Here is a 44,532-nt window from a genome sequence, read left to right as displayed (position 1 = left end):
CCGGCGCGTTTCTGGGGTCCTGGGCCGCCCCCCCGCCCCCGGGGGCCGCGCGCCCGGCTCCCGCCCCCCCCCCGGCCCGCGGCCCCCCCCCCCCCCCCGGGGCCGGGGGCGCCCCCCCCCCCGCGGGGGGCCCCCCACGGATCTGGATCAGTTGTAACCGACCGCTGACAGTCGGGAGGATACGGCGTTGGCATACGTGACCGCACCGGTGTCCTTCGGGTGGAAGGAAGCCCGGCTGAGGCAGACGTTCAGACCAGCGGTGATCCAACCGACGCAGGTCGCATAGGTGTCGCCCTCCACCATGCGGAAGTCGCCCTCGCCCTCCGGGCCGACGACGACGCTGTTGATGTCGTCCGGCACCAGCACGTCGTGGCCGACGTCGTACTTGCGGCACGTCCCGTGGTCGAGCAGCCCCTCGACCATGTCGGTGTACTGAACCTTCAGTCCAGCCGCGCGGGCCTGGACGACCATGTCACGTTGCCCGTCCCGCATGTACAGCGCCAGCCGGTTGACCATGTCCATCTCGCCACTTGTGAACCTGCTGAAGACGCATGAGTCCATGTGGTAGTCCGCGAAGAGCCGGGGATACCCGACCAGCATGATGGTCGCGTTCGGCGCCTCCACGGCGGTCGAGTTGATCAATTGGCGCACCTGCGTCACGGAGCTGTCGATGCGTTGCCGAACCAGCGCCTCGTAGGCCGCCTCGCCGCAGGAGGACTCGGCGCAGTAGGTCATCGTTCCGGCGAAGTTGGCGTCGTTGCCGCCGGCCGACAACAGCACCAGAGTCGTGTTGCCGTCCAGCGTCCCCGACTCGACCTGGGACATCTCGCGGAACTGCCCCTCCGCAGCGCTGTGGTAGCCGCCGATGCTCGACGGCGGGCTCTGCCAGTGACTGGGGATCCCGGTGTTCCTCATCTTCGCCGCGGTCGCCCCCGAGCAGCTCACGAACTGGAAGTCCACGTTCGGGTCGTGCGCTGCCAACCGGCTGGCGATGGAGCTCGACGACCCAGGGAGCCGGGTCAGCAGTTGCCAGGACTTGGTGCTCCGCCGGCAGGCGTTCCACGCGTGGTTGCCGTAGTTGTTGTCGGATTCGTAGAAGTAGCTGCCGGCCCCCTCACCCGAGCCGTACGAGTCACCCATGGCGACCACGAAGTGCTGGGGTTTGGCGCTGAGCGGCACGAACGCCAAGGCATCCCAGGCGATGTCCTCGATCCCCGTGCCGTCCTCGGTGATGTTGTCCAGCTCCACCGACTGGGCACCTTGGTTGGAGAACTGGTACGTCCCCAGGGTCACCCAGCGATGGGCCTCGGTGCGGGTAGGGATGTACCGCGTCTTCTGCCCGGACCCGGTGTTGATCCGATACCGCGCCTGCTGGGTGTGCGCGCCGTGGTCCGGCATGTGCACCACGACCTTCGCCCAACCGTTCAACCTGGTGGTCGGCGTCCACCGGCCGGTCACCTTGGCGGGCGATGCGGTGGCACCCTGGGTGTGCGCGAACCAGAAGTGGCCGCCGAAGCCGCCGCCGAGCTGGTGGGTGTCGACCTTGCCGGGATAGATCGTTCCTCCGGACGGCCCGGCACGCCCGTCGAAGCTGAACGAGAACTTCCCGGCGGGGGTGTAGTCCCGGGCGCAGCCCTGCGGACCCAGCGCGCCGGCGCTGTCGATGTCGTCGATGATCAGCGCGTTGCTCGGCAGGCCGGTCCGGCTGCACTGCGAGTCGTAGATGCTGCTGCCGAACGGACGCGGCTCGACGGTCGTGTACCGGCGGTTCTCCAGACCACAGTTGATCGAGCAGTCCGTCCATGTCACGGGCGAGTGCCACCAGCACTTCAGGTCGTTCCGGGTGCACGGACCCGGCTTCTCCGTCGGGAAGTCGCCGGGCACCTGGGAGACGGTCGGATCGCAGGCATTCTGAGCGGGGACGCAGAACGAATGACGCGACGGCTGCGCCACGAACTTGTTGCGCGCCTGCGCCGTGGCGTACGTCGGGGCGTAGCTCTGCGTTTCGTAGTCGTACCGCCGCAGCGAGGTGTACGCGAAGCCCATGACCCGCTCTGGGTACGACCAGTGGTTGGGGTGTTTGGCGTTGTCGTATCCGATGTCGTCGTCAACCGGCGGGTTGGCTCCCGGCACGTCGAGCGGTGCGGTCAGGAACATCTGCCGGTCCGGGGGGAAGTTCGGATTGCTCGGGTTGTTGGCCCAGCCGACCCCCCACGGCTGCGACCCTGACTGCGGATAGAAACCGGTGTTGTACGCCCAGATGGCGAACCACCAGTTCTCGATGTACTGGGGATCCCCGTTGTTGGCGATCAGTCCCGCGTTGCGCGTGGTGTTCCACTTGTCTTGAAGGATGCGCAGGCCGGCTGCGGCGTTGGTGGCGTAGTCCAAGGCCACCGCCCTCTGCTTGGTGTAGTCCCACTGCACGCCGGTGATCACCTGGCCGGTGTCGGCCTTCCGCATCCCGGTAGTGACCTGGCCGACGCCGTACCCGCAGTCGGTCTTCGACCAGTCGATCTTCGTGACGTCGGGATTCATCAGGTCGAGCCCGTAGTAGCCCAGGCTGGTCAACGGGTTGCCGGCGAGACCGTCCACCACGTGGAAGCTGGCCTGCAGCAGGTTCGACTCCTGCGCCAGGATCCCGAGGAACACCTGCGCCGGCACGAACCCGCCTCCGGACAGGGCAAGCGACGGGAACATCCCCTGCGGGGAGTACGCCGGTAACCCGTTGTTCGACCAGTTGGCCGGCCGTTGGAAGGTGAGCTGTCCCCGTACCGCCAGGTCGGCCGCCCACTCCATCTGCTCCCGAGTGGGCTGGTACGCCTGGATCGTCGGGTCGTTGCGGGGCACCGCGCAGGAACGGTCCGCGTCCCAGGCGACCGTGGCAGGGTCGGGGTCGACAAGCGTGGTTCGCGGCTCCTCCACGCCGACCGTCCCGCCGACGGCGGGCGACAGCCGCCGGCCGGCCGCAGCGACCGACGGCGCCACGTCGAACTCGACCTGCGCGCCGCTGCGTACCCGGGCAGTGATCCGGACCCGGTCCGCCTGGCCGTCGCCGCTTCCGCCGCCGGCCGTCGGCCCTGCGGCCTCCCGACCCGTGCCGGCCCGGTTCACGACCAGGTCCCCGGTCCGCGAAACGTCGCTGTCGGGTGGCGCGTCGATGGAACGCCAGCCAGGTGGCAGGCTCCGTCCGGCGAGCCTCGCGCCGGCCCGCGCCCCCACGGCGAAGACCCGGCCCTGCCCACCGGCCCGCAGCTTCACCGTCCCACTCGGAACGGTGGCCACGGTGGCGAGCCGGCCGCCAGTCCAACGAAGCAGGTCGACCTTGTCGGTCCGGGTCACCTGAAAGGCGACGCCCCGGGTCCCGTCCGGCATCAGCCGGAAGGGCACCCCACCGGTCCGGACCGCCGTCCGCACCTTCCCCTTCCCGTCGACCCTGACCAGCGCGTCCCCCTTGGCGGCGAGGATCGAGGCTCCGACCGGAACAGCCGAGGTGAGCTGGCCGGACGCGTACACCCGGTGGCCGGCGAGGGGCCGGCGGGTGTCCACCGTGGTGAGCACCGTCCGGGCCACCGCGTTCGCCTTCGCCGTGGCCGGCAGTTCCAGCCGGGTCAGCGCCACGCTCTCACCGGCCGCGCAGCCCGGGTTGTGGTACGCCAGGGAGTACCGCTCGGGCAGCTTGGTGACCGCGCCGGTGTTCAGGTCCACCACGGCCGCGAAAGCGCCCGCGTTGAGCAGGTTCTCCTTGTTGGCGAACTGTCGCGGGGCGTAGACCACGACGGCTCGCCGGCCGGAGCCGGTGACGCAGAGTTGACCCGTCCACTGGTCCGTCGTCACGCCCGGCTCGGCGAGAGTCGCGGCGGTCCGCCACTGGTACGCCGCTTTGGTGTCCGCCACGAGCACGTGCAGGCCGGTCTCGTCCGCAGAGGTGGTGACGGCCCGGTCGGTGGACCGTCGCCAGCCAGGCCCGAGACTCCGGTCAGGATCGAGGACGCGGTCGGGCGCCAACGGGGCGCTACGGTCGTCCTGGCGAGGGGTGGCGCTCGGTCCGGCCGGAGGGGGGAGCGCCGCCGACGCGGGCCGTTCGTCGGGGACCAACGGCGTCAGCACCGCCAGTGCGAGCACAGGTATCAAGATTCTTCGCACGGTGACCTCCGTCGCGGGGTGCGAGAAGCACCAGCCTCGCGACGGAGGTCACCGGCACGCCATCAGCGGTCCACCGTCTCGCCATCGGCGGGAACCGGACCCTCAGACCGCCCGGCGGCCCTCGAAGGCGCGGCCGAGGGTGATCTCGTCGGCGTACTCCAGGTCGCCGCCGACCGGCAGGCCGCTGGCGAGCCGGGTCACCGCGATGCCCATCGGCTTGATCATCAGCGCCAGGTACGTCGCGGTCGCCTCACCCTCGGTGTTCGGGTCGGTGGCGAGGATCAGCTCGCGCACCGTGCCGCCGCCCAGCCGGATCAGAAGCTCCCGGATGCGCAGGTTGTCCGGGCCGATCCCCTCCAACGGATTGATCGCCCCGCCCAGCACGTGGTACCGGCCCCGGAACTCGCCGGTCCGCTCGACCGCCACCACGTCCTTCGGCTCCTCGACCACGCAGATCACCTCGTCGCTGCGGCGCGGGTCGCGGCAGACCCGGCACTGCTCGGACTCGGCGACGTTGTAGCAGGTGGTGCAGAACCGCACCAGATCCTTGACCTTGCGCAGCGCGCCGGCCAGGCGGTTGACGTCGGCGGGGTCCGCCGACAGGACGTGGAAGGCGATCCGCTGGGCACTCTTCGGGCCGACGCCCGGCAGCCGCCCCAACTCGTCGATCAGGTCCTGGATGGCACCTTCGTACATCGTCGCCCCGGCTCAGAAACCGGGCAGGCCGAGGCCGCCCATGCCGCCCGCGACCGGGCCCATCTTCTGCTCGGTCAGCACCCGGGCCGCCTCGGCGGCGTTGTGCAGCGCGGCGACCACCAGGTCCTCCAGCGTCTCCACGTCCTCCGGGTCGACCGCCTTGGGGTCGATCTTGATGCTCTTGATGTCACCCGAGCCGGAGACGGTCGCGGTGACGAGGCCGCCACCGGCGGTGCCGGTCAGCTCGGCCTCGGCCAGCTCCGCCTGGGCCTTGGCGACCTGCTGCTGCATCTTCTGCGCCTGCTTCAGCATCTGCTGCATGTTCGGCTGTCCACCTGGGCGCACGGATGGGCTCCTTCTCGCACTCGTCTGCTCGGCCGCGCCCAGCCTAGTCGGGGCGGGGCTCGTCCTCCGGTTACGGGCGACACCCGCGTCAGCGGGCGTCCACCTCGTCGATCTTCTCGGCGCCGAGCGCCTCCCGGAGCAGCTGCACCGCCTGCTCCTCGCTGGACTGCCGGGCGGTCCGCTCGTCGATGACCTCGTCCAGCGGCTCGTCGCCCGGGTCGAATCCCTCGTAGGCCGGGGTGCCCGGCGCCGTCGCGCCCGGCCGCCCGCCGCCGCCGCGCGCGGGCCCGTCGAAGTCGGGGTCGTAGGGCGGCTCACCGGCCCAGTCGGCGTCCGCGGTCTTGCGGGCCCCGTTCTGGGTACGCGGACCCCGGCCGGCCGCCGCCGCCCGCGCGGCGGCGATGGCGCTGCTGACCGGCGCACCGCCCGCACCGCCACCGTTGCCGGTGGCGCCGTTGACCGGCGGGGCAGCCGGTGCCGCAGCGGCACCCCGTGTCGGGGCGCCGGAGGTGGGGTTCCCTGCCGGGGCGGTCGGGGCGGTCGGGGCGGTCGCGCCTGCGGCGGGGTGCCGGGTCGGGGCGGTCGCGCCCGCGCCTGCGGCGGGTTGCCCGGCAGGATCGGTACCGCCGGGGCGGGCCGCCTCCGGCCAGCCGTCGTCCTGCGTTGCGCCGGCGGCCGACGCGGCACCGCCGGGGCGAGCCGGCTCAGGCCACTCGTCGTCCCCGCCGGCCGACGCGGTCGCCCCGGCCGGCATTGCCGGGGCGGGGCCACGGCCGTCCGGCGCACCGGACGACGGACGGGCGGGCGTGGGCGGGCTCGCGGCCGGCGCAGGAGCCGCCGCCCGGGAACCGCCCCCCATCGACACGCCGCCCCGCTCGCCGGAGACCTCGCAGCGGATCTGCCAGCGCCCGCCGAGCTCCTCGTAGAGCGCGTCGGTGACCACCTGGGCGTGGTCGGCCATCATCTTGGCCAGCACCGTCGACTTCACGGTCACCAGCAGCGTGTCGCCGGCCAGATCCCGGACGACTGCGTCGCGCATCAGCGCGGCGATCCGCTTGTTGGTCCGGTTGACCTTTCCGACCACCTCGGGCCAAGCCCGGCGCACCGCCACCGCGTCGAGCGCGCCCGGCGCCGCCGTACCGGGGCGGGGCGGGGCGGGGGTGCCCGGGTCGGGCATCACGGCCGCCGACGGAACCTCCCGCCGGGGCGGGGCCTGCGCGGCCGGAGCCGCCGAGACCGGGGAAGCGGACGGGACCGGGTCACCCGCCGGGGCGGCGGACGCCGCCGCCGGCGCGGTCGACGCGGCAGCCGCCGCAGGCGGGGTGGCCGGCTCCGGGCGTACCGCGGGGGCGGGAACGACCGGCGCGGGGCCGGCGGCGGCCGACGGCGGCTCGGTGACGCCGAGGGTGAGCCGGCGTTCCATCCGCTCCAGGCGCTGGAGCAGACCGCCGGTCGAGTCGTCCGCGCCGGGCAGCAGCATCCGGGCGCAGATCAGCTCCAGCAGCAGCCGGGGCGCGGTGGCGCCGCGCATGTCCACCAGGCCGTTGTGCACGATGTCGGCGCAGCGGGACAGGGTGGCCGGGCCGAGCCGCTGGGCCTGGGCGGCCATCCGCTCGATCTGGTCGGCCGGCCCGTCGATCAGGCCCTTGGCGGCGGCGTCGGGCACCTGCTGGAGAACGATCAGGTCGCGCAGCCGCTCCAGCAGGTCGGAGGCGAACCGGCGCGGGTCGTGCCCGGCCTCGGCGACCCGGTCGACGGTCGCGTACGCGGCCGCGCCGTCCCCGGCGGCCAACGCGTCGCACATCTCGTCGATCAGCGCCGAGTCGGTGACGCCGAGCAGCGCGGCGGCCCGGGGGTAGCTGACCCCCTCCGGGCCGGCACCCGCGATGAGCTGGTCGAGCACGGAGAGGCTGTCCCGGGCGCTGCCGCCGCCGGCGCGCACGACGAGGGGGAAGACCGCCGGATCGACGGTGACCCCCTCGGCCTCGCAGAGCTGTTCCAGGTATGGCCGGAGCGTCTTCGGCGGGATCAGCCGGAACGGGTAGTGGTGGGTCCGCGACTTGATCGTGCCGAGAACCTTCTCCGGCTCGGTGGTGGCGAAGATGAACTTGACGTACTCCGGGGGCTCCTCGACCAGCTTGAGCAGGGCGTTGAAGCCGGCCGGCGAGACCATGTGCGCCTCGTCGATGACGTAGATCTTGAACCGGCTCTGGGCCGGCGCGAAGAACGCCTTCTCCCGCAGCTCCCGGGCGTCGTCGACGCCGCCGTGGCTGGCCGCGTCGATCTCCAGCACGTCGATGGACCCGCCGTCGGTGGCCAGCGAGCGGCAGGACTCGCACGTGCCGCAGGGCTCCGGGGTGGGGCCCTGCTCACAGTTCAGCGACCGGGCCAGGATGCGGGCGCTGGAGGTCTTGCCGCAGCCGCGCGGGCCGGAGAAGAGGTACGCGTGGTTGAGCCGCCCGCTGCGCAGCGCCTGCGACAGCGGCTCGGTGACGTGCTCCTGCCCGATGATCTCGGCGAAGGTGCGCGGCCGGTATTTGCGGTAGAGCGCCAGTGTCACCCGTCCCGCCTCCTCTCGACCGAGCCATTCTGCGCCGGTCGGGCACGCGTGACCACCCACCACCCCGTGACCCTGACCTCGGGGTACGGTACCGGCGCCCGGAGACAAAAAAGGCCTCCCGTGCACCCGGCAGAGCTCGCTTATCCTTGCTGCCTTCCGGCCCTGGGGAGGTTCACGAGATACCGCCGCACGGGAGGTGACACCCACCTTACCCGACCGCCGGTCGATCTTCAGGGGGTGGTGGGGTGACCCGCTCGCGACGGACCTGTACGCTGTCCCACGGAGGATTCGCCTAGTGGCCTAGGGCGCACGCTTGGAAAGCGTGTTGGGTTTACACCCTCACGAGTTCGAATCTCGTATCCTCCGCTCTCTTGAGCTGGAAAAACGACAGGGCCGGCCCCCACGGGGACCGGCCCTGAACCGTCTCTACGGTCGCTCTCGTCTCAGTTGTCGTCTCACTTGCCCTGTTCCGGCTGGTCGGGCGGCGGTCCGGCGGCCTTCTCCCCCGGCCCGGTCGGCGGGTCGCCCCAGAGCAGTCCGCCGAGCTGCTGCGCGATGTCCCGGCGTACCTGGTCGGTCATGTGCTGATACCGGACCGCCATCGCCGAGTTCGACCACCCCATGATGCCCATCACGGCACGGCCGGAGACGCCGAGGACCAGGAGCGCGGTAGCGGCGGTGTGCCGCGCGTCGTGTAGCCGGCCGTCCCGCACTCCGGCGAGCTTGAGCAGCCGTTTCCACTCGTCGTAGTCCGTCGCCTGGTGGATCGCCCGGCCGGTCGGCGAGGCGAACACCCAGCCCTCATCGCGCCAGAGCTGGGCGGCGGTTTCGCGCTCGGCGTCCTGCTCTTTCCGATGCTGCCGCAGCAGGTCGACCAGGGCATCCGGCAGGCCGATGGAGCGGCGACCGGCACGGGATTTCGTGTCCGCAGCAACCGGGCGTTCGTTCACTCGGTCGGGGCATTGGCCGGGCAACTTCTGCTCGCACTTCCCCTCGCAACCGTGCCGCCATTTCGGTCGAAGCAGTGCCCGGCGAACGGTCAGCGATCCGTTATCCAAATCCACGTCCGGCCATTTCAGGCCGAGCGCTTCCCCCTGACGCAGACCGAGCGCCAGAGCCACCGCCCATCGGGCGCTGTTCCGCCGGGGCACTGCCGTACGCATAATCGCCTGTACCTCTGGAACGGAGTACGGCTGCACCTCGGAATCCGGCAGGCGGGGCGGCTTGGCCAGCGCGGCGGGGTTCCGGGCGAGGTGCCCACGGCGCACCGCCTCGCCGAGTGCCGTGCGGATGGTCCGGTGCGCCTGGTGGGCGGTGCCGGCCGCGCTGCCGTTGGCCACCATCCGCACGTACAGCCGTTCCAGGTGTTCCGGCTCCAAGCGGTCAAGGCGGTGGGCACCGACCCCGGGAATCAGATGCCGACGAACAGCGACCCGGTAGCCGTCGAGCGTGTTCGTACGGACCACCGGGCCGGCGATGTTCTCGACCCAGTGTGTAAGCCACTTCTCGACCGTCCAGCGGCTACCCGGCTTCCGAACCGTGCCGTTGTCGCGCTCCCGTTCCAGGGCACGAACCTTGCGGATCACCTCGGCTTCGGTCTTGGCCTGAACGTGCCGGCGATCCGGCTTGCCGTCGTCCTTCACGCCGACCGTGACCCGGCCGTGCCAGTAGCCGTCACCGCCCTTGTAGATGCTGGATGCGCCGTTCGGCTTTCGTCCCACTCGTCGGTCTCCTTTCGTCAGGCGGCGTTGTCGAGGTGGGTCGGTTCGGCGAGCAGGTTCCGCACGTACTCGTCGAGGCAGAAGGTGGGGACTCGGCGGAGGCGGCCGATGGTGACGGTGCGGATCTGGCCGGTCTTGATGAGGGCGTACATGGTGGTGCGGCCGATGCCGAGTCGTTGGGCGGCTTCTTCGATGGTCAGGACGACGCGGTTGTCGGTGCTGGGCATGTTTCTCCCCGTGTTTCCGTGGCATGCATCGACAGGAGCGAATAGAGCAGGTTGCTGAGAGCGCCGTAGCGCCAAGATCTCTGGCGGCATGGGTTCGGCCATTCGTCGACCGTCTGCGCGGCTCTCAGTGGTCGGTGTGGTTACGGGTGTGGGCGTTGGTGCGTGGTTCTCTGCGTGGGAGGGCTGAACCATCTCCGCATCTCCGCATCTCCGCATCTCCGCAAACATGGCTGTGAGCTGGGCGAATGCTTGCGGAGATGCGGAGACCTTCCGAGGGGTGATCTCCGCAAAGGAGGTCTGATCTCCGCAAGTTCTGCGGAGTTGCGGAGATCGATGATCCTCGCCTTCTGGATCTCCGCAGAGTGTTTCCCCTGGTAGTGGGGGGTCGGTGCGGCGTTGCGGAGATGCGGAGATGGTTCAGCGATTTTCATCCCTCGTGACGTTCGACCCGGAAGACGGAGCGGTCGCCCCGGTCGTTCTTGCCGGCCCGGATGACGTGCTCTCCGCGCCACCGTCCGGCCTGGCCGGTGAGGAGCCGGCCGAGTTGCAGGGGGTTGGGTAGGCGGCCGTTGTGGGTGGTGATGAATTGCCCGTCCCACGGGTCGTGGGCGTCGGTGCCGAGGTGCATCGGTTCGGCGTCCTGGCGCAGCTCGGCGGCGGTCATCGCACGGCCGCCGTGGCGGTCGTGCCAGCAGGTGAGGAACGCGCGCCAGCGCGTTTCGTCTTCGTCGATTTCGCGGATGTCGGCGGCGTTGGTGAGGAACCCGTCGATGCCGTGGTGGGCGAGGAACCCGCCGAGGGCTTGCGCCCAGGGGGTGAACTGCCGCATCGCCAACCCGGTGACCCGGGGTGCTCCCCGGCGGGTCCAGTCGAGGACGAGGACCAGGAGGTGCCACAGGACGGTGAGTTGGTTGGCCGGGTCGGTGATCCAATGGTCGAGTTGGGGGATGCCGAAGCCGCGTTGGTCGCGTAGTTCGGGGCGGGGCATGTTCGGGTCGAGGTGCACCCGGACGGTGCGGGATGCCATGTCTCCGCCGACTTGGAGGTTGTTGCCGGTGGCCATCCATAGCCGGTCGTTGACGGTGGCGACGTTGCGCGACGCTCCCAACTGCCGGTCGGACCACACGCCGGAGGTGACGAGCTGGGCCAGGACCGGGGAGTCGATGACGGTGCCCTCGGCGAGGTTGTCCCAGATGACCACGCCGATCTGCTCCGCCAGAACGGCGGTGATGGACTTGCGGAGTTCTTCATCGGAGTAGGCCCAGGTCATGACGCGTTGGCCGTAGAGCATGCCGGGGCCGGCGGTGAGGATCGTCTTACCCGATGAGGGCATGGTGGCGTCGATGAGCGCGAATGGGGTCAGGGATCGGGTGAAGTGCCGCAGGATCGGCGTGGCCAGCAAGGCGACGTAGTTGGCGCGGTCGGCGGCGGACGCCCAGGGGAAGTCCCGCAGGAACCGGCCGAGCAGGAACGTGCGCGCCTCGTCGACCTGCTCCGGGGTCGGCTGGTCGGGCACGGGGGGTAGGGCGACTTTGGAGGCGAGGTAGAGGCCGGTGGCCGGGTCGTAGCCGGGCCGCTGCAACAGGGTGCCGTCGCGGCGTAGGACGGGGGCGCCGATGATTCCGCGTAGTGGTGGCACGCCGGGCCAGGTCTTGCCGGCGAGCACGGAGGAGAGGATGTCGCGGGGTGGGGTCACTTCGTCTTCGAACATCTCGGGGTTGCCGGTGTCGCTCTTGCGGGTCTTGACCCGGTAGACGTAGGCGTGTTCGGCCAGCAACCCGGCCAGGCCGGCGGGGTTGAGCATGCTCGCCGACACCGGCAGCGGGGAGTCTTCGTCAGCGGCGGTGGCCAGCCCTCCGGAGACGGCTTCCATGTGCACCAGCGACCCGGCCGAGACGTACGTGTCGGGCAACAGTCCCTCGGTGAGCGCGGCTTTGAGCACGCGGATGGTGTCGGGGCCGGAGCCGATCTGTAGGCGGGTGCTCATGCGGCGGCCCTTCCCGTGTTGGCCAGGTGGCGGGGGTTACGTGCTCCGGTGCGCAGCCCGGAAGCGATCGTGCGGGTGACCTCACCGGCCGGCAGGCCCAGCGACAGCGCCGCCGGCTCTAGGACGGCGTTCACGTCGTCGGCGGTGAGCGCACCACCGGCGGCGAGCTGGCCGAGGGCGACCGCGCTGGTGAACAGGACGTGATTGCGCTGTCCGTCCGGGGCGGCGGTGAGGTGTGCGACCTGGCGGCGGATCGCGGCAGCCAGGTAGGGGCCGCGCCGGTCGGCCGGCAGCGCCACCGGCATCGGCCGGTGAGCGGGTCGCTCGGCGGGGGCGAGCAGCCCGGCGAGCCAGCCCGGCAGCGGGGCGGGGTCGGTGTCCAGGTCGACGGTGTAGGGGCGGCCGGCGGCGGTGGAGCCGGCGGCGACGACGTAGCCGCCGTGGGCGCGGGTGTCGACCTTCCATCCGAGTCCGCCCCGGTCGCCGGTCGTGTTGCGCAGCTGCGGGCCGCTGGCCGGGTGGCGGTAGTAGAGGTGGCTTCCGCCCCGGCCGGTGGTCACGGTGTACGTGGCGTCGATGGTGCCGCCGTGGCGGTCGGCCAGGGTGGTGAGCACGTCCAGGCCGTCACGCGCACCGGCCCACGCGGCGGGCGGGGTGTCGTCGGAGGTCTTCGGCACGTCCAGGTCGACCACCGCCAGCCCGGACGGGCCACAGGCGATACCGACGCCGTAGGGGCGCGTCGACCACGCCCGCCGGATGCGCTCCGGGTCGCAGGTGGCGCGAGGCTCCCACCCGAGGTGCCGGCCGGCAGCGCGGCAGCGCGGGTCGGCCTGGGTGCAGTTCTCGGCGGTGTGGTCGGGGAACGCGGGTCGCTTGTCGTCGGGGCGCAGCGGGAAGACGTGCCACCCGCGTGCGGCGTGGCCGAGCGCGGCGGCCAACAGGTCAGGGTCGGGCATGAGGTCCCTTCCTTCGGTCGATGGCGGATAGATGGGTGCGGAAGGCGGCTCGGGCCGCCCCGCCAGTGCGGCGGGAGTGTGGGCGGGGCAGCGCGGGCCTTGCAGGTAGAGGCGGACGCCGTTCGGGCGGTCACAGTGGCGGCCGGCGGTGCCGATCCAGTGGCCGCACCGCCGGCCGGTCACTACGCCGCCCGCCGGGGTCGGGGTCGGGGGTGAGCGGCGACGGCGGCGCGGCTCACGACCTGGCGCAGGTCGGCGAGCAACCCGGCCAACTGGCGGCGGGCGGCCGGCTCGCCGAGGGCGAGCGCGACCCTGACGCGCACCTCGGCGTGCTCCCGGCCGGCGGCGGTCCGCACCCGCACCAGCACGGCGCGGCCGTGGCCGGGCAGGTCGACCACGATTTCCGGCGAGCGGTGTTCGTTGAGGTTGCAGCGGTGGTCGCGGGCGCACCATCCGGTGTGCTGGTCGGCGCGGCCACGGCGGGTCACTGGGGCACCTCGTTGGCGATGCGGAGCAGTTCGTCGGCGTGGCATGGGTGGTCGAGTGGGCACCAACAGGCCAGGGTCTTGCCGGCCAGCTCGGCGCGGACGGCGGCGGCGTACTCGGGGTGTTGGGCGACCCAGAGTCGGAACAGAGCGACCGCGCCGGCCCTACTTGCCCGGGTGTTGTCGGTGCCGAAGCGGTTGCCCCAGCGGGAGGGGCGGCCGACGTAGACCGCCCCGGCGGGCATCCGCCACCCGGCGACGCGGCGGCGCTGAACACGCCGGGCGGTCACTGCTGGCCTGCCCGGTACTCGGCGCGGACGTAGTCCAGGAGCCGGCGGCCGGTGCGGACGCGGATGCCGGTGCCGTCGCAGCGGGGGCAGTCCCGGCGGGTGCCGATGGCCGTGCGGTGGAAGCGGCGGCCGTGGCAGCGGTGGCAGCGTCCCCACGGGGACACCGCGCACACGGCCAGGTATGACGCTGCGTATATGAGGGCGGTGAGGCTAGCGAGCAGCAGGATGGGGACCACGGATTGCCTCCACAGGCCGGTTTCAGGGTGTGCGGGGCTCACGCCGCTAGGAACTAGGGCGCTGATCAGGATTGGGATGTGGCGCTAGCGGGGGTGCTAGGTCTAGCGGGGGGTGCCGCTAGACCTAGCGACCACACGGCGTCCGGGTTAGGCGGCTTTGTCTCCCCGCCGCTTGTTACGCTCCGCAACCGCATTCGTGATGTCGGCCCGGTCGATGCCGCGCCGGTTCGCGCCCTTGCCGGTGGTCGGGTCGGTGCCCCACACCTGCCCCGTGGTGATCCCGTACGGCTTGAGCGCCGCCGTCAACTGGTCGCGGGTCAGGTCCCCGTAGGCGTCGGGGTTCAGGTCGGCCAGGCGCTCGGTCAGCGTCTCCGCCCACACCTTGCCCTCGGTCGCCGGAACGACGGTGAGGATGTCGTCGAGGAGGGTGTCCCGCCGTGCGGCCGGGGTCGCCGCGGCCTGGCCGATGGCGTGCCCGGTGAGCGTCCCGGCGGCTTCCCGCAGGGCACGCGCCCGGTCGGTGACCTTCTCGGCCGTGGGGCCGTCGACGTAGAACGTGCGGACGATCTGCGCGTCGTCGGCCGCGCCGACGAGGTAGCCGACGCCCTTGTCCTTCTTGGCGAACATGGTCGCCCGGATGCCGTTCTTGTACGCCGACGTGCCCAGGATCATGTCGTTTTCGATCTGGCCCATGACGCGTAGGCAGAACCGGGTACCGGCGTTCGCGGACACCCCGGTCGGCAGGCTCTTCGCGTCCGGGCGCTGGGTGGCCACGACGAGGATGACGCCCAAGGCGCGACCGAGCTTGATGATCTTCTCCGCCAGTTCCCCGGCTTCCTTGCCGAACTCCGGGTGCGAGAACAGTTCCTGCACTTCGTCCAGGGCGACGACGAGCCAGTGCAGGCCCAACTTGCGGCGGCGGGCCAGTTCGGGGGTGACCTTGTTGTCCGGGCACACCGCCTTGGGCAGGCCCTTGATGACGGCGGCGCGGCGCTGGCATTCCTTGCGCAGCTCCCGCAACGCCAACAGGCCCTCTTCGGCGGTGTCGTCGTCCTGCCCCGACGCGTACCGCGCCGACACCTTCTCCAGGGGGTCCAGGCCGCCGGTGCCCTTGAAGTCGAAGCACCACAGTTCCGCGTACGGGTCGAGGGCGGCGGCGAGCATCGGGACTTGGGTGGCGGCGGTCTTGCCGTAGCCGGGAATCGACCCGATGAGCAGGTTCGTGTACGGCAGTTCGAAGGAGATGATCCGCCCGCGCGGGTCGGTGCCGAACGGCACCGGCCTGCCCAGGTCGAACCCTCCGGCCGCCTTGAGTAGCGGCCACGGCTTCGGCGGGGTCGCGGCCATGTCCTGATCGCCGACCCAGAGCAGCAGCCGCCCGGGGTGCACCTCGGGCTGCCCCTCCGGCCACACGCAGCCCAGGGGGCGGGTGAGGCCGGCGGCAAGCCGGTCGCGGCGCTCGATCACGTCTCCGGCGGTGACGCCGGGCGGAAGGTCGATGTCGGCCCGCCAGCCGGGGCCGTCCCGGGTGATCGGCGCGGTGAAGCCGATGGCGCGGTGGCCTTGCTTGGCGATGGCCTGGGTGATGCCGGAGATGCCGAGCACCGCCAGGGCGCGCACCACCACATCCGAGGTCAACCGGGCCACGCGAGGGATGACCACGGCGGTGTCGAGCAACGGCTTATCGGCCGGCTGACCCAGCATCCCGCACAACGTGACCAGCAGGGCGAGCACCGCCCACCGCGCCCACGACGGGGCCAGGGCCACCGTGACGCCACCGGCCAGGGTCACGGCGAGAGTGAACACGGCGACGATGCCGCGCCACCGCACCCGCCGGTCACGCTGGCGCGACAGCTTCAAGTACAGCTCACCGTCACGGGTCTGCGAAGTCGACTGGCGCAGCGGCTCGCCTTCCCAGTCGAACACCCACCGGGTGGCACCGGAGATCGCGCGGGCCGCGCCGGCCGGGGCGCGCAGGGCGAGTTTCCCGCCGTACTTCGGCAGGCGGGTGGCGTGGTAGGCGGCGGTGTGGAGGAGGTGCCCCACCGCCCACCGCATCACGTCGACCAGCTCGGCACGCGAGCGCAACCACGCCGGCAGGATCGGGCGGCGCTGCCCGGCCCGTGCCCCGTCGAGGGTGAACCGGGGCGAGCGCTGCGCGGCCGGCGAGTCGACCAGCGCCGGCCCACCGTCGGCGTCGTCGGGGTTGGTGCGGGCGGCGCGGGCGGCGTCGAGGTCGACCACGTTGGTGTCGGGGGCATCGGCGGTCACATCGGTTTCGGCGGCCTGCCAGTCGAATCGGTTGTTGTCGTCGGGGGACGTCATGATGGGGGTTCCTCCAACTGATCCGTCAGGGTCGGGTGAGGGCCGGCGGCGCGGCGAAGGTTGGTCGCCAGGTGCCGCGCCGCCGGGCCAGGGTCGGTTAGAACTGGATGCGGATCGGGCCGGTCACGGTGTCGGCCTGGATACCGACGCGGGCGTTGCCGGTGACGGTGTTCGTGCTGCGGCCCGGCTTGTCGTCGTCCTTCGTCGTGTCCTTGGCGGGCTTGCTGCTCTCCGAGCGGCCGTGGATCTGCCCGGCCTGGACGTCGATGCGGTCATTGCCGGATGCGCGGTTGGTGCGGCCCATCGTGGGGTTCCCTTCGGGGTTGCGGTGCGGGGTGGGTGACGGGGGATCATGGGTGCCCCCGGCGGTTCCTTGCGGGCTGTTCGGTGGGCCGGCGGCGCGGCACGGTTGTCGAGGCCATGGGCCGCGCCGCCGGGCGTAGCTAGTCGTGGGCGTGCATCAGGTGCGCCAGGGCCGCGCCCATGCCGAGCACGGCGACCGGGAGGCAGGCCACGAGGGTGGTGATCCACCACGGGGCCGAGATGATCCCGGCGGCGATCAGCAGGTGGTAGGCGACCTGGCCGAGCGCGCCGATGGCGAGGGAGCCGAGGGCGGACCACTTGGCGAACCGGGCCGCCGGTGCGGGAACGCGGCCGGACAGCCACACGTAGAGGGCGAACGCCCCGTACGTCTCCACGCCGATGGGCAGAGTGATGGCGGTGTCGATGACCCACCCGGACCCGATGCCGGGCAACAGGTTGACCTTCCCGAACCCGGTGAGCTTGCCCAGCCCGACCCACCCGCCCCAGATCGCGACGAACGCGGGCAGGGCCAGCAGCACCACCGGCCACACCACGGCGGCGCGCGGCCGGGCGGGCGGGTCGGTCGGTGCGGGCGTGTCCGGGTACCTGACCGTCGTGGCCTGCCCGTCCGCCTCGGCGGGCGTGATCTCCGGCGCGGGGGTCGGGTCCGGTTCGGCCGGCGGCGCAGACTCGGGCACGACCGAGGTCGGCACCGGGTCCGGGGCGGCGTCGGCGAGCACGTCGCGGGCGGTGGACCGCATGTAGTCGGATGCGGTCGGGTCGGCCGCTACCCGGCGGGCCGCGTCGGCGAGGTCGGCGGCGGTCATGCCGCCGGTACCGCCTCGAATCAGGTTGTAGGTCCGCGTCTCGTCAATGCTGGGCCGCTCCCGCGCAGCCTCGGCCTCGGCGACCAAACGGGAGCGCAGGTCATCAGCCTTGGCCGCGCCGATGTGGAACTCACGCATCAGCCGGTTCCGCGACGGGAACTGCTGCCCGGCGGGCAAGGACAGGTCACGGGCGGCGGGAAGCAGTGCGTCGACGGGTTGCGGGTAGCGGGTGCCGTTGATGGTCGGGGCGGTCATGGCGGGTGTCCCTTCGGTCAGCGGGCGAGGGTGTCGGCGAGCAGGTCGTGGTGAGCGGGGAAGAGGCGGCCGTGGAAGGTGTCGGCCAGGTCGTGCACGAGGTCGGTGATGGTGTCGGCGATGACCCACTCGGCGCGGCGGGCGTCGTCGCTGCCGGCCACCTGGGGCAGGGCGGAGTAGCCGCCGCCGAGGTCGATGCGGGTCGGGACGGTCACCATCCACGCCTCGTCCGACGCGCGCGGGTCGGGCACGTACCGGGGCGGCAGCGTCGTGACCCACGGGTCGGCGGGGTCGGGGGTCAGGCCGGTTTCCTCGGCCAGCTCGCGGAACGCGGCGGCGGTGGGGTCCTCGCCGGGGTCGACGTAGCCGCCGGGGACCGCGAATCCGCCGCCGTCGCCACGCTCGACCATGAGTAGCCAGCGCGTGCCCTCGTCGTCGGTGGCGGTGACGATCGCGTCGGCGCAGACCTGCTCACCCCAGTGCCCCAACAGGTTGCGGCCGTAGCGCACCCCGGTGGGGGCGTGCGGGTTGACCGGACGGCCGTCGACCACGGCGAACGGCACCAGGGCGGCGGCCTGCCGGGCGGGCCAGTCGATGACGGTGGGGTCCATCGTGGGGTCGGCCCACGGTGCCCCGGCGGCGATGCCGTCCAGCACGCTCGGGTCGGTCCAGGTGCGGGGGGTCATGCCGCAACCTCCGCGTGAGCCACGCTGGCCCGGCAACCGTCTTCGGCCCGGTGAAGCACCTGCTCACCACCGCAATCGGGGCATCGCACGATCTCGCAGCCGTAGCCGCAGCCGGTCCAACCGACAACGGCCAGACTGTGCGGCACGCACCCGTCGGCACTCCAGGGCGGGCGAACGGTCGCCGTGGCCGTACGCGTGAAGCGGGCCTCAGCGCGGCGGACCCGCCGCCAGTCCAGCGGCGACGGACCTCCGTGGTCTTCGGCGTAGAGCAGGGTGATCTCAGCGTCAAGTAGGTCCAGCTCGGCCGCGATCAGCGGCCACTCGACCTCGATCGCCGCCAGGTCGGCGGCGGTCGGTTCGATGGGGACAGGGTGCTTCCTCACGGAAACCTCCAGGTGCGGGGGTGATGGAGCACGCACGAGGCGCAGACCATCGCGGGCGTCAAACCGGAACTGGCTTGAGCCAGTTAACTGGCTTGAGCCAGTTTGAGTGCCGGGCGGCGCTCCTGTCAAGGGGTGGCTTGAGCCAGTTGCGCTAGGCTCTGTGTGGAGGTGGGACACCATGGCGGAAGGGCCTGAACAGGACAAACGGCTACCAAGCAGGCGGATGGCCGATGATCTGAGAGAGCGGATCACGCAGCGAGAGTTGAAGCCAGGGGACAAGCTCCCGTCGGAGCGGGTGCTTGCTGCGGCCTACGGCGCTGCCCGCAACACTGCGCGGGAGGCGGTTGCCCTGCTGCAAGCGGAAGGGCTGGTAGATGCCCAGCACGGGCGGGGAGTGTTCGTACGGAGTCGGCCGGCACTGATGAGGCTCGGGGCCAACCGCTACTCCCGTCGGCTACGTGGGGAGACGGGGCTTTCCCCGTTCCGAATCGAGGTCACCAAGCAGGGTCGCTCGCCACGGGTCGAGTGCCGATCAGTGACGCAGGATGCGCCACCGGAGGACGTAGCGGAGCGGCTCGGCCTTGACCGTTCCAAAGACGTGGTGATCCGGCGTGAGAATTGGTACTTCGCGGATGAAGAGCCGGTGCAGGTTGGCGTCACGTATATTCCGGCCGCAGTTGCGGGAGCTTCACCCCTCGCAAGCGAGAAAACGCTAGGGCGAGGAAGTATTTACGCCAGATTCGAGGAACTGGGTTACCCCATTGCGCGAATTCGGGAAGAGATCTCGGCGCGCATGCCAACGCCAGAAGAGGCGAAAGGCTTGTCGGTTCCCCTGGGCGTGCCCGTAATCGAGGTTCTGCATACGGGTCTTGATGACCAGAAGCGGCCGTTCGAGGTCACGCGGCTCGTTATGCGCGCTGACCTGAACGGCCTTGACTACGAGATGCCCGTAGAGGACTAGGAGAACGTTAGGATGAGCCGCAGTAGCCTAGCCAGGCTGGCTCTGCTTGCCCTGCTATGGGGGTCAAGCTTCTTATGGATCAAGCTGGCGCTGCGCGGCTTCACTCCGGTGCAAATCGTGTTCGTACGCCTCGTGCTCGGTGTCGTCGTGCTGGCACCGGTCGCGAGGATGCGAGGACTGAAGTGGCCGGCTGGATTCAAGACGTGGGGGCACTTGTTCGTCGCTGCTCTCGTGGCTAATGCCGTCCCGTACACGCTGTTCGGCATAGGTGAGCAGACGGTCGGTTCCAACGTGGCAGGCGTACTTAACGCCACTACGCCACTTTGGACCGCCCTTATCGCATTTCTGGTCGGTACGGACCGCGTTCTTGGTCTAAAGCGCGCTACCGGAATATTCTTCGGGTTCGTGGGAACCATACTCACATTCTCGCCGTGGCAGTCCGCTAGCGAGATAGCAAGCTGGGGAGGGGCAGCTTGCCTCGCCGCCGCAGCCAGCTACGGGGTCAGCTACGTCTACATGGGCAGATTCCTTGCGGGCCGAGGTATTTCCGCGATCACGCTGGCAGCAAGTCAGCTTGCAGCCGGCGCGGTTCTCGTAGGGCTTGCTCTACCCGTCGAGGGGTTCGTAACGCCATCATGGCGGTTCGACGCGGTTGCCAGCCTACTTGTACTTGGCTTGCTTGGCACTGGCGCTGCCTACGTTCTCAACTATCGGCTTATCGAGGACGAGGGGCCGACTGCGGCGAGCACCACCACCTACCTCCTTCCTGTTGTCGCGGTGGTGCTTGGTGCCCTGATTGTGAGTGAGCCGGTCACCTGGTCAACGCTCGCAGGAACGGTGGCTGTGCTAGCCGGCGTCGGATTAGCTCAGCGGCGCAACCCCATCCTGCCAGCGGGATCAACGGCGGGTGAACGATAACGGCCGGGTGTCGGAGGGCTCTCCCAGCCAGAGCTTCTGTACGTCTTCAAGGCGGCCCTTGACGGGCCGAACGCGCCGCCGCCAGGGCGCGCGTCCGTCGCTCCGCTGGCGCAGAGAGCTCCCAGGATGGGTAGATCTAGAAAGGTATATCAAAGAAAGGGTCGGGCGGCGAGAGCCAATCTTCCAAGGACTTACCCTGAAGAAGAAAGGTTCCTACAAACGCGACACAGTCGCCTATCAAGGCCAGTGGGATCGGAACGCCCCCCGTGAAATCTTGCACGTGCGCCATCAACGTCAGGTGTACTATCTGATCAAAAGCATCGTCTAGGGTGGCTGCATCTTCGAATAGCGGCTCAGCGGGCGAGGTTCCCGAGGTGGGGTCGTATTGTTTGAACCGCAGACAGTAGTCTCTAATTGCGATTTGGGCACTTTGTATCGGGCCGTCGTCCTCGATGAATCTGACTAGCCGCAAGAAGTTGAAGGCGATAAAGAATGACTCTTTAACCGTGTTCTTTGAACTGGCCTTGACTTCATCCGGTGCGAGGCGATCGAACCAGGTCTCACCCTCCCGTGCGACCAAGTATTGCCCGGCAATGCTGTCCATTCTAGATTCCCAAGCGATTAGCTGGGCGGTGCGGGCATCGAAAGTATCCGATTCTCGGAACTCTATTGCAACCTGGTCGCGATCCGAGGTCAGAAGCTCGTAAAGGACCACCTGCTGCCGAGGTCGTGCGTACCAGCCACGCTTTTCATCTACGTCCCAGAGCACGATAATCACTTGGTCTAGGCTGCTTGCCCAGCGGAAGGCGTGCTCTCGTGAGACTCTGATTTTTCTAACACTGTTCTTCCTTGGCACCTTAAGGCGAGTCCGGCCCTTAACCTGAATCCAGATCTTGAAAGGGTCGACCCTGCCCTCAAGAGCGGTCTGTACCAAGAGATCTTCGCCGTAGTCGTTATGCACTTCCTCAACTGCGGCCCCGACATCTGTCCAGATGGCCGATACGGCAGCTACCGCTTGGCTACCAATAACGTGCTGGATGGTCCTTCGGGGCATGGGGGCTCCTAAAGCTTGACGGATTCTTGTGGTTGGTGTTGGGCGACATGTCTAGCTCGACCGATTTTCATCTCTCTTCTCGTTGCCTCCAGATTCGAATTCGCTAGGAATTCGCAGTGCAACGAACTCGATGACACCAGAAATCAAGTTCCGGCCGTAGCTCTGCAGGCGCACGAAAGCCTCATCTGCACCAACTCCATACTCGACGCGAAGCCTATCGTCCAGTCTGTGTGCAACGTCTTTCATTGCTCCGACAGCTGCACGAATGTCTGCATCCTGTCGAGCCTGGCGAACGCTCTGGATGAAATGGAGAACCAGTACGGCAAGAATAAATGGCCCTGCAAAGCCGGCGAAGATGGTGATGCCTATGGCCAGATCGGATCTGGGCGAGAGCCCATCAATGCCGTTCACGAACAGCGAGCTCAACGAATACCAGAAAATCTTGACATATGTTGGCTTTTCTTCGAAGTTGAAGGATGAGGGAATGATTCTAAGTAGAGCGTAATTCGTTAGCGAGAACACGAACACGGTTTGAAGGAAGAGCCACAAGTAGGAGGCTAGCCCGAAGACGTGCAAAGTCGCGCTCTGCCTGTATCGCTCAAGTTGATAGGCCCAGAAATAGATTCCCTTATGCCATAGAACTGCCACGGAAAGGGTTGTGTGGAAAGTTGTAAACTGCCCTCGATCAAACTTTTCTACGCCTTCGTCTTGAAGCTCTGGCTTGATGGATGTGATCTGATTAATGATCGCGCCTTCGCTCGTGCGGTCAATGAACTTCCGCTGAAGCAACAGGAAGCGGGAAGGGGTTAGGGAGAACTTGACTGTTCTAAAGGTAATCCACGCCAGAATCCCATGTAGCACGATGAGTGCAGCAGTTGTTGTGGGGCCGCTTGTGCTGAGTAATGCAACAAGGGCGGCGATGGTAGCTAGGGTCTTCGATACTATGTTGAACTTGAAGTCACGGAAGAAGCTTGCGGCAAGATTGAATGCCCCGAGGAAAACAATCCAACTTCGGGTCCTGTAGATCAGGTGAGGGATTTTCCAGAATAGTAGAACTGCAGGGTATAGGGACACGTAAATAATTGATGTCCAGTGGCGGCGGAAGGCAACAGCTGCCACGGATAGAATAATCATGAATCCGACTAGTCGAAACTTTAGATATCCAGCTAGCCCGGGGGCGATGCTCGCGACTACAAAGCGGTCGACGTCGAATATCAGCAGCTTAGTTGCGATGTATGACCATGCAGCGAGGCCGACTAAGTCGAGAAAGCGGAACTTCCTTCTTCGGCGTTTGCGCTTGGCAAGTAGCTCCGGCGTAACCTCGCGAACCCAGGGCGGGGCTTCACTGGAGACTACGGATAAGTCGACTTTGTCGAAAATGCTCTTTTGGTCCAAATCTGGCACTCCAGCGTCGGTGTCTTTGACACAAGCGGCGGGAGTCTACTGGAGCGGTACGACATTAGTTTCGTAGCAGATAGGTGGATGGCGAGGCGGTCTCCAAACCGGTCTGCATGCGGAGCGGCGGCACCTGGTAGGCGTGGTCTCAGTTCTGGTCTCGTTCGCTGCGGTACACCGATGCGTGGTGTCGTTCATCAGAGGGCGCGCCATGACTGGTCGCGGGCATCGTGGGAACAGCCCGAACGCATGATCACAGAGCTCGAAAGCGTGGGAGGGCCGGCCGTCGTCTCAGTTGTCGTCTCGTTCGCCCGCGTTCGGGGCTCTCCGTCCTTGACCCGTCCCATGCCAGCGCTGCTGGCCTGCACGGCGTTGATGCTTGGCGAACGCCGGGCGACAGACTTGGAAAGCGTGTTGGGTTTACACCCTCACGAGTTCGAATCTCGTATCCTCCGCCGCCGCCCGCCCACCAGGGCAGACGCCAGACCCCGACCGATCACGGTCGGGGTCTTTTGTCGTGTCCCCTCCCAGCGCCTCCGGCGGCGCGACCCCTGAACGCTCTCGGTCTTGAACTACGTGCATGTCACGCCCTGTGCTGCGGGGCCCTCCCATGAGAACCTGAATCCGAGCGTGATCACACGATTACGCAAAGACACGTCAGTTGGAGGTGCGCGTGGCCCAGATGTCGCTCTTCGGTCCCAGCGAGGCCGGGCCTGACCCGAAGCCGACGAACGACCGCACCGTTCGACTGCAACTCCTGATCACTGTCAAAGCTGCGCCGAATCCCTCCGAAAAGTACGGCGAGACCGTCTGCGTAGCAGGGTTGCGGACGGACGTGCTGAGACCAACGTGGGTACGCCTCTACCCGATCAACTTCAGGCATCTCGACAGCGACGAGGCGTTCCGGAAGTACGACATCATCTCCATTGACGCCAAGCCGGCACGCCAGGACCAGCGGCGCGAGAGCTGGAAGCCGATCATGGAACGGGTTCAGAAGGAGCGCCATCTCGACGGCTGGCGGTCGCGGCAGCCGTTGCTCGACCCGGCCGTCGAGGATTCGATGTGCCGGCTCAATCGCGAGGCCCAGGAGCACGCCGACGCCCAGTCACTGGCCCTCGTGCGTCCCAAGGAGGTTCATGCTCTGAAGGTCACCCCGCACCCTGGTTGGACTGTGGACGAGCAACGCAAGATCGAGGCCTACGCCAGTCAGCCGGACCTCTTCAGCGACCGGAGCAGATCCCCGCTCCGAGCGCCGCGCTTCAAGGCGGCATACCACTATCGCTGCCACGACCGCGGATGCAACGGGCACAAGCAGCACGTCATCGACTGGGAACTCGTCGCGCTACAGCGTCGGCTCGATGGCTACTCGGACGCCGCACTTCGGGAAGCGCTGGAAGCGAAGTTCCTCGGGGAGATGTGCGCGCCGACCCGCGATGTCGCCTTCTACGTGGGCAACCAGGCGAAGCGCGTCCACGTCTTCAGTGTGCTCGGGGTGTACTGGCCGAAACGTTAGGCATCCGGTCTTCGAGCGCGTGCAGCACCACCTGGCGGTGGCACCGGCTCTCGTCCGCCTCGAAACAGAGCAGCGCTATCAGCTCACGCTGCGCCGTCTCAGCGAGCGCGTCGAGCGCTGCCAGAGACTCGGCCCCGTGCAAGCGCAAGGCGTACACCGCGCGCGCTGACTCCAACTCCTCCGGGGTGCCACCGAAGCCGGGGCGGTTCTCCTTCGGGTTGCCGAGTTCGCGGCGGTGCTCGTAGGCGATGCCCTGTGCCGCGAGCGCCTGGCTGAGGGCCGACTTACTGAAGCCGCGCTTCCGAGAGATCGGCATCATCCGCACGTCAACGAGGCGCGTGACGCCGACACCCACGAGGCCGGTCACGAACTCGTCGATGGAGCGGCCCTCGTAGCCAACGCCCAGGAAGCCGACCCGGTGATTCGTAGCCAAGGTGGCGCTCATCGGGACACCCTTTCATGACTCATCCGGCTGAACCATGGGGACGGCCAATAAGGTGCCGCCCCGCACAGCTCCCAACCGACCTCGGCGGGAGACAGCAACGGGAGCGCGGCCAAATAGAGGCTTGCGCCCTGAGACGCAAGTGCGCAAAGAGAGCTGCGCTCCCGGCTCTCACCACGGGAGACTTCTATACCCGGCACGTATACCGCGCACGACCGGCGACCGGTTAGATACGGGTGTCCGGGCCAGCGCCGATCCGAGGAGCCGCCGACGATGCCGACGCGATCCGCCTGCCCTCGGTGCGGCGCGAGGTTGGCGCGCCGGTCATCGCCCTGACCATCGGCTCACCCCGCTACCTCGTCAACGGCTCCTGACGTCGCCGCGCGGAACCGGTACCTTCCGTAGCGGCACCGGCACTCCCTTCCCGGTCGTACACATGTTCCATCCACAGGCTGTGGACGACGGAGGAGTCCGATGAGTTACCAGCTCAGCGCGGTGGTCGCCGACGTCGAGCTGCTCCGCGAGCAGACCGTCGGCCTGGACCACGCGGTGCTCGCCGCGCTGCGCCAGGACTTCGCACTGCTGCCGGTCACCCCACAGTTGGTCGAGGAGCTGACCGGGTCCCTGCCGGACTTCGCCGTGGACGAGCCCGGCCCCGACCGGCCGTTCGAGCTGGTGCTCTCGCCGGTGCTGTCCGGTCTGCTCGCCGGGTGGTCGCGGCGGGGGCCGGTGGCGTACCTGGAGGCAGAATTCGCCGGCGGCCTCGGCCGGCAGGCGTCGGTGGTCTGGTTGGCCGGCGCGGTGAGCTGGGGGCCGCACTTCGACGACGTGCTGGACTCGCCGCGCGAGCGGTGGCCGCTGAACGCGGCGCTGACCCGTATCGGCGCCGAGCCGGGGCGGTGGATCGACCCGTTCGCCGAGTTGGGGCTGCACCTGGAGCGGAACACCGACGGCTGGCTGACCCACGGGCGGCGCGGACTGACCGCCGACTACTGGGACGAGCTGGCCGAGGAGTGGGAAATCAAGGAATCCGCCGTTCGGCAGCAACCTGAGCGCCCCGGTCCCGTTGGGGACTGGGGGATTCCATGAAATTGCGACAATTCGTTTTCATTGCCACACTACTGACGGCTGCCTGGATCGCGGGCAGCGGCGTACGTCCACAGGGGCCGGTCGACGCCGGCGGCGACCATCGCCCACCCGACCCGCCCGGTGCCGACCAACTGGCCGGCGCCGACGAGGTTGTCGGCCTGCACGGCCTGCGCAACGTCGAGTTCGGCGACACCGAGGCGGACCTGACCCGGCGCGGCATACTCCGCTCCGAGGTCGACGCGTGCGGGCCGACGCTCGCCGGCCACGAGGCGGTCAGCCCGATCTTCGTGAACGACCGGCTGGTGCTGCTCTGGCTCGACGACCCGGTACGCACCCCGGAGGGGGTGACCGTCGGCACCCCGGTTGAGCAGGCCCGGTCCCGCTACACGACGGTCAGCCGGCTTTACGCTCCGCAGGGGACGCACCGGTTCGACGGGCTGCTGGCCCGCAGCGGCGACCGCGCGTACCTCTTCCTGCACGACGGCCGCACGGTCCGGAAGATCATCGCGGGGTACGCCGACTGGGCCCGCCGCCTCTTCGTCGAGGGCCACGGCCCCTGCTGACCCGGCGCGGCCATCCAGCGTGCCCTGCGTACCCGATCACGGGTTGTGCCGAGGCGGAGCAGACGGTAGAGACGACGCATGCGTCGGGTAATCACGGTCGTCCTCTCGGTGGTCTGCGGGGCCCTGCTGGCCGTCGTCACCAACGTCGCCACGGGGGTGCTGCCCGCCCGACTGTCCCCGTACCTCTGGATCGCCTGGCCGTTGCTGCCCGTCGTGGTCGTGGCGCTGGCGGCCGTCGAGACCCGGCGGGCCCGCGAGCCCGCGCCGGTCGGCGGCGGGCCCGCCGCGCGGGCCCGCCGGGTGCTGCTCGACCGGGTACGCCGCTACTGGATCACCAGCGTGCTGGACCGCTCGTTGCATCGCGAGGCGCGGCTCCAACTCGGCTTCACCGCGTCGACCGAAGACCGGCGGTACCCGTGGACGCTGCGGGCCAGCCACCGCGACGGCTACCCCGACGCCCTCGACGACGAGACGTCGATCGCGGCGCTCTTCGGGCAGCTCGACCACGCCGTGGTGATCCTCGGAGCGCCCGGCGCCGGCAAGACGACCACGCTGCTCGAACTCGCGCGGGAACTGCTCGACGATGCCGAGGCGGACCGGGACGCGCCCGTTCCGGTGGTGCTGAACCTCTCGTCGTGGGCGACGCGGCGCCAGCCCCTCACCCAGTGGCTCGCCGAACAGCTCACCGAGCGGTACGGGATCCCGTCCCGGCAGGCAACCGCCTGGGTCGAGGCCGGTGAGATCCTGCCCCTGCTCGACGGGCTCGACGAGGTCGTGGCGGCCAGCCGCGACGAGTGCGTGGCGGCGATCGCCACGTTCCACGCCCGGCAGCCGCTCACCCCGATCGCCGTCTGCTGTCGTGACACGGAGTACCAGCAGCTCCGCACCGGCTTACCCCTCTACGGCACCGTCACGATCCAGCCGTTGACCCGGCCGCAGATCGAGCGACACCTGGATCGGGCCGGGCCCGCCCTCGCCGGCCTACGGGCCGTCCTGGCGGCGGACCAGGAGCTGTGGGAGTTCACCGGGTCCCCGCTGCTGCTCAGCATCATGGCGCTGGCCTACGCCGACGGTCCGGCCCCGCAGGCCGGCACCGGCAGCCGACGTGACCGGCTCTTCGCCCGGTACGCCGAGACCATGCTCCGGCACCGGCCGCACCCGGCCTACTCCCCCGAGCAGACCACCCGATACCTCTACCTGCTCGGCGACCGGATGCGGGAGCGGCAGCAGTCCATCTTCGTCCTGGACCTGGTGGCGCCCGACTGGTCGGAGAACTGGCCCCTCAAGGACGACGACCTGCGCAGCCGGGCCGCATCCAGCATCACCGTCGGCCTGCTGACCGGTCTCTGTGGTGCGGCCCTGATCGGCTGGCCCGGTGCCGCCGCCGGCCTGCTGGCAGCTGCCTTGACGGCGCTCGGCCTCGCGTTCGCCGAGTACGACAGCCTCAACCTGATCGCACGCTGGGGACAGCGGCCGGAGGACTACGGTGCCTTCCGGACCAACTGGCTGACCGCCACGGCGGAGGCGTTCACGGAGGTCAGCTACGAACCGGTCGTCGGATGGTCGCTGGTCGCCGGCACGCTCGTGGTCGGCACGGGCTCCGGCCTCGCCGGCGGCTGGGTGGGTCTGCTCACCGGCCTGGCGTACTGGCTCGGTCTCGCCCTCGCCACGCTGCTCGCGATGAGCGTCACCAGCGTCCTGGCGCTCCATCTCTATCGCCTGGGCCCCTCCGGTGACGCCCCGCGCCGGGAGATTCCGAGCCCCGTGCTGCGCGGGCGGCTCCGCCTCGCCCTACGCGCGGCACCGGCCCTCGGCGTGATCACCGGCACTGCCGCCGGGCTGCTGGTGGCCTGGCCACGCAGCGGTGCGGACGGCGTCCGGTACGGCCTGCTCGTCTGGACGTCGGTGACCCTGTACGTGCTGACCGCCATCGCGCTCGGGCCGATCGTGGAGCAGTGGTTGGTCCGTCGGCGGCTCGCCCGCGAGGATGCCCTGCCCCGACCGCTGCGGCCGTTCCTCGACCACGCGGTGCAGTGCCTCTTCCTGCGCGACGTCGGGGACGGCTACATCTTCGTCCACCGGGAGTTGTTGGAATTCTTCGCGGACCGGGTGACTGCGGGAAAGCCGAGGCCGCGCCGGCCGCCACCCGTCGACAGCATCGTGCTGAAGGACGGCTGACGACCGGACCCGGCCGGAGTGCGCGCGCCCGGCACTCGGCCTCGCCCGCCCGGTGCGCGGCCTCGCCGGCCAGCCGAACTGAGACCGGACAGCGAAACACCCGGTCGGTCCGCTTGGACCGACCGGGTGTTTCGGCTGCTTGCTGGCGGTGGCGGAGGGATTTGAACCCTCGGAGGGCGCAAACCCTCACACGCTTTCGAGGCGTGCTCCTTAGGCCGCTCGGACACGCCACCGCCGACGAGGCTACAGGACGCCGGGTCTGGACGCCGAACCGGTATCTGCCCGCGCGGCCTGGCAGGATCTTTGCCATGAGTACGCACATCGGCGCGAAGCCGGGAGAGATCGCCGAGCGGGTCCTGATGCCGGGTGACCCGCTGCGGGCCAAGTGGATCGCCGAGACCTACCTCGAGGGCGCAAGCTGCTACTCGACGGTCCGGGGCATGCTGGGCTTCACCGGCCGCTGGAACGGCGTGGAGGTCTCCGTCCAGGGCTCCGGCATGGGCATGCCGTCGGCCTCCATCTACGCCCACGAGCTGATCAACGATTACGGCGTGAAGAGCCTCATCCGGGTCGGCTCCTGCGGCGCCCTGAGCGAGGACCTGCAGCTGCGGGACGTGGTGGCGGCGATCGGTTCGTCCACCGACTCGAACATGAACCGGATGCGCTTCGACGGGCTGATCGACTACGCCCCGGTCGCCGACTTCGGGCTGCTGCGTACCTCGGTCGAGGTGGCCGAGCGACGCGGCATCACCATGCGGGTGGGCCCGATCCTGGCGGCGGACGCCTTCTACACCGACCGTCCGGACCTGTACGACACCCTCGCCGACTACGGCGTGCTGGCCGTGGAGATGGAGTCGGCGGCGCTCTACACGATCGCCGCTCGGTTCAAGGCCAGGGCGCTGACCATCCTCACGGTCAGCGACCACATCAAGACCGGCGAGAAGACCACCTCGGAGGAGCGGGAGCAGACCTTCTCCCAGATGGTCGAAATCGGCCTGGACACGATCATCGCCTGACCACCCCACCGCGCGAGATCGCGCTCGATCCGGGAAACAGTGGCCTCCGAGCCTCTGTGCGGCCACTGAATCCTGGATCGAGCGCGATCATGAGCCCGAGCGACGTGCGGGCGGGGCGACGGTCAGCGGAAGAAGGCGCGCAGGACCGCGGAGTTCTCCGCCTCCAGCACTCCCCCGTACACCTCGGGGCGATGGTTGAGCCGGCGGTCGCGCAGGACGTCCCAGAGCGAGCCGGCCGCCCCGGTCTTGGGCTCCCAGGCCCCGAACACCACGGTGGAGATCCGGGCGAGCACCAGGGCGCCCGCGCACATCGTGCACGGTTCGAGGGTCACCACCAACGTGCAGTCGTCCAGCCGCCAGCGGCCCAGTCGCTCAGCGGCCCGGCGCAGCGCCAGCACCTCGGCGTGGGCGGTCGGGTCGCCGGTCAGCTCCCGCTCGTTGCGCCCGATCGCCAACTCGGCCCCGTCGGGGCCGTAGACCACCGCGCCCACCGGCACGTCGTCGTCCGCCTGCACCGCGCCGGCCGTCGAGGAGTCGCAGCCGGCCACGGGAACAGAGTCGGCCATCGGGGGGGCGGAGTCGGTCGGGGCCGGGCCGGTGACGGCGACCTGGAGGGCCCGGCGCATCCACAGCTCGTGCCGCTGCCGCCGGCCGGCGCCGGTCGGGTCCGCAAGGCCCTCGTCGGCGCCCGGCCCGGCCCGGCCCACGGAGCCGGGAGTGGGCTGCCCCGGCCGAACGATCTCCAGCGCCGGGTCGGTGGCGTCGACGGGCCCACCGCCGCCGCCGAGCGGCGGGTCAGACGCCACGCAGCTCCTCGACCTCGTCGGAGCAGCCGAGGACCTGGCACACCTCGGCGGTGACGTCGGCCGGCAGCATCCCCTCGTGCGAGCACAGGGCGAGCAGCCGCTGCGCGGGGATGCCCAGGTCAGCCAGGAGGTCGGCGTCGCCGACCGGGTCGGCCTCGGGGTCGGCGGCCGGCTGCTCGTTGTCGTCGTCGCCTCCGGCTGCGCTCGGGCGCGGCTCCTCGATGTCGTCGAAGCCGGTGACCGACGCTTTGAGGTCCCCGACCAGCAACGCGCCGAGCCGGGACTCCTCGGCGTACGCGGAGTCGGAGCCGAAGACCCGCAGGTCCCCGTCCTCGTCCAGGCGCAGGACGACCAGGTAGGCGTCCTCGGCCTCGACGAAGAGCAGCGAAAGGTCGGCGTCCGGCTCGACGTCGCGCAGCCGGTCGGCGACCTCATCGAGCTCGGTGGCACCGCGCAGGCTCAGCTCGGCGGTCGTCCAGCCGCCCTCGTCGCGCACCACTGCGGCAGCGAAGTACGACACGGTCCCCCCAATTGGCCTTGACACAGCTCGCCGGCTCGTTACGCGTGCACGTTAACCGGTCGAATCGGCAGGCGACCGGTCAACGCCCCGATGGGCCGACCAATCGTGCGGAAAGTGTGGTGGGGCGGACGGCGCCGCTCAGCCCACGACGCGGCGCCGGGTGGCGATCAGCTGCCGCAACTGCTCGCTGCGCGCGCGCCGCGGCCGCTCCCGCTTGTGTACCGTGCGGGCCCCCGCCAACTCGGCGAGGATCTGCAGGCGGCGGCGGCTCCGCTCGGGGTCGAGCCGGGGGTCTGTCCAGGCCATACGCCGAGGGTGCGCCGTCGGAGCGGGTACGTCAAGGCGGGCTTCGCTGCGCAGCGGGGCCGCGACCGAGGGTGTTCGGCCGGGCCCCCCGACCGGCGGTTTTAGGCCGGGGGCACGACCGGCGGTGTTCGGCCGGGGCATCGGCCATCGCCACGAGGTCGGTCGCCGGCCTCGCCCGGAATGGGGTCAGGGTCTCACCACAGGGGCCAGTCGGCGACGGTCGCCCACCGGACGGCGACCACCGCGGCGGCGATGCTCCAGCCGCCGGCGGTGACGATCGCAACGCCGGTGGCGACCCCCCGGTCGCCGAACCGGGCCAGCGCCAGGGCGGCCAGCCAGGCCAGCCCGCCGGCGAGGAGGGTCCACCAGGCGTACGAGGGGACGTCGTCACCGAGCAGTCCGAACAACACGAGCCAGGCGGCGGCGAGCGCGCCGCCGGAGGCGACTCCCGCCCCGGTGACGGGGTGCGGTTCGCGCCAGGTCGGCCGGGACGGCGGCCCGGAGGGGAAGAGCCCCGAGGGGGCATGCGAGCCGGGGTGCCCCGGCTCCGGGTGACCGGGGAGGCCGGGCTGCCAGGTCATCGCCGTCACTCCTTCGCCGTGTGCCGTCCTGCCCGGAAACGGGCCGGACGCCCAGGACGTGTCGCCCCCAACCGTAGCCGTTCTGTCAGGATGACCGGATGTCCTCGCCCTCGTTGCGTCGGCGCCGCACCCGCACGGCGTACCCGCTTCTGCTGCTGTTCGCGCCGGTGTTGGCCGCCGGCTGCGCGGGCGGGCCGCCGCCGACCGCGGCGCCCAGCGCCGGGTGGGTCCAGCCGACCGGGGTGGCCACCACCGCCGGGCAGCCTGCGGCGTCGACGCCCGCGCCGGCTGCGACGTCCGCCCGGCCGTCGGCGTCGCCCGCGTCGACCCCCCGGACCGGCCTGCGCCACGTCTTCCCGGTACGCGCCGGCAACGTCGACTACCACCCGACCCACTCGGCGTACCCGGGGACGGACATCTTCGCGGACTGCGGTGAGCCGGTGGTGGCGGTGACCGACGGGACGATCCTGGAGGTGAGCCGGGTCGACAGGTTCGACAAGCGGGGGCCGTTGGGGCCGTACAACGGGGGCCTGTCGGTGTCGCTGCTGGGCGACGACGGGGTGCGCTACTACGGCTCGCACCTGAGCCGGATCGCCCCGGGCGTCGACGGCGGGGTCCGGGTCCGGGCCGGGCAGCGGCTCGGCGACGTGGGCCGGACGGGCAACGCCAACAACGTCTGCCACGTGCACTTCGGCATCTCGCCGGCCTGCACGGGCCGGGGCGACTGGTGGATCCGGCGCGGGGTGGTCTGGCCGGCCCGCTACCTCGACTCGTGGCGACGTGACGGCAATCGGGAGCCGGCCGCCGAGGTGGCCGGGTGGCACCGCAAGCGCGGCTGCCCGAAGGCACCGGCGGCCGGCGGCGGGGGCGGCTGACCGGCCCGGACGGGTCCTTCGCGGGTAGCGGGCCAGCCCCTCGGCCAATCACGACATCACGGCTTAACCGGTCGGACACATTGACGCATGTCTCGAAGAGCGGTTAACGTCCCCTCGTGAGAGAGCGCTCTCACAGCGAATGAACCGCCCAAATCCGACCAGCGTCGCCGCCGGCCCCCTCCGGCGTTTCCGCGATGGAGGCACCCGTGACACCTCCCGCACCACACCGCCGCCGCCTCTGGGCCCTCGCCTCGACCACCGTCCTCGCCCTCGCAGCCGGCGGCCTCGCCGTCGCCGTCAACACCGCACCCGCCGAGGCCGCCCCGGTCGGCGCGGGCAGCTACACCACCACCCCGGTCGGCCCGCTGCCCTCCGGCTGCGGCCAACTCTCCACCAACCCCCGGCAGTTCGTCACCGCCGACGCCCCCGCCGGGGCCGTGCCCACCAACGACTGGTGGTCCTCGCTGCTGTTCAAGCGCACCGACTGCGCCTACAGCGAGCCGCTGCACGCCCACCCGATCTCCTACGACACGTTCACCGACGGGCTCGGGTTCTCGGCCAACTCCACCCCCGCGATCAGCGGCACCGCCACCGGGGTCGGCGAGTTCCACTACCCGTACGTACAGGACATCCGCGTCGGAGTGGCCGGGCTGGCCGCGCCGACGGTGAAGGTCGCCAACTGGACCGACTGGACCGTCACCCCGTACTGGAGCGACGGCACCCGGAGCCTGCGCGCCACCATCGGCCACGGCCTGCCGTTCGCCTACTTCCAGACCACCGGCGGCAACGCGGTGGTCAACACCAACAGCACGCCGACCGTCTGGTCGAACAGCGGCGCCACCATCGGCTTCACCGTCGCCGGCCACGACTACGTCGCGTACGCCCCGAGCGGCGCGAGCTGGACGGTCAACGGCGGCCAGATCTCGTCCACCCTGGCCGGCAAGGGCTACTTCTCCGTCGCCCTGCTGCCCACCACCGCGGGCAGCACCTCGGCGCAGCGCACCGAACTGGCCGCCTCCTACGGCCGCTACGCGCACGCCCATGTCACCGGCACCCGGGTCTCGTACGTCTACGACCAGACCAACAGCCGGGTGACCACCACGTACGCCTTCACCACCACCGCCCGGGAGGGCACCGCCACCCAGACCGTGGTGAGCCTCTACCCGCACCAGTGGAAGGCGCTGACCGGCTCCACCCCGATCAGCCAGACCTACCCCTCGGCGCGCGGCCGGATGAAGGTGCTCACCGGGGTCAACCAGTTCAGCACCGCGGCGACCTTCCACGGGGTACTGCCCGAACTGCCGGCCGTCGGCGACGGCGCCGGCACCGACCTGACCACCCTCAGGGACCAGCTAGCCGCCGTCCGCGGGAACCCGATGGACCAGCGCGGCAACGACACGTACTGGACCGGCAAGGGCCTCGGCCGCGCCTCCCGGATCGCCGAGATCGCCGACCTGGTCAGTGACACCGCCACCCGGGACAGCGCGCTCAACGCCATCCGGGCCACCCTGACCGACTGGTTCACCGCCTCGGCCGGCAAGACCGAGAAGGTCTTCTACTACGACCAGAACTGGGGCACCCTGATCGGCTACCCGGCCTCGTACGGGTCCGACCAGGAGCTCAACGACCACCACTTCCACTACGGCTACTACATCGCCGCCGCAGCCACGCTGGCCAAGTACGACCCGCAGTGGGCCTCGGCCGGACGCTACGGCGGCATGGTGGACCTGCTCATCCGGGACGCCGACAACTACGACCGCAACGACACCCGCTTCCCCTACCTGCGCGACTTCGACATCTACGCCGGTCACGACTGGGCCTCCGGGCACGGCTCGTTCGGCGCCGGCAACAACCAGGAGTCCTCGTCCGAGGGGATGAACTTCGCCAACGCCCTCATCCAGTGGGGCCAGGCCACCGGCAACACCGCCGTCCGTGACGCCGGCATCTTCCTCTACACCACCCAGGCCGCGACGATCCAGGAGTACTGGTTCGACCACGCCAACGAGAACTTCCCGGCCGAATTCGGCCACTCCACGGTCGGCATGGTGTGGGGCGACGGCGGGTCGTACTCGACCTGGTTCAGCGCCGACCCGGAGATGATCCAGGGCATCAACCTGCTGCCCGTCACCGGCGGTCACCTCTACCTCGGCTACGACCCGGCGTACGTCCAGACGAACTGGGCGGAGCTGGTCCGCAACAACGGCGGGCAGCCGACGGTGTGGCAGGACATCCTCTGGCAGTTCCAGGCGCTCGGTGACCCCAACACGGCGCTGGCCAACCTGCGGGCGAACCCCGGGTACACGCCGGAGGAGGGGGAGAGCCGCGCGCACACCTTCCACTGGATCCGTAACCTCGCCGCGCTCGGCGCGGTGGACACCACGGTCAACGGGAACCACCCGCTGAGCGCGGTCTTCACCCGCAACGGGGCGAAGACGTACGTGGCGTCGAACCTCAGCGCCGCGCCGATCACCGTCCGGTTCTCCGACGGGACCACCCTCACCGTGGGGGCGGGGAAGACCGCCACCACCGGGGCGTACACCTGGAGCGGCGGTAATGCGACCGGCGGTGTCAACCCGTCACCGACCACCCCCGGCCCGACACCCACCACCCCCACCCCGACACCGACCACCCCCGCCCCGACCACCCCGCCGCCCTCGGGTTCCTCCACCCGGTACTTGCTCGCCGGTGGCGGCCTCGGTGCGGCCGGCAGTGCGGCCACCATGGCGGTGGCGGCGGCGAACGGCAACCACGACGGCACCCCGACCAACGCGCGGGTGTTCACCGCGACCGGTCTCAATTTCGCCCACAACGGCGGGCAGACCGCCTTCGACCTGTTCCTCGACGCCGGCAGCGCGGTCGGCAACGGGGTGCAGGTGCGGGTCTCCTACGACCTCACCGGCAACGGAAGCTGGGAACGGGTGGAGACCTACCGCTACTTCGCCACCGACCCGGTCACCGGGTACGAGCACTACACCCAGGCCGCCGGGCTGGCCTCCAGCTCGGGCACGCTCGGCAACCTGGCCGGCGGCACGGTGAAGGTGGAGGTCTGGTCGGCGATCGGCAACAACGCCACCACCCTCGGCCTCGGCAACCAGTCGATCGTGAAGCTGCCGTACTCCTGATCCGACACACCACCACTCCCGCGCCGCCGGTCGTAGCCCGACCGGCGGCGCGGGCGCGTAGGTTGCAGGACATGAGCGCCCGGGACCCCGTCGCCGACCTCCGCCGGATCGCGTTCCTGCTGGAACGGGCCAACGAGGCGACGTACCGGGTCCGGGCCTTCCGGTCGGCGGCGAAGACCCTGGCCGCGCTGCCGGCGGAGGAGACCACCGAGCGGGCCCGCGCCGGGACACTCACCGAGCTGGCCGGCGTCGGCGACGTCACCGCCCGGTGCGTCGCCGAGTCGCTGGGCGGCGAGGAGCCGGTCTACCTGCGTCGGCTGGTCGCCACCGAGGGCACCGACCTGGACGCCGCGGCCGCCGCGCTGCGCGCGGCCCTGCGCGGCGACTGCCACACCCACTCCGACTGGTCCGACGGCGGCTCGCCGATCGAGGAGATGGCGCTCGCGGCGGTCGAGCTGGGCCACGAGTACGTCGTGCTGACCGACCACTCGCCCCGGCTGAAGGTGGCCCGGGGCCTGACCGCGGACCGGCTGCGCCGCCAGCTCGACCATCTGGCGGCGGTCAACGCGGCGCTGCCCGAGGGGTTCCGCATTCTCACCGGCATCGAGGTGGACATCCTCGCCGACGGCTCACTGGACCAGGACGAGGAGCTGCTGGCCCGCCTCGACGTGGTGGTCGGCTCGGTGCACAGCGGGCTGGGCGACGAGCGGGGCAGGATGACCCGGCGGATGCTGGCCGCGATCGCCAACCCGCACCTGGACATCCTCGGCCACTGCACCGGCCGGATGGTCTCCTCCCGCCCCGCCGGGGTGAAGGGGCCCGGCGACCGGGCGCACCGGCCGCGCACCCGGGCGGAGAGCGACTTCGACGCGGATGCCGTCTTCAGCGCCTGCGCCGAACACGATGTCGCCGTCGAGATCAACTCCCGCCCCGAGCGGCAGGACCCGCCGAAGCGGCTGATCCGACGGGCCCTGGAGGCCGGCTGCCGGTTCGCCGTCAACACCGACGCCCACGCCCCCGGGCAGCTCGACTGGCAGCGGTTCGGCTGCGAGCGGGCGGCGCTCTGCGGCGTCCCCGTCGACCGGGTGGTCAACACCTGGCCGGCCGACCGGTTGGTGCAGTGGGCCCGGGGCTGACGCGACGACGGCCACCACCAGTCACGCCATGACGGCAGTCGGGCGGTGCGGTCGCGTAGGGTCACAGCCGTGGGACGAATCGATGATATTGCCGACCGGCACGTCGCCGACTGGGCGCCACTGAGCCCGACCGGCGCCACCTACGTCGGCATCGCCGGACACGACGACCAACTGGACGACCTGTCGCCGGAGGGCTACGCGGCCCGGGCCGAGCTGACCCGCCGCACCCTGGCCGACCTCGACGTCACCGAGCCCGGGTCTCAGGCCGAACGGACCGCCAAGGAGGCCATGCAGGAACGCCTCGGGCTGGACCTGGCCCGTTACGACGCGGGCGAGACGACCAGCGAGGTCAACGTCATCTCCAGCGGTCTGCACGACCTCCGGATGGTCTTCGACCTGATGCCGACGAAGGGCGCCGACGCGCAGGCCACCATCGCCGCGCGGCTCAACCGGTTCGCCGGGGCGCTGGAGGGCTACAAGACGACGCTGCGCGAGGCGGCCGCCGCGGGCCGGGTCAGCTCAAAGACGCAGCTCGTCGAGGTCGCCAAGCAATGCGACGTCTGGACGGACCCGGAGGGCGACAACTTCTTCCACGGCCTGGTCGAGCGGCTCGGCGCGGACGGCACGCTCGACGCGGAACTGCGCCGGGGCGCGGCCGCCGCCACCGCCGCCACCGCCGGGTTCGGCCGGTTCCTCCTCGATGAGTTGGCGCCGGTCGGGCGGGACAAGCAGGCCGCCGGACGGGAGCGGTACGAGCTGGCCTCGCAGTACTTCCTCGGCGCGCGGGTCGACCTCGACGAGACGTACGCGTGGGGGTTCGCGGAGTTGGCCCGGCTGGAGGCCGACATGCGCACGGTGTCCGCGCGGATCGCCGGGCCGGGCGCGACCATCGACGAGGCGGTCGCCACGCTCGACGCCGACCCGGCCCGCACCATTCAGGGCAAGGAGGCGTTCCGCGACTGGATGCAGGACCTGGCCGACAAGGCGATCAGCGAGCTGCACGGCACCCACTTCGACATCCCGGAGCAGGTCCGCCGGATCGAGTGCCGTCTCGCCCCTACCAGCGACGGGGCGATCTACTACACCGGCCCGAACGAGGACTTCTCCCGGCCCGGGCGGATGTGGTGGGCGGTGCCGCAGGGGATCACCGACTTCTCCACCTGGCGGGAGGTGACCACGGTCTATCACGAAGGCGTCCCGGGCCACCACCTCCAGATCGCCCAGACCGCCGTCCGGGCCGACCTGCTCAACCGCTGGCAGCGGCTGCTCTGCTGGGTCTCCGGGCACGGCGAGGGCTGGGCGCTCTACTCGGAGCGGCTGATGGACGAGCTGGGATACCTGGAAGACCCGGGTGACAAGCTCGGCATGCTCGACGGGCAGGCGTTACGGGCGGCCCGGGTGATCGTCGACATCGGCATGCACCTGGAGTTGGAGATCCCGAAGGACAACCCGTTCGACTTCCACCCGGGCGAGCGGTGGACTCCGGAGCTGGGCTGGGAGTTCATGCGGGCGCACTGCCGGGTGCCCGACGAGAACCTGCGCTTCGAGCTGAACCGTTACCTGGGCTGGCCGGGGCAGGCCCCCTCGTACAAGGTGGGCGAGCGGATCTGGCTCCAGGCCCGGGAGGACGCGAAGGCGCGCAAGGGTGCCGACTTCGACCTGCGGGAGTTCCACCGGCAGGCGCTCGACCTCGGCTCGCTGGGGTTGGACCCGCTGCGCCGGGCGCTCGACCGGATCTGAGACGACGACGGCCGGGAGCCGGGGGCACACCCCGGTTCCCGGCCGTCGCGTCGTTCCCGGCCGGGTCAGGCCAGGTCGAGCTTCAGCGCCGGCTTCGCGGTGAGCGTGTGGCAATCCACGTACGCCAACTGCATCTCGGGGTCGGTGAAGGTGATCGGGATCGGCGAGGTGATCGGAAGACCGTCAGGGAACGGCAGGCCCGGCGCAAGGGTGATCTTGATGCCAGCGAGCGTCCCGACGAACCGGGTGGCGTAGAAGGCCACGTTGCCTTCGACGGTCAGCCGGTCGGTGGCGTATCGCATGGTCTTCCCGCCCGGGCCGTCGGCCTGGAGCAGGAAGTCGTCGGTGACCGCCTTGTCCATGCTGAACTTCAGCGCCTTGAGCGTGCCACCGTCGGTGGGTAGCTCGACGGTCCCGTCGAACCGCAGGCCGGTCATGGTGACCTTGGAGCCGGTGAGCTTCGACGGCTTCGCCGCCACCGGGGGCTGGCCGGCCTCGGGGGCGATCTTGGGCAGCGGCTTGCCGGGCTCGACCTCGACCGGCTTCGTGGGCGTCGGCGTGGCGCACCCCGGGGGGCCCGGCCGCGGCCTGCCTGCGGGTGCCGACCCGTCCGGGGTGGGCTTCCCCGACAGGGTCGGCCGGCCGGTCGGGGTGATGGTCGCCGTGGGGGTGACCCCCTCCTTCGACCCGGGGTCCGCCGTCGGCCCGGCGGCCTGCGTCCCGCCGGAGGCAGACTCGTCGCCGCCGCCGGTGAAGAAGTCGCCGACGCCGTCGATGATGTTGGTGATCAGGTTGCCGTCCGACGTCTGCTCCGGGCTGGGGCTGGGGCTGGGGCTCGGACTGGGGGTGGTGGTGGGGGTCTCGCCGGCCGGGCGGGACGCCGACGGGGTCGGCGTGGCCGGCTTCGTGCCCGTGCTCGACGGGGTGGGGCAGGGGGCGGGCTGCGCGGCCTGCGCCGGGCCCTGGTCGCGCAGCCCGAGCGCCCCGGCGGTCGAGACGCTGAGCAGCACCAGCGTGACGGCCAGCAGCTTCGCCTCCTGATAGGGGCCGCGATGCGGTCGGCCGCCCGACCCGACCGCCGACAGGGCCGGGGTGCTGTCGGCGTCCCGGTCGACGGGCGACGACTCGCGCAACGGGTTGCAGGGCCGGGGCAGGGTGTCGGTGAGCGGGCCGGTGACCTCGTCGTGCGGATCGCGGTGGGGCAGCAGTTCGTCGATCAACGCCGGCTCGTCGGGCTCGGCGGCCGTCGCCCGATCGTCGTCATGCTCCGGGTCGGCGTCCGGCGGCGCGACGGCCTCCGGCTTGACCTCGGCGGGGGTGGGCTGGCGGGTCGGTGCCCAGGCGAAGCCGAGGGCGCTGCCGACCATGCCGAGCAGCAGGCCGACGAAGAAGCCGCCGAGGTTGACCCCGATGAGGGAGAAGACGGCGGTCACCGCGCCGACGATCGAGTAGAACATCCGCTGCGGCGGGCTGAACCACATCAGCATCCCGCAGGACACCAGGATCGTCGGAATCAGCCAGGACAGGAAACCGGTCGGCCCCGTCTGGAAGGTGAGGCCGCTGAGGCTCATCTGGGTGGTGGAGAAGATCTCCAGGCCGGCCAGCGTGGTGAACAGCCCACCCCAGAAGGGCCGACTCCGCCGCCAGCGGCGGAAGCCGCGCCACGCCTGGCTGAGCCTGTCCGGCCGGGCCTGCTGAGGATTGGCGGTCGTCACGTACTCCTCCTGGCGGTGCTCACTAGGTCACGAGACGGGGCCGAGGCCTGGGGAGGGCACCCCCCATGGGCCTCGGGCTGGCTCAGAAGCACTCCTTGGCATCCACGCCAACGTTGATCTTGAGTTTCAGGCCGTTGAGGGTGAAGACCGCGGCACTGGTGGAGCGGGTCACCTGCTGGAGATTGTTGATGGTGATCGTGTCGGCGCTCTGCCCGAAGGACTTCGGAGCGGCCCCGGAGTTGAGCTCCGTGGCGTCCCGACCGATCTTGATGTTCTTGAACTCCGCGTCGCCGCCGAGGGAGTCCATGTCGATCAGCAGGCCCTTGGCGTGGGCCGGTGTCCCCCCGCCACCGGCTTTGATGGTGAGCACGATCGGCATGTCGGGCACCTTCACCGACTGGCAGAGGTCGTAGAGGTTGGCCTCGGCGATCTCCGACACGGCCACCGGGTGCTCCGTGCCGTCCTTCTCCTGGACGACGCCGCCGTACTGCGTGAAGCCCTTACCCTCCAGCTTCGAGGCCCCGACTTTGAAGGTCTGGCCGGAGACGGCGAACGACGCCGCGATCGCGCCGTTGGCCATGCCGAAGATGATGGCGCCGGCCACCGCGGTGGCGGGCACCAGCATCGCGGCGAAACGCCGCCAACGGGTACCGCCCGGCGACAGACGGTCTTCCGAATCCTCCACGAGTCCTCCTCGGACGGGAATCACCGAGCGCCGGGGCGGGATGGGAAAGCTGCGGTGGTGGTGCCGCAGGCGGCATCCGGCGGACGGCAGGCTGCGGATTGGATGCTCCACCCGGAGGGACCTAGCTCACAAGACCCTTGCTACTGACCGGTAACCCAGACGCGGCATCAAGATCGCTGAATGTCACCATCGGTCAACGTCGCGCCAACCCTAAAGGGCGGACAAAGCGGGCCTTAGGTCACACGCGGCGCACGAGACATTCACATGGGGTAGCCGCGATGGCCGCCGGTAACTTTTTGGTAACGGGAACCCGAGAGGTCGCCGAGGAAGATCCATCGACAATCCTCATGGCCCGTCGACCCGCCACCGGACGGTCGGCGGGGCGTTTGCACCGCTTTCCCAGCGCGTCCACGAACCACCAGCCGCCAGCCGGGCACCCCGCCAGCCGCCCTGACCCGGCGGGAAACGATGGCGGTGGCGCACAACCGGTACGTCGCGCGTCGACACGCTGCGCGGATGCGGCCGGGGCGCAGGCTGCCGGCCCGGCCCGCCGTTGGTTACCGTAGGTGTCTTCCGGGTGGGGATGCCCCACGTGGTACGTACCGATCGAGGTTGCTGTGACCCTGTACGGCGAAACACGACCGCCCGCCGACGACCGGCCGACCATCAAGGTCACTGCGGTGAGCTGGCCGGATGGCGAGCCGGACCCGGCCGCGCCAGCCGCGCCGGGCGGCCCCCCCGGGCGCCGCTCCCGCCGGCTGCGGATGCTGCTCGCCGCCGGCGTCACCACGGTCGTCCTGGGCGCCGGGGCCGGCCTCGGCGCATACGCCTACGCCGGCGACGTGCCGCGCGGGACGAGCGTCCTCGGCACCGAGGTCGGCGGGCGCAGCCACGCCGACGCCGTCCGTGACCTGCGCGCCGAACTGGACCGGGCCGGCACGTCGGCCACCCCCCTGCGGGTGACCGTCGGGGAAAAATCCGTCGCGCTCGACCCCGCCGGCGTGGGGCTCACGGTAGACGTCGAAGCCACCGTCGACGCGGCCGCCAAGGCGCGGGCGGACCCGGTGAGCCGCCTCGTCGGCTCCCGCACGGTCGCGCCGGTGGTGACCGTCGACGCCACCCGGCTCGACGCGGCCCTGCGCAAGGCTGCCGGCGACCAGACCCGCGAGTGGACCGTGGCGGCGATCATCTTCACCGGCACCACCCCGAAGGCGGTCCGTCCGAAGCTCGGACTGGCGCTCGACGCGCAGCGTTCGGCCCAGGCGGTCCGCAGCGGCTGGCTCTCCGGCCAGCCGGTGACCGTGCCCCTCGTCGAGGCCACGCCGGCGACGAGCACCGAGGAGGTCGACCGGCTCCTCGCCGAGCTGGCCCGCCCGGCGGTCGCCGCCCCGGTGACCCTCCGCACGGCGAAGGGCACGATCACCATCCCGCCCGCCGCCATCGCCCGGAGCCTGCGCTTCACCGCCGACGACAGCGGGAAGCTGACCCCCCGCCTCGACGTCAAGCGACTGCGCACCGCCCTCGGCGACAAGCTGGACGCCATCGAGGTGGAACCGCGCAACGCCCGGATGACCATCACCGGCGGGAAGCCGACGCCGATCAACGGCCGGCCCGGCCAACAGCTGGACCCGACGGCGCTCAGCCGCGACCTGCTCGCCGTGCTGCCCAGGAGCGGGGACCGCACGGTCACCGGCCAGCTCAAGGAGATCAAGCCGGAACTGACCGCCGAGAAGCTGGCGGGGCTCGGCATCAAGGACCGGGTGTCCCGCTTCACCACACACTTCACCGGCGGCCTCTCCTCGGCCCGCAGCCAGAACATCGTGCAGGTGGCCAAGGAGGTCGACGGCACGGTCGTACTGCCCGGCGAGACCTTCTCGCTCAACGGCCACACCGGCGAACGCGGCTACACCCGGGGCTACCAGGACGCGCCGGTGATCCTGGACGGCAAACTCGTCCCCGGCGTCGGCGGCGGGGTCTCCCAGTTCACCACCACCCTGTTCAACGCGACCTACTACGCGGGGCTGGAGGACGTCGAGCACAAGCCGCACTCGTACTGGTTCAGCCGGTATCCGGCCGTCATCGAGTCGACGATCTTCTGGCCGAACCTCGACTTCAAATTCCGCAACAACACCCCGTACGGCGTCCTCATCGACACCTCGCACACCTCAAGCTCGGTGACCGTCTCGGTCTGGAGCACGAAGATCTACGACAGCGTCAAGACGGAGTACGGCCCCCGCCGCGACACCACCAGGCCGAAGACCATCCACCTGAAGCCCGGCCCGTCCTGCATCCCCAGCAACGGCATCGACGGCTTCACCCAGGACGCCTTCCGGATCATCCGGAAGGGCGGCAAGGTGGTCAAGCGGGAGAAGTTCACGTGGCGGTACCTGGCCGAACCCCGCTACATCTGCGGCCCCACCGCCGACTGACCGGCCCATCGGGCCCGAGCACATGAATGCCCCGCCGGCTACACCGGCGGGGCATTGTCATCGGGTACGCCGCACACGCGGCCCCCGGCGGTCACTCAGGGCCGCGCCTCGGCCAATCCCTGGCGTACGCCGGCCGCGTCGCGGTCCGTTCCGTAGACGGGGGTGTCCGGCTGCTGGCGCCAGCTCTCGTCGAGGGTGCCCGCGTCGACCGGGTCGAACCCGAGGGCGTCGACCAGCTCCATCACGACCCGCTTGGCATCGGCGTCGTCCCCCGCCACCGGTAGGGCGATCCGGTCGCCCGAGCCGGCCGGGCGGCCGTTGTCCATCAGGTGCTTGGCCTGGATGTTGTTGAACGCCTTCACCACCCGGGCGCCCTTGAGGTGCTCCGCCGTCCAGCGGCTCGAGCTGAGGCTGCGGTCAAGCAGCTCGGCGATCTCCCCGTCCCGCTGCGGGTAGTAGTTGTCGGCGTCGACGACGACCTTGCCCTCGAATAGCTCCGGGGGGAGCGCCGGCACCGCCAGCAGGGGGATCGCGATCACCACCACCTCTGCCTGGTCGGCAGCCTGCTCCACGGTCCCCGCGGTCGCGCCGGTCTCCTGCGCCAGGTCGGCGAGGGACTCGGGTCCTCGTGAGTTGGCCACCGTCACGTCGTGCCCCAGGGTGCGCAGGCGACGGGTGAGGGTGCCACCGATGTGCCCCGACCCGATGATGCCAATCTTCATGACCACTCCTGCCTCCGCCTTTCAGCGGTCAGATCCGGGCGAACTATAGGCAGGTACCCCGACCCGCGCGTCCCAACAGTGCGGGAGGCGTACACCACGTACGGTTTTCCGGCCACGGTTGCGGGGAACGCCGCCGTCAGCGGGTCCCCGATCGACGCTACCGAGCCCGCCGCGCCGGCGGGAGCGTTCGGAAAAACGGTCCCGGGAAACGCGTCAGGGCCACCCCTTTGAAGGGGTGGCCCTGACGGAAAGATTGTCCGGCGGTGTCCTACTCTCCCACACCCTCACGAGTGCAGTACCATCGGCGCTGGAGGGCTTAGCTTCCGGGTTCGGAATGTGAC

General features: G+C 70.3%; 39 protein-coding genes, 2 tRNA genes, 1 rRNA gene and 1 other RNA gene. 14 read left to right on the top strand and 29 right to left on the bottom strand.

The features are described from left to right. Window positions 1-147: 147 nt before the first annotated feature. The 5 genes from SNR22_RS27495 to ffs all read right to left on the bottom strand — a co-directional run bounded on the left by SNR22_RS27495 (window position 148) and on the right by ffs (window position 7,943). A complete protein-coding gene (locus tag SNR22_RS27495; protein ID WP_320069572.1) occupies window positions 148-4,143 on the bottom strand; it encodes an SGNH/GDSL hydrolase family protein in 3,996 nt (1,331 codons plus the stop codon). A 102-nt stretch (window positions 4,144-4,245) separates the two neighbouring features. Beyond that, window positions 4,246-4,839: a recombination mediator RecR gene (recR, locus tag SNR22_RS27490; protein WP_320069571.1), complete on the bottom strand. Its 594-nt coding sequence runs from the start codon at window positions 4,837-4,839 to the stop codon at window positions 4,246-4,248. A gap of 12 nt (window positions 4,840-4,851) precedes the next feature. After that, window positions 4,852-5,160 (bottom strand): YbaB/EbfC family nucleoid-associated protein, encoded by a 309-nt coding sequence (locus SNR22_RS27485; RefSeq protein ID WP_320069575.1) that lies wholly within the window; start codon window positions 5,158-5,160, stop codon window positions 4,852-4,854. Window positions 5,161-5,272: 112 nt separating this feature from the next. Beyond that, window positions 5,273-7,744, bottom strand: coding sequence for a DNA polymerase III subunit gamma and tau (locus tag SNR22_RS27480; RefSeq protein WP_320069570.1), 2,472 nt, complete (start codon window positions 7,742-7,744; stop codon window positions 5,273-5,275). A gap of 109 nt (window positions 7,745-7,853) precedes the next feature. Beyond that, window positions 7,854-7,943: signal recognition particle sRNA small type (gene ffs / locus SNR22_RS27475), an RNA gene on the bottom strand. Window positions 7,944-8,025: 82 nt separating this feature from the next. Here ffs and SNR22_RS27470 point away from each other — a divergent pair. Next, a tRNA-Ser gene (locus tag SNR22_RS27470) sits at window positions 8,026-8,110 on the top strand. A gap of 89 nt (window positions 8,111-8,199) precedes the next feature. Here SNR22_RS27470 and SNR22_RS27465 read toward each other — a convergent pair. The 12 genes from SNR22_RS27465 to SNR22_RS27410 all read right to left on the bottom strand — a co-directional run bounded on the left by SNR22_RS27465 (window position 8,200) and on the right by SNR22_RS27410 (window position 18,425). Next, window positions 8,200-9,465, bottom strand: coding sequence for a site-specific integrase (locus SNR22_RS27465; protein ID WP_320069569.1), 1,266 nt, complete (start codon window positions 9,463-9,465; stop codon window positions 8,200-8,202). A gap of 17 nt (window positions 9,466-9,482) precedes the next feature. After that, entirely contained in the window at window positions 9,483-9,692 is a 210-nt protein-coding gene (locus tag SNR22_RS27460; protein WP_320069568.1) for a helix-turn-helix domain-containing protein, read from the bottom strand. A 427-nt stretch (window positions 9,693-10,119) separates the two neighbouring features. Continuing rightward, window positions 10,120-11,679 (bottom strand): hypothetical protein, encoded by a 1,560-nt coding sequence (locus SNR22_RS27455; RefSeq protein WP_320069567.1) that lies wholly within the window; start codon window positions 11,677-11,679, stop codon window positions 10,120-10,122. Further along, window positions 11,676-12,635: a bifunctional DNA primase/polymerase gene (locus SNR22_RS27450; protein WP_320069566.1), complete on the bottom strand. Its 960-nt coding sequence runs from the start codon at window positions 12,633-12,635 to the stop codon at window positions 11,676-11,678. The genes SNR22_RS27455 and SNR22_RS27450 overlap by 4 nt, the downstream gene beginning before the upstream one ends. Before the next feature lie 182 nt (window positions 12,636-12,817). Further along, window positions 12,818-13,123 (bottom strand): hypothetical protein, encoded by a 306-nt coding sequence (locus tag SNR22_RS27445; RefSeq protein WP_320069565.1) that lies wholly within the window; start codon window positions 13,121-13,123, stop codon window positions 12,818-12,820. Next, window positions 13,120-13,410, bottom strand: coding sequence for a DUF4326 domain-containing protein (locus SNR22_RS27440; RefSeq protein ID WP_320069564.1), 291 nt, complete (start codon window positions 13,408-13,410; stop codon window positions 13,120-13,122). Before SNR22_RS27440 ends, SNR22_RS27445 begins: the two co-directional genes overlap by 4 nt. Then, on the bottom strand, window positions 13,407-13,646 hold the full coding sequence (locus SNR22_RS27435) for a hypothetical protein (protein ID WP_320069563.1): 240 nt from the start codon (window positions 13,644-13,646) through the stop codon (window positions 13,407-13,409). Before SNR22_RS27435 ends, SNR22_RS27440 begins: the two co-directional genes overlap by 4 nt. Window positions 13,647-13,793: 147 nt before the next feature. Further along, the gene (locus SNR22_RS27430; RefSeq protein WP_320069562.1) at window positions 13,794-15,971 is read right to left on the bottom strand and encodes a cell division protein FtsK; all 2,178 of its coding nucleotides are present in this window, start codon (window positions 15,969-15,971) and stop codon (window positions 13,794-13,796) included. A gap of 97 nt (window positions 15,972-16,068) precedes the next feature. Further along, window positions 16,069-16,275: a hypothetical protein gene (locus tag SNR22_RS27425; RefSeq protein ID WP_320069561.1), complete on the bottom strand. Its 207-nt coding sequence runs from the start codon at window positions 16,273-16,275 to the stop codon at window positions 16,069-16,071. Window positions 16,276-16,414: 139 nt separating this feature from the next. Beyond that, window positions 16,415-17,356 carry an ABC transporter permease gene (locus tag SNR22_RS27420; protein WP_320069560.1) on the bottom strand — a complete coding sequence of 314 codons (942 nt, stop codon included), beginning with the start codon at window positions 17,354-17,356 and terminating at the stop codon, window positions 16,415-16,417. A 17-nt stretch (window positions 17,357-17,373) separates the two neighbouring features. Continuing rightward, window positions 17,374-18,042 (bottom strand): NUDIX domain-containing protein, encoded by a 669-nt coding sequence (locus SNR22_RS27415; RefSeq protein ID WP_320069559.1) that lies wholly within the window; start codon window positions 18,040-18,042, stop codon window positions 17,374-17,376. Next, entirely contained in the window at window positions 18,039-18,425 is a 387-nt protein-coding gene (locus SNR22_RS27410) for a DUF6284 family protein (RefSeq protein ID WP_320069558.1), read from the bottom strand. Before SNR22_RS27410 ends, SNR22_RS27415 begins: the two co-directional genes overlap by 4 nt. A gap of 223 nt (window positions 18,426-18,648) precedes the next feature. On the opposite strand from SNR22_RS27410, the gene SNR22_RS27405 reads away from it, so the two are divergent. Together SNR22_RS27405 and SNR22_RS27400 are read left to right on the top strand one after the other, a co-directional pair. Beyond that, complete coding sequence (locus SNR22_RS27405) at window positions 18,649-19,386, top strand: GntR family transcriptional regulator (RefSeq protein WP_320069557.1); 738 nt, start codon at window positions 18,649-18,651, stop codon at window positions 19,384-19,386. Window positions 19,387-19,398: 12 nt separating this feature from the next. Beyond that, complete coding sequence (locus tag SNR22_RS27400) at window positions 19,399-20,304, top strand: DMT family transporter (RefSeq protein WP_320069556.1); 906 nt, start codon at window positions 19,399-19,401, stop codon at window positions 20,302-20,304. 136 nt (window positions 20,305-20,440) lie between these two features. Here SNR22_RS27400 and SNR22_RS27395 read toward each other — a convergent pair whose 3' ends face one another. Both SNR22_RS27395 and SNR22_RS27390 read right to left on the bottom strand, forming a co-directional pair. Then, window positions 20,441-21,358 carry a DUF4365 domain-containing protein gene (locus SNR22_RS27395; protein ID WP_320069555.1) on the bottom strand — a complete coding sequence of 306 codons (918 nt, stop codon included), beginning with the start codon at window positions 21,356-21,358 and terminating at the stop codon, window positions 20,441-20,443. A gap of 51 nt (window positions 21,359-21,409) precedes the next feature. Then, complete coding sequence (locus SNR22_RS27390; protein WP_320069554.1) at window positions 21,410-22,762, bottom strand: hypothetical protein; 1,353 nt, start codon at window positions 22,760-22,762, stop codon at window positions 21,410-21,412. 664 nt (window positions 22,763-23,426) lie between these two features. On the opposite strand from SNR22_RS27390, the gene SNR22_RS27385 reads away from it, so the two are divergent. After that, entirely contained in the window at window positions 23,427-24,266 is an 840-nt protein-coding gene (locus SNR22_RS27385; protein ID WP_320069553.1) for a hypothetical protein, read from the top strand. Here SNR22_RS27385 and SNR22_RS27380 read toward each other — a convergent pair. Then, window positions 24,232-24,711, bottom strand: a complete 480-nt coding sequence (locus SNR22_RS27380) for a DUF488 domain-containing protein (RefSeq protein ID WP_320069552.1) — start codon at window positions 24,709-24,711, stop codon at window positions 24,232-24,234. The two genes, SNR22_RS27385 and SNR22_RS27380, sit on opposite strands and share 35 nt — an antisense overlap. Window positions 24,712-24,944: 233 nt before the next feature. On the opposite strand from SNR22_RS27380, the gene SNR22_RS27375 reads away from it, so the two are divergent. From SNR22_RS27375 to SNR22_RS27360, 4 genes are all read left to right on the top strand, one after another. Further along, complete coding sequence (locus SNR22_RS27375; RefSeq protein ID WP_320069551.1) at window positions 24,945-25,082, top strand: hypothetical protein; 138 nt, start codon at window positions 24,945-24,947, stop codon at window positions 25,080-25,082. A 100-nt stretch (window positions 25,083-25,182) separates the two neighbouring features. Next, the gene (locus SNR22_RS27370; protein ID WP_320069550.1) at window positions 25,183-25,797 is read left to right on the top strand and encodes a hypothetical protein; all 615 of its coding nucleotides are present in this window, start codon (window positions 25,183-25,185) and stop codon (window positions 25,795-25,797) included. Between the two features lie 32 nt (window positions 25,798-25,829). Then, window positions 25,830-26,360, top strand: a complete 531-nt coding sequence (locus SNR22_RS27365; protein WP_413775721.1) for a hypothetical protein — start codon at window positions 25,830-25,832, stop codon at window positions 26,358-26,360. 78 nt (window positions 26,361-26,438) lie between these two features. Further along, window positions 26,439-28,538 (top strand): NACHT domain-containing protein, encoded by a 2,100-nt coding sequence (locus SNR22_RS27360; protein WP_320069548.1) that lies wholly within the window; start codon window positions 26,439-26,441, stop codon window positions 28,536-28,538. Window positions 28,539-28,681: 143 nt separating this feature from the next. Here SNR22_RS27360 and SNR22_RS27355 read toward each other — a convergent pair. After that, window positions 28,682-28,771: transfer RNA gene (locus SNR22_RS27355), tRNA-Ser, on the bottom strand. A gap of 75 nt (window positions 28,772-28,846) precedes the next feature. Here SNR22_RS27355 and deoD point away from each other — a divergent pair. After that, window positions 28,847-29,554: a purine-nucleoside phosphorylase gene (deoD, locus tag SNR22_RS27350; RefSeq protein ID WP_320069547.1), complete on the top strand. Its 708-nt coding sequence runs from the start codon at window positions 28,847-28,849 to the stop codon at window positions 29,552-29,554. A 122-nt stretch (window positions 29,555-29,676) separates the two neighbouring features. Here deoD and SNR22_RS27345 read toward each other — a convergent pair whose 3' ends face one another. The 4 genes from SNR22_RS27345 to SNR22_RS27330 all read right to left on the bottom strand — a co-directional run bounded on the left by SNR22_RS27345 (window position 29,677) and on the right by SNR22_RS27330 (window position 31,767). After that, window positions 29,677-30,180: a nucleoside deaminase gene (locus SNR22_RS27345; RefSeq protein ID WP_320069574.1), complete on the bottom strand. Its 504-nt coding sequence runs from the start codon at window positions 30,178-30,180 to the stop codon at window positions 29,677-29,679. Between the two features lie 169 nt (window positions 30,181-30,349). Beyond that, window positions 30,350-30,880, bottom strand: a complete 531-nt coding sequence (locus SNR22_RS27340; protein ID WP_320069546.1) for a tRNA adenosine deaminase-associated protein — start codon at window positions 30,878-30,880, stop codon at window positions 30,350-30,352. A 138-nt stretch (window positions 30,881-31,018) separates the two neighbouring features. After that, window positions 31,019-31,186, bottom strand: a complete 168-nt coding sequence (locus tag SNR22_RS27335) for a hypothetical protein (RefSeq protein ID WP_320069545.1) — start codon at window positions 31,184-31,186, stop codon at window positions 31,019-31,021. A gap of 194 nt (window positions 31,187-31,380) precedes the next feature. Next, a complete protein-coding gene (locus tag SNR22_RS27330) occupies window positions 31,381-31,767 on the bottom strand; it encodes a hypothetical protein (RefSeq protein WP_320069544.1) in 387 nt (128 codons plus the stop codon). Window positions 31,768-31,865: 98 nt separating this feature from the next. Here SNR22_RS27330 and SNR22_RS27325 point away from each other — a divergent pair, with 98 nt between their 5' ends. The 4 genes from SNR22_RS27325 (at window position 31,866) to SNR22_RS27310 (ending at window position 38,640) form a co-directional block, all read left to right on the top strand. After that, window positions 31,866-32,642 (top strand): M23 family metallopeptidase, encoded by a 777-nt coding sequence (locus SNR22_RS27325; RefSeq protein ID WP_320069543.1) that lies wholly within the window; start codon window positions 31,866-31,868, stop codon window positions 32,640-32,642. A 206-nt stretch (window positions 32,643-32,848) separates the two neighbouring features. Beyond that, a complete protein-coding gene (locus SNR22_RS27320; RefSeq protein ID WP_413775720.1) occupies window positions 32,849-35,764 on the top strand; it encodes a glycosyl hydrolase in 2,916 nt (971 codons plus the stop codon). A 71-nt stretch (window positions 35,765-35,835) separates the two neighbouring features. Beyond that, complete coding sequence (locus tag SNR22_RS27315) at window positions 35,836-36,900, top strand: PHP domain-containing protein (protein WP_320069541.1); 1,065 nt, start codon at window positions 35,836-35,838, stop codon at window positions 36,898-36,900. Window positions 36,901-36,969: 69 nt separating this feature from the next. Further along, the gene (locus tag SNR22_RS27310; protein ID WP_320069540.1) at window positions 36,970-38,640 is read left to right on the top strand and encodes a DUF885 domain-containing protein; all 1,671 of its coding nucleotides are present in this window, start codon (window positions 36,970-36,972) and stop codon (window positions 38,638-38,640) included. Between the two features lie 65 nt (window positions 38,641-38,705). Here the strand turns inward: SNR22_RS27310 and SNR22_RS27305 are convergent, their stop codons facing one another. Together SNR22_RS27305 and SNR22_RS27300 are read right to left on the bottom strand one after the other, a co-directional pair. Further along, window positions 38,706-40,355, bottom strand: coding sequence for a DUF6114 domain-containing protein (locus SNR22_RS27305; protein WP_320069539.1), 1,650 nt, complete (start codon window positions 40,353-40,355; stop codon window positions 38,706-38,708). An 82-nt stretch (window positions 40,356-40,437) separates the two neighbouring features. After that, a complete protein-coding gene (locus tag SNR22_RS27300; RefSeq protein ID WP_320069573.1) occupies window positions 40,438-40,980 on the bottom strand; it encodes a DUF6230 family protein in 543 nt (180 codons plus the stop codon). 677 nt (window positions 40,981-41,657) lie between these two features. Here SNR22_RS27300 and SNR22_RS27295 point away from each other — a divergent pair. Beyond that, a complete protein-coding gene (locus SNR22_RS27295) occupies window positions 41,658-43,469 on the top strand; it encodes a VanW family protein (RefSeq protein WP_320069538.1) in 1,812 nt (603 codons plus the stop codon). 95 nt (window positions 43,470-43,564) lie between these two features. Here SNR22_RS27295 and SNR22_RS27290 read toward each other — a convergent pair whose 3' ends face one another. Both SNR22_RS27290 and rrf read right to left on the bottom strand, forming a co-directional pair. Then, on the bottom strand, window positions 43,565-44,191 hold the full coding sequence (locus tag SNR22_RS27290) for an NADPH-dependent F420 reductase (RefSeq protein ID WP_320069537.1): 627 nt from the start codon (window positions 44,189-44,191) through the stop codon (window positions 43,565-43,567). Window positions 44,192-44,446: 255 nt separating this feature from the next. Further along, a 5S ribosomal RNA gene (gene rrf, locus SNR22_RS27285) occupies window positions 44,447-44,532 on the bottom strand; the annotation flags it as partial.

The organism is Micromonospora sp. RTGN7 (assembly GCF_033804645.1).
Lineage (GTDB): Bacteria > Actinomycetota > Actinomycetes > Mycobacteriales > Micromonosporaceae > Micromonospora.
This window is presented reverse-complemented; position numbering and strand designations above follow the sequence as displayed.

What these genes read in the sequence shown, in the direction of transcription:
- recR (WP_320069571.1), bottom strand. Translation starts at nt 4,839, where the DNA reads ATGTACGAAGGTGCCATCCAGGACCTGATCGACGAGTTGGGGCGGCTG.
- SNR22_RS27485 (WP_320069575.1), bottom strand. Translation starts at nt 5,160, where the DNA reads ATGCAGCAGATGCTGAAGCAGGCGCAGAAGATGCAGCAGCAGGTCGCC.
- SNR22_RS27460 (WP_320069568.1), bottom strand. Translation starts at nt 9,692, where the DNA reads ATGCCCAGCACCGACAACCGCGTCGTCCTGACCATCGAAGAAGCCGCC.
- SNR22_RS27455 (WP_320069567.1), bottom strand. Translation starts at nt 11,679, where the DNA reads ATGAGCACCCGCCTACAGATCGGCTCCGGCCCCGACACCATCCGCGTG.
- SNR22_RS27450 (WP_320069566.1), bottom strand. Translation starts at nt 12,635, where the DNA reads ATGCCCGACCCTGACCTGTTGGCCGCCGCGCTCGGCCACGCCGCACGC.
- SNR22_RS27430 (WP_320069562.1), bottom strand. Translation starts at nt 15,971, where the DNA reads ATGACGTCCCCCGACGACAACAACCGATTCGACTGGCAGGCCGCCGAA.
- SNR22_RS27425 (WP_320069561.1), bottom strand. Translation starts at nt 16,275, where the DNA reads ATGGGCCGCACCAACCGCGCATCCGGCAATGACCGCATCGACGTCCAG.
- SNR22_RS27420 (WP_320069560.1), bottom strand. Translation starts at nt 17,356, where the DNA reads ATGACCGCCCCGACCATCAACGGCACCCGCTACCCGCAACCCGTCGAC.
- SNR22_RS27415 (WP_320069559.1), bottom strand. Translation starts at nt 18,042, where the DNA reads ATGACCCCCCGCACCTGGACCGACCCGAGCGTGCTGGACGGCATCGCC.
- SNR22_RS27405 (WP_320069557.1), top strand. Translation starts at nt 18,649, where the DNA reads ATGGCCGATGATCTGAGAGAGCGGATCACGCAGCGAGAGTTGAAGCCA.
- SNR22_RS27400 (WP_320069556.1), top strand. Translation starts at nt 19,399, where the DNA reads ATGAGCCGCAGTAGCCTAGCCAGGCTGGCTCTGCTTGCCCTGCTATGG.
- SNR22_RS27395 (WP_320069555.1), bottom strand. Translation starts at nt 21,358, where the DNA reads ATGCCCCGAAGGACCATCCAGCACGTTATTGGTAGCCAAGCGGTAGCT.
- SNR22_RS27380 (WP_320069552.1), bottom strand. Translation starts at nt 24,711, where the DNA reads ATGAGCGCCACCTTGGCTACGAATCACCGGGTCGGCTTCCTGGGCGTT.
- SNR22_RS27370 (WP_320069550.1), top strand. Translation starts at nt 25,183, where the DNA reads ATGAGTTACCAGCTCAGCGCGGTGGTCGCCGACGTCGAGCTGCTCCGC.
- SNR22_RS27360 (WP_320069548.1), top strand. Translation starts at nt 26,439, where the DNA reads ATGCGTCGGGTAATCACGGTCGTCCTCTCGGTGGTCTGCGGGGCCCTG.
- deoD (WP_320069547.1), top strand. Translation starts at nt 28,847, where the DNA reads ATGAGTACGCACATCGGCGCGAAGCCGGGAGAGATCGCCGAGCGGGTC.
- SNR22_RS27345 (WP_320069574.1), bottom strand. Translation starts at nt 30,180, where the DNA reads ATGCGCCGGGCCCTCCAGGTCGCCGTCACCGGCCCGGCCCCGACCGAC.
- SNR22_RS27335 (WP_320069545.1), bottom strand. Translation starts at nt 31,186, where the DNA reads ATGGCCTGGACAGACCCCCGGCTCGACCCCGAGCGGAGCCGCCGCCGC.
- SNR22_RS27330 (WP_320069544.1), bottom strand. Translation starts at nt 31,767, where the DNA reads ATGACCTGGCAGCCCGGCCTCCCCGGTCACCCGGAGCCGGGGCACCCC.
- SNR22_RS27325 (WP_320069543.1), top strand. Translation starts at nt 31,866, where the DNA reads ATGTCCTCGCCCTCGTTGCGTCGGCGCCGCACCCGCACGGCGTACCCG.
- SNR22_RS27315 (WP_320069541.1), top strand. Translation starts at nt 35,836, where the DNA reads ATGAGCGCCCGGGACCCCGTCGCCGACCTCCGCCGGATCGCGTTCCTG.
- SNR22_RS27300 (WP_320069573.1), bottom strand. Translation starts at nt 40,980, where the DNA reads ATGCTGGTGCCCGCCACCGCGGTGGCCGGCGCCATCATCTTCGGCATG.
- SNR22_RS27290 (WP_320069537.1), bottom strand. Translation starts at nt 44,191, where the DNA reads ATGAAGATTGGCATCATCGGGTCGGGGCACATCGGTGGCACCCTCACC.